This is a genomic window from Alicyclobacillus sp. CIJ1 (assembly GCF_057538885.1).
The window spans coordinates 1-53,622 of record NZ_BAAJPH010000117.1; the positions used below are offsets into that span (position 1 = coordinate 1).

Sequence of the window (53,622 nt, forward strand, 5' to 3'; positions counted from 1 at the left end):
TGGCACAACGCTTCGAGATCCGCCACCGTGTATCGCGCGCGATCCGGGTCGTTCCGGTCGGCGTCGCACAACTTGGAGATGATGTCCTCATACTGCATGGTTCGTTGCCTCCTTCAACTCTCGAATCATCCTCTGGAATGTGCGCTCCGTCTGAACTCCCCAAGGATTCTCGAATTGGCTTGCGAACTTCGCCGCCGCTTCGAACTCTCCAATCAGGTCGTTTGCGAAGGTGATGTCGTGTGTGACGATCACTGAGGCTGCTCCTCTCTGGGAAATATGTCTTCAACATCACAATCAAGAGCCATTGCCAACCTACGAGAAACATCAACTGTTGGAGATTTTCGAAGTCCCCGTTCCAATCTCCAGATGTACGACTGACTAACTCCACTCTTCTTTGCTAGTGCGTATGTGCTTAGCCCCTTCCTTTCTCGAATTTCTTTCAGCCTGTTCATCCCTCCGTTCACCCTTTCGATTCTGATTATATTCCTTTAGTCATAGTAGTCAATACCTATGGTCATAATTTTTGTGGTCTGGCTTGTGCTATACTTGCCTAAAGGCATAGACCACAAGGGGTCGCTTGAACCATGAATGTTGGACGACGGTTGAAGGAGTTGCGAGAAGAACGCTCCTTGAGCATGTATCGCTTGTCACAACTATCAGGCGTTACTCAGTCATACATCAGCCGCATCGAATCCGGGGATCGCATGCCGACCGTCGACGTCCTCGAAAAGCTGTGTGCAGGCTTGAACATCTCAATCCCCGAGTTTTTTCGTGCTGAATCACATGAACGCGACTCGAAATCTGACCCATTGCTTTCGCGGCTCAAAGAGCTCTCGCCACAACAACGCCAAGCTATCCTTCAGCTCATTGATGCGTTTAAGGAGTGATCCCCTTGCCCGAAACCCGCGACCGCGCCGACGAAATTATTGAACGCTTCGTCGGGGTGCCCGTCCGCATGACCGTCATGATGGGCGGAAAATCGAGCCTTGTCCTTGACACCGTCATCCACCGTGTCAGTCGCCGCGACGAAGGCGGCCTCATCGCGCTGGACGGCGGCGCGTTCTTCGTCGAGTCCGCCATGCTCGTCGAAGTGAGCCCGACGATGCTTGTCCTGCGGGACACCGAGCGTCGCTGGTCGCTCTCGGTACTTCGTTGGAGCGATCTTCCGGAGGAGTTTCGCCCCTACCCGAGAGGCCAGTGGGTGGACCCTCGGCCGGAGGACGACGATCCGTTTGCGAATTGAGTTGTCAAGGTGCGTTCAGGCAATGTGATCCTTGATTCGCCGCCTCACTCTGGTTTTCGAAGGTACGTTGTACATCAAGTCTTCGTAAGTGAGGCCGAACACTTCGTAAACTCGATGCACAGTGACGTGACTTGGGTTCCGAGTTCCGTGTTCCAGATGACGGTATCCTCGTTCCGTCATTCCCAGCATGCGGGCCGCTTCGGCCTGCGTCATGCCGCGTTGTATTCGAGCTTGCCGAAGCCGCTCGCGCATGATTCCGTCACCACCTTCGGTACGTTTTGTTCCTGTTTGCCTTTAGTATACCGGTACGTTTTGTACCTGTCAAGGATTGATGTTTGCATGTCGTTGTTTGGGCAACGACTCCGCCATCTCAGGCGTGAGAGTGGAGTGTCGCAACGAGAACTGTCTGCACACCTTGGTGTTACCGAGCGAGCACTACGTTTCTACGAAAGTAGTGACCGTGAGCCAACTATTGACCAGTTGATAGCTCTCGCCGACTTCTTCAACGTCAGCCTGGACTACCTCGTCGGCCGCACCGACGATCCAACGCCGCCGAAGCGCAGCTCGTCGTCGCAGGAGCCGGGTTCGTAGTCCGGTCATGCACTTCTCGACTGGCGTTGCGCCAGGTCGCGAACGTCGACGCCGAGGATGTCGGACAGCAAGACGGCGGTCTCCAACGACATGCGGCGTGTGCCGCTCTCGTAACGCTGGTACGTCCGCAAGGTCACGTCCAGCATGTCCGCCACCTGCTGTTGCGTCAGACCTTTCCTTCGTCGGGCTTCTTGCAAGACGTGCTTGAGTTCCATCACCACCGTCACCTCATCATTTTTACGACCATTTCGGTCGTACACCCGTAGTATATTACGACCGTTTTGGTCGTGTCAAGGCGGTTGATGTATCTCGTGTCGAAATTACCTGAGCGTTTGATTGAGCTCCGTACACAGCGCAATCTAAAACAGCGTGACCTAGCCGAGTTTCTGGGCATTGCTTTGCGTTCATGGCAACGATATGAGGCGGGTGAACGCGAGCCTACGGTTGACCAACTCATGGAACTAGCTCGTTTCTTCGGGGTCTCGCTGGATTACATGGTAGGTCTCACCGACGACCCCACGCCACCGCGTCGCAACTCCTCATCCGACCGGGATCCATAGGACGCTACGCGCTCACTGCGTCGTCGTACGCCTGCCCCAGTATTGCCGCTTCGCAAATCCTCATCACCGCCTCGGGATCCCCCGTCGCCCGCGCGTAGCCTCTCAGCACACACAGCGTCGGCTGGCGCGTACCAAGCTCCACTCGGGCGATCTGCGCCTGGGTCGTCCTTGCACAGTAGGCCACGTAGTCCTGCGTGACGCCGGCCTTCCGCCTCAACATGCGCAGAGCTTGTCCGATCCACATCGACTCCGTGTTGATCACCTCCTTTAGGAATATTCCTAGATATTGTAGATTCAGCTTGTTGCTTGTATTTTGGAAATCGTGAGCTCCCCCTTCCCCACCTCTGGTCCTCGCCCCGCCATTCCCAAGGCGGGCGGGTGGGTTTTTCACCAAGACTGTCTTTCCAACCATTCGAGGAAGTCTTCTCGTCGAATTCTGTAACGTCTTGGGCTTATCTTAGTTACTTTGAAATCCTTTCTAGCCATGATCCTTCTGGCTTGTGATTCTGAGACGCCGAGCAACGAAGCAAGTTGTTTTGCGTCGAAAAGGAGCGGGATCTCGTCCGGCTTAAATACTTGATGAAACACGGTCATCGAAACCTTGCGACGCCTCCCCATGTTCAGACTGAAAGAACTCTTCGAATTGTTTTCCCGTCGCAGCAAGTAGTTTTGCTATAAAGTCGTTACCAGGTCTTCGCTTGCCGCTAAGAACTCGATACACTGTTGTGTAAGATACACCCATACGATTCGCTAAATCGCGAGGGGTCAAATTCTGTTCAAACAAGTACGATTGAAGTCGAGAGACCTTGACTCTAACACCCACATTCCCAACTCCCTCCATTTCCTTCTGGCAACACTTTACCACCGACGAAAACCACAAGTCAATAGAATCAGCATTCAATGTTGCCATTAGGCAACACATCATGTACAATACAGATGCACGAGGAGGTGAGTCGATGGACGCTCTCAATTTCGGTGAATATCTGCGTTCTCTGCGCCTCGCGAGAAAACTGTCGATTAACCAACTAGCGGAAAAGACAGGGATCAGCGCAGCTCATATTTCCCGGCTTGAAAGAAATGTTCGCGAGGTACCGAGACCAGACACATTGAGAAAACTGGCGCTTGGACTAGGAGTTCCGTTCGATGAATTGTTACGCGCGGCTGGCTATTCCGAAGAACAGTACGAATACAACACAAAGGTGCTGTCGCGTCGACTACAGCGTCTTCGCGAATCCAAAGGACTGTCGCTATCGGATGTTGCTCATAGAGCCGGTATATCCGAGGCCTATTTGGCTCGTTTAGAGTCCTCGGAAGGTCGGTTGCCTGGAGTCACAACACTGCACCGTTTAGCCCAGATCTTCGACGTCACTCCAGCCTATTTGGTAGGCGACACACCGGATCCGAAGGACAATGGTCCTCTCGATGCGTGGTATCAGCCGAAAGACTTGATTCAGTGGCTAGAAGAATCTGAAGTCATGTTTGAGGGACAGCCGCTAACTGACGAAGACAAACTCAAAATAAAGCAAATCCTCGCAGTTGTGTTCATGGATGCTAAGCGCAAAGGTCAGAGACCGTAGAGCTTTCTGAGGGATGACTGGCTATGGGCAAACTCGCGATGATCAAACGAGCTGTCTTGGAATTAACCTCCCAATTTAACACCTGTGATCCATATACTCTTTGTGAGTTACGTGAAATCGAATGGCGCAAGGTTTCTCTTCCTGGTAACGTCCGGGGCCTTTATGTCCCCGTTCCTATGCACAACAAACGTTACGTGCTCATTCACAAGGATATTGTTCCATCCTGGCAACGCTTCGTCTGTGCACACGAGTTAGGACACGACGTGTTGCATGGTGAGTTGATGAAGGGGACTCACATAGATACATTCAGCACATCTTCCAAGAAAGATCGTGCCGAATTTGAAGCCAATGCGTTTGCCACATTTTTGATCATGCTGGATCAACATCTTCAACTCCCTTTTCCCTTTGACGCAGTTGCGAGTGCATCGCAGAAAAAGGACAGCCGTGAACTCGCGCATATTTTGCGTGACCGAACTACGGAATATTGCTGAAATGTCTTGAGGTGTTGTGCACGTGACAACGGGCCGAGTGTTCTCATACACAACCAAATCTAACGAAAAAAAGTACGGATACACGATTACCATTACGCCCGCGGACCCACGAACAGGCAGGTACCCTCAAGTGACTCGCAAGGGTTTTAAAAGCGAGCGAGCTGCAAAGTCTGCCATGATGGAGCATTTACGTTCATTGGAAGAGACTCCAGTCGCACATGCCAAATCGCTTACTTTACATGAATGGGCAACTCGCTGGTTTGCTGAAAAATCATCATCCCTGCGTCCATGGACACATCGAACTTATCACCACGTTTTACGGGCATATATACTCCCCGAACTCGGCAAGATACCAATCGCCAAAATTGAAGCACGGCATATCCAAACGTTGTATCGCAACCTTAGCAAGCGATTGAAGCCGGTTACTGTGCACCGAGTACACCGTATCCTCAAAACGTGCTTGCTTGCTGCGGTAAAAGCCGGATACTTAGATAAATCTCCATTTGTAGATGTAGAACCACCGGAAAGTAAAACACCTCCCAAACCTGTGTTGTCTGTGAACGACGCCTTTCGACTCTTGGAGTGGCTACGAGAACACCGACCAACAAGTTATATGGCGGCGTACTTGGCCATTCATACCGGCATGCGCATGGGGGAGATTGCTGGGCTGCAATGGAGAGACATCGATTTAGACACGGGCCTAATACAACTAGAACGCACTCGCTACAGGCCAAAAGGAGGGCAAGATTTTTTGGGTCCGCCTAAGACATTTGGAAGTCGTCGCCGCATTGTCGTCACGCGAGAAGTAGTTGATGAACTCAGGAGATGGAAACAATCGCAGCAAGAGATTGAGCGCGAATCGTGGACTCCTGAATCATTTGTCGTTCGCCTCCCGAACTCCGCGCCACCGTCACCTGCCTCCTTTAACAACGCGATTCAAATTGCAAGAAAAAAGCTTGGGTTACCACCCGTTTCTTTTCATGGATTGCGACATACTCATGCCACGTGGTTGCTAGAAAGCGGGGTCGATCTCAAAGTTGTGAGCGAACGTTTAGGGCACAGTTCAATTACGGTTACGGCAGACATTTACGCCCATGTGACGGACGCACTACAACGCGAGGCGATGGAAAAGCTACAACGAATGATGCGTTCGAGACGCACAAACAACGCTGACTCTGTTGATGACGAAGACTTGTAACTTTCTTGTTACCGCCCGTGATCAGGAACCGCCGAAATCCCGCTTCTTGCAAGGGATCTCGGCGGTTCCTGATCACACGATAAGTGGGCCCACCAGGGCTCGAACCTGGGACCAACCGGTTATGAGCCGGCCGCTCTGACCGACTGAGCTATGGGCCCTTGCGCTTCTCTTCACAGTATATCACACGGCGACCATGTTGTCACTGTTCGGAGAAGCGCGCCGTAGGCGCCCAAAGCTACCGCGTCGCCTGTACAGGCCGTCCGCGGGTCAGGCGAATGTGAGGGTCCCAGGCTCAAGCCCCTCGAAGAGAATGACCCGCGCGGGCGCGGCGTCAATCCCGGAAAGTTTGAGCGGCAGCGCAATCATGAAGTACGTGCCTGCTGGCACATCCTTCAGCCGCAGCCCCTCGAGCACCACGATGTCCTTCGACAGAAGGGCTACGTGCGTCGCGTGGTCCGGTTGGGATCGCTCGACACCGAGGCCGTCCGTTCCCACGCCGCGCACGCCGATCTCGGCGAGGTAGCGGGCGCCGTCTTCCTTCAGGTAAATGAACTCGAAGTTGAACGTCTCCTCGAACGAATTGCGCGTCTTGAAGAGCAGAAACTCGCCCGCCTTCGGCGCGTGCGGCTCGAGGTCGGCGCGCGTGATGCCGTCCTGCACGCCGGTCAGGTCGATCACGCGGCACGGGCCGATGAGCTTGTCCAGTCCGACGGCCTCGATGGTCTTGCCGCCGGGCACCATGTGCAGCTCGGCGTCGATGTGCGTGCCGGTGTGCGCGTCCAAGTGCAACCGGGTCTCGTGCGCAGACCCGGTTTGGAAGTCGGACGTGGTTTCAAATTTCGGCCGCTTCTCGTCTTTATTCTTGTACACCTGCATGCCCTCGTGGATCAGCATGCTCACGTCGTACACTTTCGGCATCACCGCTTCACCTCCACGAGGTGGCCGACAGCCCGTTCCAGATCCTGCATCGGCGACTCGTTCCCGTAGAGCGGCCACCACAGGCCCGGATTCGGCTGGACGAGATCGTCCGAAGCCTTCGGGCCCCACGTGCCGGCCTTGTACGTATCAAGCGGCACGCGGTCCTCAGCGAACGCGTTGGCAATGGGGTCGACGAACTTCCACGCGAGCGCCACCTCGTCCCAACGCGTGAAGAACGTCGAATCGCCGTGCATCGCGTCGTGCAACAGGCGCTCGTACGCTTCGGGCGACTTGTCGGCGGGTTGGCTGAACTCGAGTGCAACCGGCACCACGACGTTCTCCGTCCCCGGCCGCTTGACGTTGAGCTGCAGGTACATGCCCTCGACCGGGTTGATACGGATGACGAGCAGGTTCGGGCCGAGCTTGCCGTCCTGGTTGAAGTACAGGTGCTCCGGCATGTTGCGGAACTGGATGACAATCTCCGTCGACTTTTTCGGCATCCGCTTGCCTGTGCGGATGTAGAAGGGCACGCCCGCCCAGCGGAAGTTGTCGATAAAGAGCTTCGCCGCGACAAAGGTCTCCGTCTTCGAGTCCGGCGCCACGCCCGGCTCCTCGCGATAGCCCGGCACAGGCTTGCCGTCGATCTCGCCCGCGGCGTACTGGCCGCGCACGACGTACTGCCCGACCTCGTCCTCGCGGTAGGCGCGAAGCGACCGCAGCACCTTCACCTTCTCGTCGCGGATGGCCTCCGTGTGCAGGCGGCTCGGCGGCTCCATGGCGACCATCATCACCATCTGCAGCATGTGGTTCTGGACCATGTCGCGCAGCGCCCCGGCAGTCTCGTAGTACGACGCCCGGTCCTCGACGCCCACCGTCTCGCTCGACGTGATCTGGACGCAGGCGATGGAACGGTTGTCCCAAAGCGGGCCGAACATCGAGTTAGCGAAGCGGATCACCTCGATGTTCTGCACCATCTCCTTGCCGAGGTAGTGATCGATGCGGAAAATCTCGTCTTCCGAAAACGCGGTCGACAGCTCTTGGTTGAGCTCCGCCGCGGACTGGTAGTCGTGGCCGAACGGCTTCTCGATGATGAGCCGACGCCAGCCCTTCGTGTCGGCGAGCCCTGCCTTCTTCAGGTTGAGCGCCGTCTCGCCGAAGAAGCGCGGCGCCATCGAGAGGTAGAACAGCCGATTCCCGCCGTGGTCTTTCTCTTTCTCGATCTCGGCCACGAAATCGGCGAGCTTCCGGAAGTCGTCCTCGTTGTCGACGTTGCCCGCGATGTAGTGAATGCGCGGCGCGAGGCGCGACCAGACCTCCTCCTCGACGCCCTCCTTGACGAACGAATCGAGCGCCTTGCGCACCTCGTCGCGGAACGAGTCGTCCGTGTAACTGCGGCGCGCGGTGCCGACGATGCTCATCCCGTCCGGCAACAGCCCCTTCTTCTCGAGCTGATACAGGGCAGGGAACAGCTTGCGGTGGGCGAGATCGCCCGTTGCGCCGAACAGCACGAAGACGTGCGGCGGCACCTGCCTGCGGGTGTTGACCTGGCTCTCCACTCCCATAGCACTCCATCTCCTCTTTGTATATCAGTCCGCTTCCATTCTACACAAAGTCGTCACAGACATACAGAGGCCGAGCGGATGCCCACTCGGCCGTAGTCTTCGATCTTTTGCGCGATGTTATGTCGCGTCCCGCACGGCCTCGTTCTCGCGCTGCTGTTCGCGCGCGAGCTGCCAGCGCAGGTACGCGTGAATGAAGGGATCGATCTCGCCATCCATGACCGCCTGCGTGTTCGACGTCTCGTAATTCGTCCGGTGATCCTTGACGAGCGAATACGGGTGGAACACGTAGGAACGGATCTGGCTGCCCCAGGCGATTTCCTTTTGCTCGCCGCGCAGCTGCGCAAGCTCCTGCTCCCGCTCCTCCCGGCGCTTGGCCGCGAGGCGCGATTTCAGGATCTCCATCGCGCGGGCGCGGTTCTGGATCTGGGACCGCTCGCTCTGGCACGTGACGACAATCCCGGTGGGAATGTGCGTGATGCGCACCGCGGAGTCGGTGGTGTTCACGTGCTGGCCGCCGGCGCCGGTGGACCGGTACGTGTCGATGCGCAGCTCCTCCGGCCGGATCTCGATGGAGTCGTCGTCCTCGGCAATTTCAGGAATGACGTCCACCGACGCAAACGAGGTGTGCCGTCGCCCCGACGCATCAAACGGAGAGATGCGGACCAACCGGTGCACGCCCTTCTCCGCCTTGAGATACCCGTACGCGTTGTGGCCCTTGACGAGGAGCGTGACGCTCTTGATGCCCGCCTCTTCGCCGGGCAGGTAGTCGAGCACCTCGACCTTGTAGCCGTGATCCTCCGCCCAGCGCGTGTACATGCGCAGGAGCATCGAGGCCCAGTCCTGCGACTCGGTGCCGCCCGCGCCGGGGTGCAGCTCCAGAATGGCGTTGTTCTTGTCGTACTCGCCCGACAGCATGAGCTGCAGCTCGAACTCGTCCATCTCGGACTTCAACTGTTCCGCCAGCCGGTTGGCCTCGGCGAACAGGTCGGGATCGTCCTCCTCCTGCGCGAGCTGCAGCGCCACCTCGGCGTCCTGATGAAGCGACTCGAGCCGCTTCATCGTGTCGACGACCGACTTCACGCCGTTCATCTCCGCGATGATCTTCTGGGCGCGGTCGGGATTGTCCCAGAAGTCGGGCGCGGCCATCAGCGCCTCGAGCGTCGCGATGCGGTGCTCTTTGCCCGCGACGTCAAAGAGACCTCCCGAAGTCCGCCAACCTGGTGGCCATGCTCTTCAGTTCCTGGCGAAGCTCGCCGTACGTCTCTGCCATGTAGCTCATCACTCCCTGCGGTGTTTCGGTCGTTATTGTATCAAACGGACGGCCGCCGCGTGCGTAGGTTGGGCGACCGGGGACCCATGGGCCCGCCGGCACCATCGCGTCAAAGGCGCAGCCGCCGCTGCGCCCTCGCACGCGGGATGACACCTGTGGACGGCGTCGCCATCAGCCGCCCTGCACCGGCACGGCACCGTGCGCGACCGGCTGCTGCGGGACGGCCTGGACGTTCGCCTTGAACACGTACAGGATGACCTCTTCCTCGATGGAGTGGATCATCGCCTCGAACATCTCGAAGCCCTCTTTTTGGTAGATGACGAGCGGATCCGCCTGGCCGTACGAGCGCAGGTGCACGCTCTGGCGGAACTGATCCATCGCGTCGATGTGATCCATCCACTTGGAGTCGACCGCGCGCAGCAGCACGAGCCGCTCGAGCTGGTGCATGATGTCGCCGAGCTCCTCGCGGCGCTTGTCGTAATTCTGTTTCCCGAGCTCGAGGAGCCGCGCCTTGATCTCGTCCCGATCCAACTTGCGCAACTCTTCCACCGTCACCTGGCCCGGGTGCAGGAAATGGTGCTCCGCGTACTGGATGAGCGCCTGCAGGTCCCAGTCCTCCGGCACCTGCTCCTCGGAGCAGTACACCTCGAGCATGTGATCAATCAGATCCTCGAGCATGCCCTCCACGATGCTGCGCAGATCCTCGCGCTCGAGGATCTGGCGGCGCTGCCGGTAGATGACCTCGCGCTGCTTGTTCAGCACGTCGTCGTAGCGGAGCACGTGCTTCCGGAGATCGTAGTTGTTGCCCTCGACCTTCTTCTGCGCCCGCTCGATGGCGTTGGTCAACATCTTTTGCTCGATGGGCTGATCCTCGTCGAGGCCCAGCCGATCCATGAGCCGCTTGATGTTGTCCGATCCGAACAGGCGCAGCAGATCATCCTCGAGCGAGAGGAAGAACTGGGACGATCCCGGATCCCCCTGGCGCCCCGCGCGACCGCGCAGCTGGTTGTCGATCCGCCGGCTCTCGTGCCGCTCGGTGCCGATGATGTGCAGGCCGCCGAGCTCCGCCACACCCTCGCCGAGGATGATGTCCGTACCGCGGCCCGCCATGTTGGTGGCAATAGTCACCATGCCGCGCTGACCGGCGAGCGCCACAATCTCCGCCTCGCGCTCGTGGTGCTTCGCGTTCAGCACCTGGTGTGGGATGCCGCGCTCGTGCAGCATGCGCGAAAGGATCTCCGACTTCTCGATGGACGTGGTGCCGACGAGCACCGGTTGCCCCTTGGCGTGTCGGCGCGCCACCTCTTCGACCACCGCGCGGAACTTGGCTCGCTCTGTCTTGTACACGACGTCGTCGAGATCGACGCGGATCATCGGGCGGTTGGTCGGAATGACCACCACGTCCATGCCGTAGATCTCGATGAACTCCTTCTCCTCCGTCTTCGCGGTGCCCGTCATGCCGGCCAGCTTCTCGTACATGCGGAAGTAGTTCTGGAGGGTGATGGTCGCGAGCGTCTTCGATTCGTTCTGGACCTTGACACCTTCCTTCGCCTCGATGGCCTGATGCAGGCCCTCGCTGTACCGGCGCCCATGCAGGATGCGGCCCGTGAACTCGTCGACGATGTGCACCTCGTCGCCGATCACGACGTAATCCTTGTCGCGCTTCATGAGGCCGTGCGCCTTCAGCGCCTGCGTGATGTGGTGCATCAAGGTGACGTTTTCCGGATCAAACAGATTGTCTACGCGGAAAAATTGCTCCGCCTTCTTCACGCCCGACTCGGTCAGGTTGGCGGTGCGCATCTTCTCGTCAACCTCGTAATCTTCGCCCGGCTTCAGGCGACGCACCAGCATATCCGCGCGAAAATACAAATCGGCCGACTTTTCAGCCGGTCCCGAGATGATGAGCGGCGTCCTCGCCTCGTCGATGAGGATGGAGTCCACCTCGTCCACGATGGCGTAGTGCAATTTGCGCTGGACCATGTCCTCGAGGGACATCACCATGTTGTCGCGCAGGTAGTCGAAGCCAAACTCGTTGTTGGTTCCGTACGTGATGTCTGCGCGGTACGCCTCGCGCTTCTGCGCAGGCGTCATGTCGGGACCGTTGTAGCCGACCGTGAGGCCCAGGAACCGATGCACCTTGCCCGTGTACTCGGCGTCGCGCTTCGCCAGGTAGTCGTTGACCGTGACCACGTGCACGCCTTCGCCGGTGAGCGCGTTCAGATACGCGGGCAGCGTCGCGACGAGCGTCTTGCCTTCGCCCGTCTTCATCTCGGCCACGCGGCCCTCGTGCAGAACGATGCCGCCCATGAGCTGCACGTCGAAGTGGCGCTGGCCGAGCACGCGCTTCGCGGCCTCGCGCACGACGGCAAACGCTTCAAACAGCAGATTGTCCAACTTTTCGCCGTTCGCGAGCCGCTCGCGGAATTTGGCCGTCATCGAGCGCAGCTCGTCGTCCGACATCTTTTCAAATTCAGGTTCTAATGCATTGATCCGATCCACCATGCGGCGCAATCGGGCAATTTCACGTTCGTTCGAGTTGAAGACCTGTTTGAGGAGTCCCACCGAACGGTTACACCCCCATATGCGGTGAACTTCTAACGATTTATTGTACCGCACGGAAGGGGCCGGGACAATATAGAGATTGGAAATGGCAAGCGGAGGGACCTATCTGGAGGAAAAGGGGCGCTAACGCGCACAGCGCCCCTGCGGTCGTCAGATCTGCGGCTCAATGAGCCCGTAGTCGCCGCTCCTGCGGCGGTACACGACGTTTACTTCTTCGGTCTCGGCGTTCATGAAGACAAAAAAGTCGTGCCCAAGCAGCTCCATCTGCAGGACGGCTTCCTCGACGTCCATCGGCTTGATGGGGAACCGCTTGACCCGCACGACCTTGATCTCGTCGTCCGTTTCCGCCACGGCGTCGCGATCGGCCGCTTTCAGCTGGGGACGCGGCCCGCGCGCGCGAAACCTCCGGTTCAGTTTTTCTTTATACCGATGAATTTGCTCTTCCAGCTTATCCGTCGCCAAGTCGATGGATGCGTACATGTCCGGCGATTTTTCTTCCGCCCGGAAAATCACGCCGTTGACGAACACGGTCATCTCCACGCGGTGATCCAAGCCCTCGACAGCCATGGTGACGTAGATTTGCTTGTCCGCCTCTCGATCAAAGTAGCGAGTGAGGCGCGCGATCTTTTTGTCGACGTACTCTTGCAGTGCGGCTGTGACGGCGATGTTGTCGCCATGAACCTGTGCCTTCATCGACAACCCCTCCTTCGTGGGTGCATCCATTATAACGCGATTGCCCCGAAAGAGAGTTGAAATTCTGTGGTGTTTTCTCACACTTCAAGCACGCAGGTTGGTGACAGACCCGGACACGCGCAACTGCAGCTGGGCCTCACGCAGCGCCTCGGGCGGGATCTTCATGATGACCTGCCCCGTCGCCTGATCCACGATATTGATCCAAATTTGGTTGGTAGGTTCGTCGTGATCGATCTGAACATCCCAACTGTCGTGCCCAGCGGCAGGCGCGGCCGAAGCCCCGCGCTCACCGTTCGCCCGATCCGCCGAATGGGTCGCGCGCCCTGATGCTTCGGACGTAACAGCAGGCCCCTGTCCGGTTGTCGGTTGGGCGTGAGGCGCCTGTTGGACAGGCCAGACAGCACGAGCCGAGGTTGCGTCGAAAACCTCCATCTCAACTCCCTCCTTTTCTTTCAACTTCCTCTGCGCCCCGCGGTTACGCGTCGGAGGAAGGAGTCTCGAGTTGTTTCAACGCTTGGTCCCATGCGTCCCGCAGCCCCTTGACCATCGGGTACTGTACGTCAATGGGTTCCACGCTCTTGTGTACGTTCGCCTCCACCAGTTGGCGCAAAAAGAACTCGTACAGGCTCTTCAGGTTGTGGGAGATCTCGTACTGCATGTCGAGCGTGTCGTGAAGCACTTGCACGATGTTCTGCGCCTTCACGAGTTGGCGATGCGCCAGCTCGTGATCGCCGTCTTCGATAGCCTTGCGCGCAATTTGCAGCGCCGAAAGCCATCCATCGTATAGCATCACCACAAGCCGCTCTCGCTTGGTCTGAACGGCCGTCCCTTTGTACATTGAGGCCGCGCGCTGATAAGACTGCATAGAAATCCCCCCTACCCCCGTATATCGAGATGTCTCGGCTCGCGCCTAAACCAAAGGGTGGACTGAATGAGTCGCCGCGTCGCCGCTACGCGCTCCATCCGCCGCTGAATATCCCGCCGATGTTCAGCGAGCAGGCGGGCAATCTCGTCATTCTGTCGCAGGATCTCGCGCAAGCGCTCGTCGTGGAACGGGGCCGGACGCGCAGCGGGCGCAGATGCCTTCCAAGCGTCAAACGCGGCACTTCGTGCGTCCAGCATCGCGCGAAGCTCATCGGCGTCCCGCGCATTTTCCGGGACTTCGCGAAAATACCGCAGAATCTGTTCCCCCAGCTCGAGCACGCGCCCCAAGTCCATGCCGCCGTCCATGCCTCATCCCCGCCTTTTCTCATCCTCCGGAGCTCGAGCCGCCCGCCATCATCGAGCTGATATACGCGGACTGCGCATTGATGGTGGCAATCTGCGACTCCATATTGGCGAACTCTTGCTCGTACCGCTGTTGCAACTGCTGAAGCTGTTGATCCATCGCCAGCGCTTGCTGGTCCATGGTCACGACCTGCTGTCCCAAGAAGCTCGTATTGTACGCGTCCTGGCTGAACAGCGTGGACAGGTCTGCGGTCGGATCGATCAAGGTGTACGCCAAGAGAGGCGACGAGCTCGTCGAAGACGAGCTGTTGGACGACGTGCTGTTGGAAGGCGCGGTCGGATCGTAGGTATCGCCCGTACCCGCCTGTTGGCGGATCATGCTGATGCTGTTCGTCACCACGGTATAGAGCTGCTTGGCGATGCCCTCCGTGGGATTCACGCCAGAAGTACTCGAGTTACTGGCTGAGCTCGATCCCGTCCCCGTGAACAGGTTCATCACGGCCTGGGGATTGGCTTCAACCGCCGCTTGCAGCTGCGCGGTGTTGATCTGCAACAGCCCATACGTATTCCAGCCCGTCGTCGTTACACCCGGCGCGATGGCGCCGCTGGAAGGGCCGGTCAACGGATCAATGGGCGTGATTCCGATGGAGGCGAGCGAGTTGATGTCGGTCTGCACGCCGTTGATGTTGGCCGTCCCCTGCGACGGCAGGACAGTGGAAATGACGTTTTTCAGGTTATTCATGACCGAGCCGAGCAGCGGATCGTTCTCGAGCATGCCGGCTTGCGCCTTTTGCATCCACTCTGTCACTTGCTCGGATGTCATCTGCTGCGCCTGCGCCGCGGTCAAGGGCAGATAGTCGTAGTTGCGGATGGTGTTGTACTGGATTTGCATGTATTGCAGTGTCTCGTTGTACTGCTGCACGAAGTTGGTGATAGCCTGCACGATGGCGTTGACGTTCGTCGAAACCGTCACATTTACCGGCGTGGAGGTCACGCCGTTCAGCGAGAACGTGGTGTTGTTGAACGTCACCTGGTTGGTCGGCGACGACGACGCGTAACCGTTGATGGTGTAGTACGCGTTCTGGGCGAGTGCGAGCCCTGCGGCCTGTGCACTGCTCGCGTATGAGCTCGGGACGCCCAACACCGTCGACTGATCCTGATAGTTGGTTGGATCTGTGACACTGATCCCCGAGTACAGTGTGATGTTGGCGGCATTCGTCACTCCTGTCCCCGTGATGGGCGCATTGGCGTACACGTAGTCGACGACGAGCGACGTGGCGCCATTGGACTTCGCGGTGATGGTGAGCTGATTGCCGTTCGCCGTACCCGTCGCGCCCGTCAAGGCATTCGCCACCGCTGACGCGATGGAGGACGTCGTTTGGCCATGAATATCGATCGCGGTGATGTTGGAACCCGTCGGCGCGGGACCTTGACTGCTATCGTAAAACTCGATCTCCTGGCCCGCGACGTACAAAATATCTCCGGCGCTCGGCAGGCTATTGAACGTAATGGTGTCTGTGGTCGGCGTCGACGACGTTCCGAGCGTCTCCGGCGCGACGGTGACGCCCCCATTGACCGGCTGGTACGAGGTCGTGAAATTGCCCGCACTGCCCGTGGTGTTGGCGTTTAAAATCACCTGTGTCCCGTTCGGCGCTACGGTCGCGGTCATCAACGACGACAAGGAAGAGTTGCTGTTGACCGCGTTCGCGATGGCAGAAGCGACAGCGGCAGGCGTATTGGCCGTGCTCAAATCGATGCCAATGCCGCTCGAAGGCGCACTTTGACCTTGCGCGCTGTTGTAAAACGTGATTGGTGTCCCCGCGATGGTGAGGACATCACCGGCGTTCGGCATTTGCGTGACGTTCAGCGTCTGACTCGCCGTCTCGGCGCCGGACAGGGTGAGCGTGGATCCATTGTAGGTCGCCGTCACCCCCGTCTTCGCCGACTGCGCCGTGATCTGCGCCGCCACCGTTTGCAACGACTCGCCTTGCGCGAACGATAAGGTCACGCCGTTGATGTTGACGATGCCGCCCGCGATCCCGCCGGACGGCGACATGGTAGGATTGAGCGTCATAGGTCCGACTGCTTGTAGACCGAACAACTTCGAGAAAATGCCGCTCGAATCGTTCGAAACCTCAATCAGTGCACCGCTGCCGGTGGACGTGGTCTGCAGCACTACGCGACCTGTGTTGGCATCGTAAAAGCCGGACACACCCGCCGCCGTGTTCGACGAGATCTCCTGCAGGATGGAATTGATGGTGTCCGTCGCCGGATTTACCGTGAACGTCTGCCCGTTCAAGGTGAAGGTCAACGGCGTCGTGCTGGAAGATGTTAGTCCAAGCGGATTCGGCGAAAGCTGGTTGATGGGCGTGTTGGCGTAGTTGGGATCCGTAGACAACGTAGAAGTCGACGCCAGCGTGGCTCCGGACGCGAGCTGTTGCACGGTGACGCTGTACGAGCCGTTCGGCGACAGCGTATTCGCCGACGCAGATACGAACGCGCTGTTGGACGAGGTCGTCGTGTTTTGGAGAAAGGTGGACTGCAGTTGTAACGACGACAAATTGCTCTGTAAGTCCGCCAGCGTGTTGTTGACGCGCTGGTAACTTTCCTGTTTCCACAGAGTAATTTGTCGTTGTTGCAAAAGCTGAATGAGCGGTTCGTACGCCATCTGCATGTAGCCCTGGACGATGGCGTCCGTGTTGATGCCCGAGGCCAAGCCTGAGATGCCCGTGCCGGGCGTGAAGCTCAGGGCACTGCTCGAGCTCGAGGAATTGCCGGAGGATCCGCCCATCAAGGACCCGACGTAGGTCATGCGCTTACCACCTTTCTCCTAGTTCGGGCGGGGATGGAACTAACTCCATCCCCGTTCCGCGAAGTACTCAGCCGAGCAGCTTGAGCACGAGCTGCGGCTGTTGGTTCGCCTGCGCGAGCATGGCGACGGCCGCCTGTTGCAGCACACTGTCTTGCGTGAACTGCGCCATCTCCGAAGCCATATCGGCGTCGGTGATCCCGGATTGAGCCGTGGTGAGGTTTTGAGATGCGTTGTTCAGGTTGCTAATTGTCGTCTGGAGACGATTTTGCACAGCACCCAGGTTCGCTTGCACAGTCGAAACGGTTTGAATGGCGTTATCGATCACCTGAATCGCGGCGTCTGCGTAAGCCACGTTGCTGCTAATATCGAGTGCAGCCTCCGTGTTTGGCCCGTTCGTGCCATTGTTCACGTTGTCTGATGCCGAGAATTGAGCTCCGCCGCCGGCACTCGCTCCAGCCTGGCCGGTAATGCCGAGCGCAGCAGCACTCATCCCGTTAATACCCACGTTGATGGTTTGGGTGGTGTTCGCACCAATTTGCAAGGTAATGCTATTGCCTTGCTGAACGGTAAACTGAATCTGATCCGACGTAGATGATCCCCATGTATAGCTGCCTGCATTCAAAACGATACCTTGAGTATTTCCGGCATTCGCATTGTTGCTCGCGAGTACGACTGTGCCGCCAGAGGTAATATTTCCGCTCGCGATCACGTTGCCCGACGAATCGACCAATTGAGCTTGGTCAGGCGCGCCATTCGTACCTTGCGTGACTTTAATTGTATAAGTTGCACCCTGCGTTAGACCAAACACGGACGAAATGCTCGCGTTCGTGAGCACGGTTCCTTTTTGCGTGATGTTTGCCGACTCTCCCGACAAACTCCCGTCCAGCAAATTCTGCGTGTTATACTGCGTTGTGTTTGCAATATTGTTAATCTGATCCGCCAGCTGATTGAACTCTGCTTGCAGATCCTGCCGATCCGACTGCGTGGTCGTGCTGTTCGACGCCTCGACGGCCAGCTGCCGCATCGTCTGCAGGATGCTGAGCGTCTGGTTCAGCGCGCCGGATGCGGTCTGAATCATTGAAATACCATCCTGCGCATTCTGAGAGGCTTGGTTCAAACCATTGATCTGCGCCTGCATTTTTTGCGAGATGGCATAGCCCGACGCATCGTCCGCGGCGCTATTGATTCGCTTGCCCGTGGACAGTTGCTCCAACGCGTTGTTCAGGGCGTTCGAGTTGGCGTTGAGTGCCGACAGGGCGCTCATGGCGCCGAGGTTGTGCCCGATGATCAGTCCAGACATGGAACCCTCACCCTTCGATTCAGGATTCGCCCGCGAGCCTCACGAGCGTTCACCTTCTATATCGGACGATTAGAGAGAATCTTGCATGCGCCGCGAGGCTCTCATGCGCCGGGCTTCAGAAAATTGACGAGTGACATCGGCAGCGCCTGAGCACCCACTTCCAGGCTCGCCTGTTCCACCGCCGAAATCGAATTGAGGTTCGTCAGCACCTGCGCCATGTCGGCATCGTCCACGTTGGACAGTTGCTGGGTCACGCTGTTCGATAAATCCGTCATGCGCGTCTGCATCAGCTCCGCGCGATTGATGAGCGCGCCGACGTTCGCCTGCACCGTGTTCATGTTGTCGATCACGCCGTCAAGGCTACTTAGAAGGTTGTCGACCTGCGCGTGGTCCCCGCTGTTCAATGCGTTATACAACTGTGATAGCACCGAGAACGCGTTATTCGACGCTCCCTGATCGCCGAAAAACTGGTTCCCGCTTACGGTGATAGGAAGGGTCACTCCATTCCCCAGGTCCATGTACACGTGACCGGAGTTCGTCACACTCTGCGCCGGATCGAGGCTCCCACTCACCGCACCTGGGGACATGTTGGCCGCCTGTGTAGGGTAGGGCGCCGTCGCCGTGTTCGCGCCGTTGAAGATATACTGGCCGTTGTACTGCGAGTTCCCGATGGTCACCAACTGGTCGTACAGCTGCCCCACCTCGGACGCCAGGGCCTGCATGTCGCTCGTCGTCTCCGTCGCGTTGGCCCCTTCCACGGCGAGATCGCGCGCGCGGCTCATGACGTTCTGCGCCTCGGTCATCACGCTGCTCAGGAAGTTCAGCTGCGACTGCGCGTTGGTCGCATTCTGCTGGTATTCCTGGTCAAAGTTCGTCTCCATTTGATAGATCATGACGTTCTGGACGCCGATGGGATCGTCCGCAGGCTGGTTGATCCGTTTGCCCGTGGATGCCTCGGTCTCCAACTTGCTCAACTGCTGCAGGTTGTTTTCGATGTCGTACAGCACCTGGTTGCTGAGCATGCCCTGCGTGATGCGCACGATGTCACCTCCCGTCACACGTTTTGCATCAGTTGTGTCAGCATGGCGTTAATGGCGGAGATGATCTCGGCGGATGCGTTGTACGCCTGCTGATAGCTGATGAGATTGGTCATTTCCTCGTCCATCGAGACGCCGGACACGCTCTGCTGCTGATTCGAGATTTGTTGCACCAGGCTGGTCTGGACGTTGACGTTGTTGTTAGCCTGTTGGCTCTGCAAACCCAGCTGTCCGATGACCGCCGTCCAGTAATTGCTGAGCGATCCCGTCAGCGTCTCATTCGACGAGTTTCCGAGCGGATTCGGGAACTGCATCTGCTGATTCGCCATGTTGCCGATGAGGGTCGCCAATGAACCGTCACCAGAGACGGCCACGGTGCTACCCGAATTATTCGTCGTCGACGTGGTGCCTGCCGCCAAGTCCGCGGGGCCGATGTTGACGGTGATGTTGGCGGCCGTGATAGGCTGGCCACCGGACGTCGCCGCCGAAGTGAATAGCGGCTGGCCCTGGCCGTTCTCGGAAAAACCGAGCGTTAAAAGCTCGTTCAGTCCGCCAACGTGTAGAACGGTTCCCGCCGGTAGAGACGTCGTGCCTGGATTGGCGGAAAGATAAGCCGAGAGCGTCGTCGGCTGCTGTCCGGGCACTTGGATGACCATGTTCCCGTAGTCGCTTTCCGTTTGCGGCAAGAGGTCGAGCGGTCCCAACAACGTGACCGTCATCGCTCCGAGCGTGGTTTGAATCGTCGTACCTTTCGGGATGGTGTAGGTGCCGCTCGATTCCGCAAGGTTCTGCGACTGAATCCACTCGCTCAGAGGCACCGAACCGGACGAGGTCTGCACGTACATGGAGTTGTACGGCGGGCTGTTCACGGCCGAAGCCGGGATGGTCCATGGCGAGCTCAGGGTATACGTCCCGCCCCCCGCCAGGCTCTCGGCGAAGACGTCGAGATCGTTCTGGTACGTCTGTACATCCGCGATGGAATCGAGATACCCCTGAATCTCCCCGCCTTGGCCGCTGAGCGCCGAGTCCTCAGAAGTCGCGGAACTCGAACCCCAGGGCACGATGCTCACGGCGCCTGTATCGCTCGCGATGGCCAACTGGCTGACCAGATTCGACGGCGGATTCGCGTTCGAGAAATCTGTCTTCGTACCGTCAATCACCGTGACCGGTTTCCCGTTCGCACCGGTGAAGCTGAGCGAAAACTGGTCGTACGTCACGCCGCCTTGGGTCACGGGTGTGTCCATCACCTGAAAGCTCGTATATTGCGACAGCTGGTTGAGCAGGGCATCCCGCTGATCCAGCAGATCATTCGGCTGTTCGCCCATCTGCTGCGACTTCACAATCTGGTTGCTCACGTTCGCAATCTGCTCGAGCAAACTGTTCACCTGAGAAACTGCTGTCTGAAGCGAATTTTGCAAGTTTGACTTGAGTTGGCTCAGCTGATTCGCCGTCTGATTCAGCACCTGGGCAAGTGTCTGCGCCGCGTCGATGACAGAGGTGCGCGAGCTCAAATCCGAAGGATTGCTGCCGAGCGCATCCCACGCCTGATAGAACTGGGAGAGCGCGGCCGAGATCCCGGACGACGACGGCTCGTCGAGAATCCCCGAGACCTGGTTCAACGTGCTCTGCACCACGTTGGCCTGATACAGCGCGGCGTTTTGCGCGCGGTACTGGGTGTTCAAAAAGTCGCTCTGAATGCGCTGAATCTGCATCACCTGAGCGCCCTGGCCGACCATCGACGTGTTGCCGTCCTGGCCGAGCGGCAGCGAGGGCATTTCCCCGATGTCCAAGACTTCCCGCGCATACCCGGGCGTGTTGGCGTTATCTACGTTGTGCGAAACCGTATCCACGCCGGCCTGGGACACCTCGAGCCCGCGGAGGGCCGTCTGCAATCCCAAAAACGTGCTTGGCACAAGGCTCACCTCGATCCGTCTCAGCTTTGCGCATCGATGAAATGGCCACCGCGAAACGCGTTTGCGTAGGGCCCCCTGCGAGCCGAGTCTCGAATAGCCTGGAGTACGACGTCTGAATACGCCTTGGCCTGCGCGGCGAGCGCCTGGATCTCATCCCGAAGCGCCGCGACTTCAAGAAGAGCCTGGCGGAGTTCAGAGGAGATAGAAATCAATTCGGCGCGGTGCTCCAGAAGGTCCGGATGCTCGGCCAGATCCTCCAGCCGCGCGTTTGCCGCATCCAGGCCGCGCTTAGCACAAAAGCGCGCCGTCCATGCCTGACGCCGCGCTTCAGCCTCCGCAATCGCCTGGCACAGCCGCCGCACTTCCGCCACCTGCTGTTGTGCCATCTGCGGCTTGCCTTCGATCAACGGCTGCCGCTGTTTCCTAAGCCGCAAAGCCAACTGCCGCTCCAGCGCCAAGAGTTCCCGGAGAAGCTCCACTAGCCTCTGCGGCGCCTGACGAGCTGACATGTCCACCATCGCTCACCGCTCCTTAGGCCTGAACGTCGATCACGCGGCCCTTGCGCAGCATGGCGTCCGCGAGCTGATGCAGGTCGACAGAAGCGCCGGACTTCATCTGGGCCTTCAGCTCGTCCAGCTTCGACTGCCGGGATTCGTGCGTCCCGCTGGATGCCTTGGCCGGCTCCTGCGCTCCGTTGTGGACGCGCGTATATGGAGATGGGTAGGCTGCCGAACCGAGTCCGGAGATCTGATAAGGTCCACCCACGAAAACTCACCGCCTCATTCGCTCACGCTTCAACTGACTCTACGGATTACATCGGAAAAGGGAGCGACTTCTTGCATGCTACACGGCATCAACTTCCGTCTTCATCACGCGTCAACAGAGCCTTGAGTTTCGCCAGCGCTTGCTTGTGAATCCGCGACGCCTGAGACTCGCTCAACTCGAGCACGTAGCCGATTTCTTTGAAGGTCAAGTCCTCCTGGTAATACAGATAAAGAAGCTGCTGTTCTCGCTGCGTCAGTTGCGCCAACGCCTCCACCAGCCGGCCCTTCTCCTCCTGCGCGAGGAAATGCAGTTCGGGTTGCCCTCCGGCTTCGTCTTCAGGTTCCGGCCAGTCTCCCTGTTCCACCAGGGCGTCCAGCGACGTCGACTCCCTCACGCCCGTTTCCACGTACCACTCCGACAATTGGGAGACTTCGATGTTCAGCTCGTCGGCCAGTTCCTGCATCGTCGGCTGGCGCAGAAGCCGTTGCGCCAATCGCTCCTCCGCCCGCCGGATGTCCCGGTATTTGTCCCGGACGGATCGCGACTCGTTCCGCTGCTTAGAGATCTCGTCCAGCATGGCGCCGCGCACAAACATCTTGGCGTACGCGCCGAACGCCCTGTTGCGCGTTTCGTCGAACGACGCCGCCGCGCGGTACAGGGCCAGAACGCCCGTCTGGACCAGATCCGCCCATTCCAGCCCAACCGCCTCCGCCTGTTTCACGAGCTGATGAGCGCAGCGGTAGACGAGCGGCATGTGCTGCTCAATTCGCTCCTGTTCCCGTTGACGGTTCCATGCCTGATACGCTTCATACGTCCGATGCAACGCCCATCCACCCTCGTCCACAGGAACCCAAGGTTGATATCGCGAAGCCCCCTATGAATGCCGAGACCCGTCGGATCGGCTGTAAAAGCCCTTGTCCCCATGCTTGTTGCCCGAATCCTGACCGTGGACGTGCTTGTCTAGTTCTCTCGCCATCTCCTTCGCGCAGTTCGCGCAGAGCCTGCCCGACTGCGTCGGCGTGCCACAGCGCTCGCACGGGTACACCATGTTCGGGTTGTTGCGCAACAAGAGCCGCCCGTCGCGGATGAATTGGACAATCTCGTCATACGACACGTCCGTCCCGTTCGCGACTTCGTAGATGTTGGCGAGTGGGTGTTGGCGCAGATACGCCCGGATGGTCGCGAGTTTCTCGTCCTCGTCTTTGACGCACGCCGGACAGATGTCGCGCCCCACGCGGTTGAAGAGCCTCCCGCATCGGCGGCAATTGGCAATGGCCACGGTCATCCCTCCACCGTCATGATTCGCGGTTCCTCGACAAAATCCTGCCACGCCATCGCCGAACGCCATCGTCGGGATTGCCGGTCGCCACGCCATCGCCGCCAGGCCGCATCTCCGCCGGCCTACCCGCGGCCGCCACGCCCTCACTCCACCCGCGCCATCACGACGGCGTGCACCGCGCCCGCACCCGCCCCGTACAGCGCCTGGGCGCACGTCACGAGCGTCGCCCCTGTCGTCATCACGTCGTCCACAAGCAGCACGCGCCGGCCCCGAATGGCACTGGGGTTCGCGGCGACAAACTGGCCCGCGAGTTCGCGCAGGCGGCGGGATTTGTCTTTCGAGGTCTGCGAGCGGGTATGGCCAGATGTGCCGAGGCGCGCAAGCGCTTGCGCACACGGCAACCCTTCCGCGCGGGCGAAGGAGGAGGCCACGAGCAGGACGTGATCGTACCCCCGCATGCGGAGCCTGTCCGGCGCGGTCGGCACGGGCACCACGACATCCGCCGTTGGATGGGCGCCACGCGTGGCGGCGAGCGCAGAGGTGAAGAAAGGGGCGATCTCGACGACGCGATCGTACTTGTACGCGCGGATAAGCGTGCGGACGAAGTGATCGTAGACGAGGGCGCTCGCGACCATCATCGGGCGCCCGGCGGCGCGAAGCCGGGTATGTTGCACCCGGATGGGCACGAGCGCGAGATTTTGCTGGCAGAAGGCGCAGAGCCGCCCCATCGCGCCACGCTTCCCGGGTGGGGACTCGGCGAGCTCGGGCGGGATGAGTCGGCTGCAAACGGGGCAAAGTTCATCATTCGAGGGAAAAATCCAGTTGAGCGTCTGCCGCACGAAGCGTTGCACGAGGAACGACGGCGTGTACGCGCGAGGCACGGGCGCGCCTCCCCTCCGATTAGGCCATCACGGCCGCGCGTCGAGCCTGGAGAGCGTGAACCAGAAGTCGCTCCCCTTGCCCTCCTCGCTCTCGACGCCGACCTCGCCGCCGAGCGCGGTGACGATGTGCTTGACGATGGCGAGCCCGAGTCCCGTCCCGCCGGAGGCCCGGCTGCGGTCCTTGTGCACGCGGTAAAACCTCTCGAACACCCGCGGCAAGGACTCCTTGGGAATCCCGATGCCGTTGTCCTTCACGTGCACCTTCACCCGATCCACCAGGACGTCCCAGGTGACACAGACGCGGCTCTTGGGCGGCGAGTAGTGGATGGCATTCGTCAGCAGGTTGAGAAACACCTGCAGCAGGAGATCCGGCTCGGCCCAGACGTGCAGGCGCTGCTCGCGCGGCAACTCGATGGTGATTTCCTTTTCGTCCGCGACAGGCCTGACGCGATCCACGGCGCGCACGAGCACCTCGTACAGGTCCACGGCGACGGGATCGACGTGACTGTCGCTCGCCTCGAGCTTCGAGAGCTCGAGCAGGTCCGAGACGAGGTTGCCCATGCGGAGCGACTCCTCATAGATGGTGCGCAGAAACTTTTCGCGCGCCTCCTCGTCCACTTCGCCGTCGAGCAGCGTCTCGGCGAAGCCGCGAATCGCGGCGATGGGCGTCTTCAGCTCGTGCGAGACGTTGGCGACGAAGTCGCTCCGCATGCGCTCGAGGCGGCGCCACTCGGAGACATCGTTCACGAGCATGAGCACGTCGTGCCGACCGTCGGCCTTACTGCGCATGCGGGGCGCCGCAGAGATGGGCACGAGGCGCACGGCGACGGTGACGCCCTCGCGGATCTGGAACTCCCCGGACCAGGGCGTGCCGAAGAGAAGGGCGTGATCAATCGCCGAGCCGAGCTGGTAGTTGCGGAAGACGGTCCAATGGTCCCGGTCCTTCCACTGCTCCGCGGGCCGGCGGAACAGACGTTCGGCGGCGTGATTGACCATCTGCACCTGGCCGTCGCTTCTCAGGTAGATGACGCCAGTGGTCATGTTCTGCAGGATATGCCGAAGAATATCCCGCTCCTGCGACAGATCCGCGAGCGTCTCCTGGATGCGCTCGGCCATGCGGTTGAAGTGGCGGAAGATGGCGATCTCGGCGGGGCGGCTCCGATACTCGTACATGCGCACGTCGTAGCGGCCCTGAACGATGGCGTCCATGGCGTCGAGCAGGTAGCGCCGGAGGCTGCGAAACCAGCTCATCTGCCAGATTGCGAACAGCCCGCCGATGGCGAGGCCGACGCCGAGCCCGATGGCAAACGCGATCATGACCCGGACGTGCCTTCCGTGAACTTGTATCCAATGCCCCGCACGGTGCGAATGTACTTGGGATTCTTGGAATCCTCCTCAATCTTTTCGCGAAGATGCGAGACATGGACGTCGACGATGCGGGTGTCCGTGGCCGCGCTGTAGCCCCAGACCCGGTCCAGAAGCTGATCTCTCGACAGCACGTGCTCCGGATTCTCCATGAAATATTGCAGAAGTTCGAATTCCTTGGGCGTAAATTCCACGAGTTGCCCCCGTACCCGGACCTCGTGGCGCGCCACGTCCATCACGATGTTGCCCGCGCGCAGCACCTTTCCGCTCGATGCGGGCTGGGTATCCTCTTCTCGGCTCTCGGTGCGGCGCAGCACCGCCCTGGCTCGCGCGACGAGCTCCCGCGGGCTGAACGGCTTGGTGACGTAGTCGTCCGCGCCGAGCTCGAGGCCGAGCACGAGATCCACCTCCTCGTCCCGCGCGGTCAGGAGGATGATGGGGATCTTGACGCCCTCCTGGCGCAGACGCCGGCACACTTCGAGGCCGTCCATCCCCGGCAGCATCAGGTCGAGCACGACGAGATCATACTTCGACGCACCCTGCTTCAGCTTCTCGTACGCGACGCGGCCGTCGTCCACCGTTTCCACGTCAAACCCCGAGCGACTGAAGTTGTATTCCACCAAGGTGCGAATGGACGCCTCGTCGTCCACCACCAACACGGTAGGCACACGTTTTCCCTCCGCTCACTGGTACTGGCCTTATTGTAGCAAGAAGCGACAGACCGAGGCCACGATCAGGATGGAGAATTCCTTTGAATCTTGTCAAATCCATGCCAATATGTGAAACTTAATTCGGAAGCTAGAGGAAGTGGGTGTGGACGTGTCGATAGGAGAAGCCATCCGAACCCTCCGCACAGCGCGCGGACTGAGCCAGGCGGATCTGGCGGATGATCTCGCCAGCCCAGACCTGATCGACGAACTCGAATCGGGCCGAGCCCTTGCACCGTACCCGCTCCTCATCCGAGTGGCGGATCGCCTCGGCGAGCCCATCGACAAGCTGGTGGCCGGCGCGGATCCGCACGCCCTGCTCCAGGCGGCCATCCGCGTCGCCCAGTACGACGTGGCCGCGGGACACCCGCATCGCGCGCGCGACATCCTCACGCATTTGCCGGAGGCGTCGTTCCACACGCGCAGCCTGAGTGAATACCGGCTCGCGCTCGCGCGCGCCCTGCGAGGCCTCGGCGAAGAGGAAGAGGCGGTGGCGCTGCTCATCCCGCTCGCCGAGGCGGCGCAAGGCGCGAACGATCCGCGCATCGCGTTTTACGCCTTGCGGGAACTCGGCTTTGCGGAGTGCGATCGCGGCAACGTCCCCGGCGCCGTGCGCCTGTGGAAGGACGCCCTCGCGCGCGTCGACGCCCTTGCGGCCACGCACGCCATTCCGTCGCACGAGCTCCACGCGCTGGCGCTGGAACTGTACCTCCACCTCGACGATCTCGACCCCCACGACGAGGGCTTCGACATCCCGTGGCGGCGCACGAGCTTCGATCCGCAGCCGCGCCTGCGGGCCGAATTTTCGCCTGCGGACGCCGCGCTGCCGGTGTCCAAGCCCCCATCGGCGCCTACGGATAGGCCCTACCTCGCCGCGGCGGAGCGGATGGCAGCCTCGGCGCCGGCGCTTTTCGTCGTGTCCGAACAGCTCATCGCGGACGCGCTGTGTCACCTCGCCGTCGATCCCGCGCAGGCGAAGGCGCTCGCGGAGCAGGCATCGACCCTGCTGTTTGTCGGCCGGCTCGCCGAGGCCCAAGCGTCACTGCACGCGCGCCTGTTTGCGAGGGACCGTGCCGCGGTAAGCTTGTCCACCCGGCTCCGGCACGCGTACCTCATGACCGCCGTCTCGCCCGGGCGCGATCTCGCCGCGTTCGCCGACGAGATCGCCCGCCTGTTGGACGAGGGGGAGATCGACCGCGCAACGACCTTACTCGAAAGCGCGCAGGCCATTGCGGCCGAACTGCCAGACCTTGAGGACCTCACCGCGAAGCGGGCGCGGCTTAAGCTCAACCTCCTCGACATGGAGGCCGCCTACGCCAAGCGGCCGCGCGAGCGGGCGTCGCTGCGCAAACGGCTCATCGCGTACGAGCAGTCGTTCCCCGAGTGGGGCGATGCAGCCCTCCACCGCCGGGCCTGCCAGCTGCTCATCCGCTGGCTCGCGGAGGCGCGCGAGTTCGAACTCGCGCTTCGCTATGTGCAGAAGCTCGACGTGTTGAGCCGCGAGCCGCGCCCGCCGGTGCCGTTTGTCTTCTGACTCAAAGCGCGGCGCAGGTGCGGATGACGTCGCCCACCACGTGGATCACGTGGACGCGCACGTCCGGCGCGGAGCCCAGGCGGATGGCGGCCACCTCTCGGTCCGCCTCCGCCCTGTTCGCCACCGCGAGATACACCACTTCGCAGGCCATCTTCGGCGCCAACCGCTCGACGATGGCCCGCGCCTCATCCGCAGGCGCCACGTCGATCACGACCACGCGAGATATCGGGCGCCGCCACCGCGCACAAGCCCTCCGCAACACGCCCTCCACGGCGCCGCCGCAGCCCTCGGCCACCAGGACAAGCCACTCGCTCTCCTGCGACCCAGCCGTCGCCCCGCCCGCCCATCGTCCCGCCAGCGCGCATGCCAAATACACGACCACCGCCGCGGCAAACGCTATCGCCACCCACATGCGGGCTCACCCCCTTGCCCCAGCGTATGCACCGGAGCGAGAGGGGGCCCTTGCGGCCTTCCACTTTCAAAGCTGATCCGGCAGGATCCACCGCTCCCTGTACGCGTGCAGCACCGCCTGGCTCCTGTCCGACACGTGGAGCTTCGCCAGAATGTGCGACACGTGATTTTTCGCCGTCTTGAGCGTGATGTGAAGCGACTCCGCAATCTGTTCATTCGACTTGCCCGCGGCCATCTGGCACAGCACGTCAAACTCGCGCGCCGTCAGAAGGTCCTTCCATCCGTCGTTCGGCTTGGCGTACCGTTCGATCTCGCCGAGCACCGCGCGCATCACCTGCGGGTGCACCATGGCGCGGCCCTCGTGCGCCTCGCGGATGGCGCGCAGCAGGTCCTCCATCGGCGCGTCCTTCACGATGTAGCCGCTCACCCCTGCACGCACCGCCTCGAGCACCACGGGCGACTGCTCGTGCATGGTCAACACCACAATTTTTGGGCGCCAGGCGAGCAGAGGCGCGGCCTTGAGCACGCAGAGGCCGTCGACCTCAGGCATCGTGATGTCAAGCAGCAGCACATCCGGGCGTACATGCTCGACGTCGCGCAACACCTCGTGGCCGTTCGCCCAAACGGCCACCACCTCGATATCCGATTCGTACGCCAACAAGTCCGCCAAGGTCAGGCGGTATTCCGCATTGTCGTCCGCAATGGCAACGCGGATGGGCAGTTCGTTGGTCATTCCATCCCCCTTGTTCAAAGCAACCCCGAATGTCCAATCTCTTGCACTTGATGATACCAGATTCCCGCCCAGGCGCGCGCGACGGCAAAAAAATGCCCTCCGGCATAAGGCCGGAAGGCACACATCATGGGGTGTAAGGGTGATGTCACATACATTCGATGCCAAAAGCGGTGTTTGTGAGGGTCCACTGGCGCCGCGACAAACTTTTGTCAGCGCCGGCAACGCGCTCGGCTCGCCGCTCAGCTCAGCGCGAGGCGGCGGATCTCCTCCACCTTGTCCGTGCGCTCCCACGGGAGATCGATGTCCGTGCGGCCGAAGTGGCCATACGCCGCCGTCTGGCGGTAGATCGGCCGGCGCAGGTCGAGATCGCGAATGATGGCCGCCGGGCGAAGGTCAAACACCTCGCGGACAATCTCGACGATTTTCTCGTCGCTCACCTGCCCGGTTCCGTAGGTGTCCACCGAGATGGACACGGGCCGCGCGACGCCGATGGCGTACGCGAGCTGGATCTCGCACTTCCTTGCGAGCCCGGCCGCGACGATGTTCTTCGCGACGTAACGAGCCGCATATGCGGCGCTGCGGTCGACCTTCGTCGGATCCTTGCCCGAGAAAGCGCCGCCGCCGTGGCGCGCGTACCCGCCGTACGTGTCGACGATGATCTTGCGGCCCGTGAGCCCAGCGTCGCCCTGCGGCCCGCCAATCACAAACCGGCCCGTCGGGTTGATGAGATACTTCGTGTTCTCGTCCAGCCACTCCGGCGGGACAATCGGGCGAATGACGCGCTCAATCATGTCGCGTTCGACGGTCTGAAGCGTGGTCTGCTCGTCGTGCTGCGTGGAGATGACAATCGTGTCCACCCGCACGGGCCGATCGCCCTCGTACTCGATGGTCACCTGCGTCTTGCCGTCGGGCCGCAGGTAGGTGAGCTCGCCGCTCTTCCGCACTTCCGCGAGGCGGCGCGCCAGCCGGTGCGCGAGCGAGATGGGCAGCGGCATGAGTTCGGGCGTCTCATCGCACGCGAAGCCGAACATGAGCCCCTGATCGCCCGCGCCGATCTCGTCGATCTGCGCGTCCGTCATGTGCCGAACCTCGAGGGCGCGGTCCACGCCTTGGGCGATGTCCGGCGACTGCTCGTCGATGGACGTGATGACGGCGCACGTCTCGGCGTCGAACCCGAATTTCGCGCGGGTGTAGCCAATCTCCGAGATGGTGCGGCGCACCACCTTCGGGATGTCCACGTAGCAGTTGGTGGTGATCTCGCCGATGACGAGCACAAGCCCCGTCGTCACGGACGTCTCGCACGCGACGCGCGCGAGCGGATCATATGTCAAAATCTCGTCCAACACCGCGTCGGAGATCTGATCGCAAATCTTGTCCGGGTGGCCTTCCGTCACGGATTCCGAGGTAAACAGGCGTCGCTGTGCCAATCTGGAGCCTCCTTTGGCGCACAGAGGATTTGGCAAGCCAGGGGATCCCGCTTGTCCATCGCAAAACAAACCTTATCGTAGTCGATGGCCTCTGGGCAGTCAAGGATTTTTCCTTGACAATGTTGAGGAAGGCTGCGATCACGGCGCCTCGCGCTTCGCCGGCGACGAGATGACCTTCAAGGCGAACCTCGGCAGCGCGAGTTGTCGCCGAAACCGCCTGGGCTCCGTGATGAGCCGGTACAGCCACTCCAGGTTCATGCGGCGAAACGCCTCTGGGGCCCGGCGCACGGTGCCGCCCCAGACGTCGATGGAACCGCCCACGCCCATTCCCACGAGCGGCGGTAGCTTCCCCATCACGTCTCGCAGGAACAACTCCTGACGCGGTTGCCCCATTCCAACGAGCAAAAGATGCGGGCGAAACGCTCGGATCTCTTCGAGAATCCGCCCAAGATCCGGATGCTGAAAATACCCGTGATGTCCCGCAAACGCGTGCGCGGGGTACTCAGCCCTGAGTTTCCCCAGGCACGCAGCGAGCGACGATTCGGTGGCCCCGAGCAGGTACACCCTGAGAGGCCGATTTCGCCGCATGGCCTCGGACAGCACCTGAGGCACGAGTTCCACGCCTGTCACGCGCTCGGGCACTGGGCGCCCCTGCCTGCGAGCTGCCCAGACGACGCCGATGCCGTCTGCGGTGACGAGATCGGCCGAATTGACGAGGCGCAGGAGCGCCTCCTGGCGCTGGCACTGCATGACAAATTCCGGCCCCGCCGTCACCACCAGGTGATGGCCGCCGTCCTCCGTCCAGAAGAGGATCTTCTCCACCGCCTCCGCCATGGTGACGCGGTGGAACCTGACGCCGAGCACGTCCACGACGTCCTTGGCAAATCCCTGCACAGCCACTGGCCTATGCCCCCATCATTCGTTGACGTGTGCCGCCCCGCTCGCCCGGCCGCACCCTCACGCCAGCAACCGGCGCACGGCAAGCTCCAGCGCGATGGCCACCAGGCTGATGGCCGTGCACGCAAGCATGACGCTGGCGATGACGAGGTGAACTACGCGCACCAACCGCGCCTTCACCGTTCCGCCTCCCCGCCCCATCCAGTTGGCCACCATCATGGCCAGTTTCGGGCGAACCTAAACCTCCTCGGCGCCCTGGGGCGCAAGCCGCCGCCGATTCGCCGCGATCACGGCCGCGTTCAGGAGCAGAAGCGCCATGGTCACGTAGAACACCGAGCGGATCCCGTACATCGCGGCGACCTGCCCACCGATGAGCGGCCCGACGAGGTTGCCGAAGAAGGTCGCGCTCGAGTTCAGGCCATACGCGGTCGCCTGCTTGTCTTCCGGCGCGAGCTTGCGCACGAGCGCCTGCAGCGACGGCAGCATGCCGCCGACAAAGAGCCCTAACAGAAACCGGCCGATCAGCAGAAGCCAAAGCGCCTGCGCGAGAGCCTGCGGCACAAACGCGCAGGCGGCGCCGAAGAGCGCGAGCAGCAGGACCCGCTCTTGTCCGACGCGATCGCCCACCCGTCCCAAAGTCGGCGTGCCGATGAGATTCGCAATGCCGCTCGTCGCCACGACAAGCCCTGCGGCAAGGGTGAGGTGCGCGCCGTGGTAGATGCTGCGAGTGAAGATGGTCACAATGGGCTCGATGCTCATCATGGCGAGCTGAGTCATGAACGAGCCGAGAAATACCGGCCAGAGCCCCACGAGGCTTTTCCAGGATCCCCGGGCCTTCGCCCGCGCTCGCCGCGCCCCTTTCGGCTCGTGCACGAACAGGAGCACGATGAGGCTCGCCAGAACGAGCATCGCGCCCGTGAAGAAGAAGCAGCCGCGAAAGCCCAGCCACTCAGCCAGAAGCCCTCCCACGAGCGGCCCGATGAGAGATCCGGCGATGTTGCCAGTCTGAAGCGTGCCGAGCGCGCGCCCGGCGTTCTCCGCCGGGGTCACCGAGGCCTGAAGCGAGATGGCCATGGCGATGAACCCGGAGAAGACGCCGTTCACGAGCCGGAGAACTAAAAGTTGCCACGGGGCCCCGACGAGCCCCATGAGCGCCGTCATCACGCCCATGCCGAAGCCGGCGCGCAACAGCATCGGCTTGCGCCCATACCGGTCCGCGAGCGAGCCCCAGATGGGCTGAAACATGAACGAGGTGACGAACTGCGCGGAAAAGACCCAGCTCGCCCAGTGATCGATGCTCCGCTCCGTGTGGAGCCCGAGCTCGGCCAGGTAGAGCGGAATGAACGGGATGATCTGGCTCATGCCTGCCGCGGCGCAGAAGTTCGCGCACCACAGGATGACGAGCGTCCGCCGCCAAGCCGTCATTCCATGCGCGCCCTCGCCGTGAGCGCCTGGACCAGCTTGTCCAACAGCTCGTCCCGCTCTGCCTCGCTCCTTCCGCGCACGCCGAAGTACATCTTCATCTTCGGCTCCGTGCCCGACGGGCGAATGGCCGCCCAGTGACCGCCTTCAAAGATAAATTTCTGCACGTCCGATACCGGCAGCGTCAAGGGCTCCACGCGATCCGTCCCCGGGAAGCGCCGCTCCCTCGCGAGATAGTCCTCCACGGCGACGAGCGCGAGCCCCGGCACTTCGAGCGGGCGCTCCCGCAGATCCTGGAGCGCGCGCTTCATGCGCTCCACGCCGTCGTGGCCCTCGAGCTCCACGTTGACGAGCTTGTCCCCGTACCAGCCGTATTGCTCATACAAGGAGCGCAACACATCCACGAGCGTCCGGCCGTGCGCCAGGTGCCAGGCCGCCATCTCGGCGATGACGAGCGCGCCCTGCACGCCGTCCTTGTCGCGGACGATGGGCGACACGAGGTACCCGTAACTTTCCTCGTACCCGGCGAGCAGGCGATAGGTCCCGTCCGCCTCGTGGCGCGTGACGCGATCGCCAATGTACTTGAAGCCCGTGAGCGTCTCTTCCACATGAACGCCGTACGATTCCGCGATGTGCTTGCCCATGTCGGACGTGACAATGGTCTTGAACACGATGGGCGGAAGTTGAGCCCCGCCCGTGTCGCGATGACGCTCGCACAGGTAGTGGACGATGAGCGCGCCCACCTGGTTGCCGGTCAAAAGCTGCATGCGCCCGGACGCGTCGCGCACGGCGATCCCGACGCGATCGCAATCGGGGTCATTGCCCATGACGAGATGCGCGCCGACCTCCTCCGCGAGCTTCACGCCGAGCGAGAGCGCCTCCTGTTCCTCCGGATTCGGGCTCTTCACCGTCGAGAAGTCGCCGTCCGGCTGGACCTGCGCCTCGACGAGGTGGACGTCCGTGTAGCCCGCTGCAGAAAGCGCCTCTCGCACCGGGATGTTGCCCGTGCCGTGAAGCGGCGTGTAGACGATGGACAGGCGGGATCGCTCGTCGCCAAGGCGCGGATCCCGGACTTCGCGCACCACCGCCTCGACGTACTTTGCGCGAAGCGACGCTGGAATGAGGGCGAAAAGTCCGCGCGCCTCCGCCTCGTCCCGAGCCAGGTGCGGAACCGCGAATAGATCCTGAATCGTCTCCATACGCGCCTTGATGTCCCGGGCGTCGTCCTCGAGGATCTGCCCTCCGTGCTCGTTGTACACCTTGTAGCCGTTGTACTTGGGCGGGTTGTGGCTGGCGGTGATCATGACGCCCGCCGCGCAGCCGAGATCGCGAACGGCAAACGAAAGCTCCGGGGTCGGGCAGACGACCGGCATCAGATGCGCCCGGATGCCGTACGCCGCGAGCGTCAGGGCCACAGCCTCGGCGAACGTGGCGGAGTTGTGCCGCACGTCGTAGCCAATGGCCACGCCTCGCGTAGCCGCGTCCTCGCCAAAGCGCTCCTTCAAGTGAAGCGCCAGGCCCGCCGTGGCGCGCCGCACTGTGTACACGTTCATCCGGTTCAGCCCCGCGCCCATGATGCCGCGAAGCCCACCCGTGCCAAAATCGAGGTCCGTTCCGAAGCGTTCCTCGATCTCGGCATCGTTGCCGCGAATGCGCTCGAGTTCCGCGCGGAGATCCTCAGGCAGATGCGGTTGTTGCAACCACTGTTCATACGCCTGCTGCGCCTTTGTCACCGTTTCCATCCCTCCCAAATTCCGCGCTCCTACGCGCGGCGAATTCATACGCCCCCAGTCACCTGGTTGAAGAACGTGAGGACTTCCGCGAAGGCCGACCGCGCCGCCCGCGGATGGTAAGACGCCCGCGTGTCGTTGAAGAACGCATGATGCGCGCCTTCGTACACGCGGTACTGAAAGTCCTTCCCCGCCTTTTTCATCTCTTCGGCAAACGCCGGAACCGCGTCCGTGATGCGCGGATCGAGCGATGCGTAGAAGCCGCGCACCGGGCACTGGATGTTAGGAATGCGGTCCGCGCTCGGAGCCTGCCCGTAAAAAATGACCGCGCCCGCGAGCTTCGCATCGAGCGTCGCCAGCCTCGCGGACAGGCCGCCGCCCATGCAGAACCCAACGGAGACCACCGGTTGCCCCTTCGTCATGGGGTACGTGTCCCGCAAAAAGCTCGCGGCAGCCAGCAGATGGTCGTTGTACGCGTCCAGATTCAAACCGCCGAACAGCTGTCCAAACGTGTGGCGAACCGTCGTCCGCTCCGGCTCGGGCAGCGTCTCCAGGGCGCGCTCTCGCTCGGACGCGTCGTGCCACGCCTGAGGCGGTACCGAATCCAGAAACCGCTTCACCGCCTCGATGGCCTCCGGCTCAAGTCCCGGCTTGCGCTTCCCGCCTTCCGCGTACAGATCCGGCGCGAGCGCCACGTACCCTGCCCGGGCAAACCGCTCCACGACGTCCCGGATGTGGTCGTCCACGCCCCAGATCTCCTGAAGCACGATGACGGCCGGTTGTCCATCCGACAACCTGTCGTGATGGGCCAAATACCCCAAATACTTCCCGTTTTCGCCGTATCGAACCCATTCCGTGTGCAGTGCCACGTTTGCCACCTCCACGGTTATTGTGTCACAGTGAGAGGAGAGGCTCAACATGGAAGCGTATGGATTCCACTGCACAGAGGAGGTAAAACATGGACACCATGCGCACGGCCGCCGTGATCACCGTGAGCGACTCCGCGAGTCGAGGCGAGCGCCAAGACGAGAGCGGGCCGCTCCTCGCATCGTTGCTCCGCGAGGCGGGGTTTGACGTGCGCCACGCCGTCGTGGTGCCGGACGATCGCGCCCGCATCGCCGCGCGCCTGCGCGCGCTCGCGCTCGAAGGCGTGCATCTCGTCGCCACCACAGGCGGGACGGGCCTCGGCCCGCGCGACGTGACGCCGGAGGCGACGCGGGACGTGATCGAGCGGGAGATCCCGGGCATCGGCGAGGCGATGCGCGCCTCCGCCTGGCCCAACAAGCCGCACGCCATGCTCTCCCGCCAGACGGCTGGCATCCGCGGCCAGACGCTCATCGTCAACTTCCCGGGCAGCCCCCGCGCCGTGGAGGAGGGGTTCCAAGTGATTGCGCCCATTCTCCGCCACGCGCTCGATCTCGTCACAGGCATCACCGAGCATCGGCCAAACTGAAGCGTCAGAGGGCCTGGGGACAAGCCTCAGCCCTCGCGCGTGTACTCGCGCCCCATCTCCTCCGCGCGGACGGCCGCCCGCCTCACCGCCTCGACGATGGCTTCATACACCCCGCGCGACTGCATCACCTCGACGCCGGCGTGGGTGGTGCCGTTCGGCGACGTCACGCGGCGGCGCAATTCGCTCGGGCTCAGATCCCACTCGCGCAGAACGTGCGCCGTACCGATGACCGTCTGCACCAGAAGCTTTCGCGCGAGCTCCGGGGCGAAGCCGAGTTCCACGGCCGCCTGTTCCATCGCCTCGAGAAGGTAGCTGATGAACCCTGGCCCGCTGCCGGAAAACGCGGTGGCCGCGTCCATCAGTCCCTCCTCAATCTCCACCACCTGCCCGAGGCCGGCCAGCATCTCGAAGACGCGGCGAAGCTTGTCCCGCGGCACCGTCGAAGGCGCCGACAGCGCGATGGCGCCCATGCCAACCGCCACCGGCACGTTCGGCATGGTGCGGATGATGTACGGATGCCCTCCCGTCGCGCGCTGCATGGCTTCAATGGGAATGCCTGCGGCAAACGACAAGAGCACCTGATCCGACAGATAAGGCCGCAGTTGCTTTAAAACCTCCATCATGTCGTACGGCTTCACCGCGAGAATGACGAGGTCCGCGTCCGCCGCCCGCGCCATCGAGTCGGCGGGCGTGATGCCATACCATTCGCTCAATTCCAATAATCGCTCGCGGCGCGATCGGTTGCAGACGAAGATGTCCCGCGGATCGATCACGCCCTCTTCCACGATCCCTTTGATAAACGACTCGGCCATCGAACCGGCGCCGAGGATAAAAAGCCGCTTCAACCCTCCACCTCCCGTGGGCGCGCGGTCATTGCGACCGGTCCACGTCCGTCAAAAACCGCACGGTTTCCCGAATGACCTCGGCCTCCCAGTGCCGGTTGTTGAACGTGTGATCCGCCTCTTCAATGAGATGAAGCCGCGCGCGCTCGCCGTAGACTTCGTTCTGGTACTTTAGGGACACCTCGTACGGGACGGCCTGATCCTCCATCCCGTGGATGATGAGCACCTTGCCGCGAAACGGCTTGGCTCGCTCAAACGCGTCGATTTGTTTGAGATCTTCGTACAGTCGACGGCCCACGAGATTCCCGCCGAGATCCACGACGTCCGCGTCGGCTGCAGCGCCGAGCGCCTCTGCCTGCTTCTCTGCGATATCGGCCATGTTGCCCGCCGGCGCAAGCAGCACGAGCTTATCCACTTTGTCCGGCTCGTCTCCAGCCACGATGGACGCGACGTAGCCCCCCATGCTGAGGCCGATAAGGCTTACGCGGTCCGGGTCAATGCGGGGATCTCGTCTCACCCAGTCCAAGATGGCCTTCGCGTCTCGGATCTCCGAGGAAGCCGTCATGTCTTGAAACTCACCGTCGGAGTCTCCGCTACCGGCGAAATCGAGGCGGAACGCCGCCACGCCCTCGGCCTCGAGCGCGCGGCTGAGTTTGACGAACAACTGATGAGGCTCGATGTGAGTTCCCGTAAAGCCGTGAAACAAAATCGCGGCAGGCACGGGTCGGTTCGCTGACTCGTCCGGCACGTGCTCCATCCCGCGAAGGACGAGCCCTTCCACTTCGAGCTCGACGGCTCTCTGCATCCCAACACGCTCCCTTGACGGAATCGCCATGGATTTCCCCGAATGGGACAGTTTCCGCACACCATGTTACCACGAAACCGCCGGTCACGCTGGCCACCGCGGACGCAAAAAATCTACGGCGAAGACTTGACTTCACGCGCGGGACCATGGTAATGTACTGAGTGCGCGCGGGACCATCTTCCTCGATGGAACACCGGCGCAGGTCGCGGAGGGGTACCAAAGTGGCCAAATGGGGCGGACTGTAAATCCGTTGCGTAATGCTTCGCAGGTTCGAATCCTGCCCCCTCCACCAGCCCAACGCTTTGGCGTTGGGGTTTGCTTTCCCTTTGATCTTGTGTGGTGAGTGTGGCGAAGGGGTTAACGCACCGGATTGTGGTTCCGGCATGCATGGGTTCGAATCCCATCACTCACCCCAAATGCTGGGGAATAGCCAAGTGGTAAGGCAGCGGTTTTTGGTACCGCGATCGAAGGTTCGAATCCTTCTTCCCCAGCCATTCACGGCGCAGCGAGGACGCGCCCTTCGGCGCCGCCGGGGGCGCGTCCTTTGTGGGGGTATAGCTCAGTTGGGAGAGCACCTGCCTTGCAAGCAGGGGGTCGTCGGTTCGAATCCGGCTACCTCCACCACCCGTTCCTCGATAGCTCAGCGGTAGAGCATCCGGCTGTTAACCGGAGGGTCGCAGGTTCGAATCCTGCTCGGGGAGCCAGCTCGGCCCCATGGTCAAGTGGTTAAGACACCACCCTTTCACGGTGGTAACGGGGGTTCGAATCCCCCTGGGGTCACCAGTGCCCAGGCATGTTCCATGCCTGGGCGTCCGTTTCTCCAACAGGCCATCGCGGCAAAGCGGCGCGGGGTGGAGCAGTCGGCAGCTCGTCGGGCTCATAACCCGAAGGTCGCAGGTTCGAGTCCTGCCCCCGCAACCATGCGGCTCGGTAGCTCAGTCGGTAGAGCAGAGGACTGAAAATCCTCGTGTCGGCGGTTCGATTCCGTCCCGAGCCACCACTCGTTTTTCCCTCAACGCCTTCGGACCAGGTTGTACGCCACAGGCCCTTCCGGCGTCTGGATGACGTCAAACGCGACGTGATCGCCCGGGCGCACATGGCCCAGTCCGGGACAATCTGCGGCGTCAAACGGCAAATCCCCTCCCCCGTGCACGCGGAGTATCCCTTGTCGGCCATTCGGATGCACCAGGCAAATGACGCCCCGCTGCATCGTTGCACCCCCCTCCTTTTCCCGCGCGTGTCGTCTACAATATTCCCGTTCCATCGCGATTCCCTTCGATCACGCTTCAGGGGCGAGGAGGCCAGCCATGGGCACACGGACAGATCCATTGGAAGGATGGAAGCGCTGCGTGGAAGCCGTGCGAGAGGCCGCGGATATCGCGTCGACGTTCGATGGCCGCCTGTCGCACGAGCCCATGGACGGCGGCGTCAGGCTCGTGTTTTCACACCCCGGACGACCCATACGCTCGTTCACCCTCGCGGTGAGCGGACATGCAGGCGAAGTGCGCGTCGACGCGCGCGCTGAGGAGGACGAAGCGAGGGTCTGCGTCTATGAAGGGCTGCCCAAACCGGCGCCCGTGATGCAGGCGGCCATGCAGGCCATTGGGCGGTGGTATGGCGGAGAAGTGCGGCGGTTGGGAACCACGTAAACTCGGCCGTCGACGCCCCGCGCGGCAACCGGGAATGGCGCGGCATGGCCCACCCTCCGCGGCGAGTATCCCCGCTTATTTGGCCACGCGCATCTCGCCGCGGAGCACGGTGACCGCGTGACCTCCCACCCAGACGCGCATCGGCGGACCCGCTTCCACGCGCGTCAGGATGACGCCCGGGCGCCCGAGATTGGCGCCCTGTTCGAACGCCATCTGGCCCGCCTGGACCACACCGCGATCCGCCAGCAGACACGCCAGCGCGCCCGCCGCCGTGCCCGTATGCGGGTCTTCCGCGACACCGACCGCAGGCGCGAAATCGCGGGCCACGGCGACAGCCGACGGATGGGCCGGATCGAGCGCGTACACGTGGACGCAGATGGCTCCAAGCCGCCTCGACACGTCGCGCAGGCGCAATGTGTGCGGTGTCAGGGCGAACAGGGCGTCGCGGGATTTCACGGGCACCATCACCTGCCAAATCCCGGTTGACGCGAGGGCAAACGGCAGCTCTCCGTCGAGATCGTCCTCGCGAAGCCCAAGTGCCTCGAGCAGAACCGGGCGGGCATCGTCCGGCACCTCGCGGAACTTCGGCTCGGCCTGACGCATCCAGACCGGCCCCTCCTCGTCAATCCGCATGGGCAAGATGCCCGCCCTCGTCTCCGCCACGATGTCGCCGACGATGTCTTGTCGCTCGCGCAGCAGATGGAGCGCAGCGATGGTCGCGTGCCCGCAGAGGTCCACCTCCGCCTCCGGCGTATGGTACTGGAACCGGAACCGATCCCGCTCGTACTGGACCACAAACGCCGTCTCCGAGCAGTTCATCTCGCGCGCGATGCGCTGGCGCAGATCGCGCGGCAAGTCTCCCCCGTCGATCACGACCCCGGCGGGATTGCCCGAAAAAGGCTCTTCGGTGAACGCATCCACCTGGAACACTTCGATCTCTCGCACCACCTATCGCTCCTCGGTCATTTGTTTGAACGCCAGATCGAAAGGATCAGCAAAAAGAGCAGAAACAGGCCGACGGCCACGCCGACTTCGGTCGTGGGAAAGGACCAAAGCCTCGCAGGCGATTTCTTCAGCACCGTCGCGATGAGAAGCCCGGTCATAAAGATGCTGAATGCGAGCAGCGTGATGCTAAACGACAGCCGGTTCCCAATGCGCACCAACTGCCGGGTTAGCGCGTCCAGTTCAGCCATTTCGAGCTCGATGCGAATTTTCCCTTGTCGCCAGTGGCGCAGAATGTCCATGACGTGGCGAGGCACGTCGCTCAGAAACTCCAGCCCTTCGACGGCGCCGCGGGCGAGGTACGAGGCGAACTGTCGAGGCCGTGCGCGCTCCTTGAGCAGTGCACGGCCGAACGGTTCTGCGATGTTGAGGATGCGGAAGGACGGATCGAGCCCTTCCACGACGCCCTCGACGGTCACGAGCGCCTTGCCGACGAGGGCGAGATCGGCGGGAATGCGGACGCGATGACGGTAGGCGACGGCAAACAGCTCGCTCACCGCCTCGCCGAGGCTGATCTGGGTGAGCGGAATCTCGTAATACTTTTCGCGCAGGTGATCCACGTCGCGGTACAACCGATGTTCATCGATGTCGTGCGGCACCACGCCCATTCGGTTGAGCACGCGGAGAATGGCGCGCGTGTCCCGGCGCATCAGCGCGATGACGAGCCCGGCCAGGTGCTGCTTCATGTCGGCCGACAGCCGGCCCACCATGCCGAAGTCCATGAACAGGATGCTGTGGTCCGGCAGCACAGCGAGATTGCCCGGATGTGGATCCGCGTGAAACACGCCGTGCACCAACATCTGCGTGAGCACGGCGTGCGTCACGCGCCTGGCGATCTCGTCTGTTCGGTATCCCTTCGCGATGAGCTCGTCCCGATGCTGGAGCTTGATCCCCCGCACGTACTCCATGGTGAGCACGCGGGGCGTCGTGTACTCCCAGTAAATCTCCGGAATCCTCACGTACGAATCGCCCTCGTGGACGCGCCGGAGGCGATCCGCGTTGTGCGCCTCAACCGTGTAATTCAGCTCGTTGAGGAGCGTGTGCCGGAATTCTTCGACCACGCCCGTCAACTCGTAGTACGCGGCCCACTCGAAATGGCGCTCGGCCAGGCGGGCGAGATCCATGAGAATGTCGAGATCGATCTCAATTTTCCGCCGAATGTCCGGGCGCTGGACCTTCACCGCCACCTCGTCGCCATTCTGGAGCTCCGCGCGGTGCACCTGGCCGATGGACGCCGAACCGACCGGCTCCTCGTCAAACGCTCGGAAGACCTCGTCGAGTGGCTGGCCGAGCTCATCTTCCACAATCTTTCGAACCTCAGCAAACGCCACGGGAGGCACGTCGTCCTGGAGCTTGGCAAGCTGCTCGATGAGCTCGGGCGGAAAGACGTCCGCGCGCAAGCTGGCGATTTGACCCAGCTTGACAAACGTCGGCCCGAGCTTCTCGAGCACCACCCGGACGCGCTCGTAGGTCGAGAGCGACTCCCGATCCTCTCGCCCCGAAAACAGCCGGCGAGGCAGCGAAAGCAGATCGAAGAGCCCTATCTCGTCGATGAACCAGCCGAAGCCATTGGCCACCAAGATCTGCGCGATGTCCTTGTAGCGAGACAGATGGCGCACCCGTCTGCCGAGCATGTGTCCTCCGACCATGGTCTACTCCTTTGCGGCGAAAAGCGGCGAAAAGACGAAAAGAAAGGTTGCGCCAACGCGCCGGCGCTCACGCCTGCGGCTCACCAGGATTGCCTAGCCGTGACTCGAGTTCCGCCACGCGCGCGTCGAGCCGCTCAATCATCGCCCGAAGCTGCCGGATCTCGGCCCGCAGCGCCTCCTGATCCTCCCGGATGCCGAGCCTCGTCAGCGTGCGCTGTACGCTCTCCTGGATGGAGTTCTGAAATTCCGCGCGCTCCTTCTCTCCGCGCTCCACCAGCTCTTGCACGAATTCCTTGGTCTGTTGGGGCGTCATGCGCTTCTCCTCGGCCCATTGCCGAGCTGCCTCGGCAATTTTCTCGCTGCTGTACGTGATGAGCCCAATGCCTAAGTCCACCATCTTGCGGAACTGATCTTCGACGTCCATCTCGTGCACCTCCACCGGCATGCTTTTCCTCACCAGGTTTTCTTTTAAGTGTACCACGCGAACCTCGCGTTCGCTTCGAAAAGATGCCTATCTTTCGCCTCTTCCGTCGTAGGCGCGAATCGCCTCGATCTCTTCCTGCGTCAGCCGGCGGTAGTCGCCAGGCTTTAAGGCCGGATCGAGCGACAAAGGGCCCATGCTGATGCGTTTCAGGAAGGTCACGCGCTTGCCAAGCGAGGCGAACATCCGCTTCACTTGGTGGTATTTGCCCTCGTATACCTGGATGACGGCCTCTGACTCCGCGCCGGATCGCAGAATCTCAAGCTCGGCGGGCATCGCCTTATACCCGTCGTCGAGCACCACGCCCTCAGCGAGCGCCCGCGCGTCATCTTCCCCAAGCGCGCCCCGCACGCGGACGAAGTAGCGCTTGGGCACGTGGCGCCGGGGCGCGAGCAGGCGATGGGCCAGCGCGCCGTCGTTGGTGAGCAGGAGAAGCCCTTCGGCGTCCTTGTCGAGGCGCCCGACGGGAAACACGTCCCGCCAGATATCCTCCTCGTCCAGCAGTTCCAGGACAACGGGATCGCGCGGGTCTTCCGTGCTGGACACGTAACCAGGCGGCTTGTACATCATGAAGTAGACGAGCGGCTCGTACGGCACCCATTCCCCGTCCACCTCGAGCACGTCCACGGCTGGATCCGCGTGCTTCGCAGCGTCTTTCACCGTTTCGCCGTTCAGGAGAACGCGGCCGGCGCGGCAAAGCTTTTTGACTTCGCTGCGCGATCCATACCCGGCCGTGGTCAGCCATTTGTCCACTCGAATGGTTGCCATGGTTCTGCCCCCATCGCATCGCTCTGCGTGAGCGGGTTGTGTCTTGCACTCGAAGCGGTACAATAAGATTAGCTCGTTCGCTTGGTGCGAACGGAAAGCGAGGTGTTGGCCATGCATGTGGCGACCATTGTCCTCATTGCGCTGTTGGCCGTCGTGGCTGTGTTTCTCGGCGTGATTGCGTTTGTCGCGCTCACGGTGTGGTGGACGTTCAAGCCTATTCTGGACGTGCTCGGCAAGATTGCGCTCGCGCTCGATCTCGGCCGTTTCCTGTACCGCCACAACCGCTGGCAAGTCTTTCGCCGCGCACGGCATCACGAATAACCAAGAAGCATTCGGCGCGCCTTAGGGCGCGCCTTTTTCGTCCTCTCCTGAGGTGAGCCACCGAAGCACCGCGCGAGCCTCGTCCTCAATCTTCTCCACACACCTCGCTGGATCCGGGTCGTGCACGAGCTTGCCGTTCACGTACGCAAACGCGTGTACCTGGCAGAGGCCGCAGGTGTTGGTGCAATCCGTCTCCAGCACCGTCGCACCCGGCACGCGCCGCTCCGTCTCGCCAAGCCAGCCGCCATGAAGCCGGTTGTTGGCACAGACCTCGATCACGACAAGCCCCTCCATGAGCCTTCCCTCCCGATATCTCTACGAAGTCCATTGTACACCGGTGCGACCTCGTTCTGCCCGAGTGCCTATCCACGCTCGTCCCAGTATGCTCTTTCCCACGCGCAGCGCCCTCTCCAATGAAAATTCAAGGTCGGCATGGAACACTGCGGATGAAGACGAGATAGCAGGAGGTTAGACCATGACGCCAGATGACAAGAAGCTTGCCAAGCTGGCGCGCGAGCGAAAGATGCACCGCTGGCTCACGGCGCTGTCCTGGTCCGTCCCCGCCGTGTCCTTTGGCGGCATGTTTACGATATGGCACGCCATCGCGAAAAGCCCGTCCTCCACTGCGGCCAAGGCGCCATCCACCCAGTCTGCTCAGACGGGAGGCACGCATGTGACCTCGGCGACGGGCCGGACGACGATTCGGACCTCGGCGGCCGCGGATCCCGTAGTGCTCCAGCAGGGTGACAAGGGCAGCAAGGTGGCCGCTCTCCAGCAGGCCCTTTCGACCCTCGGCTTCTTCAACTACGCCATCACGGGAACCTATGGCCCCATCACGGCGGCGGCCGTCGAAGCGTTCCAGGCCGCGGAAGGGCTGACGCCCACCGGCGTGGTGGACGAGCGCACACTCACGGCGTTGCAACAAGCCGTGAAGGCACACGCCACAAGCGCGCTGACAGGCAGCGGTTCATCCAGCAGCGGTTCATCCAGCAGCGGTTCATCCAGCAGCGGTTCATCCAGCAGCGGTTCATCCAGCAGCGGTTCATCCAGCAGCGGTTCATCCAACAGCGGCTCATCTAGCAGCGGCTCATCCAGCAGCGGCTCATCCAGCAGCGGCTCATCCAGCAGCGGTTCATCCAGCAGCGGTTCATCCAGCAGCGGCGGCAGCGCCATGCCGAGCTTTCCGGGCCCTGTGACGTCCGCCTCTTGAGGTGATGCGATGCAATCCACTGCGTTTCGCGCCATGGGCACCGACGTCGAGCTGTTCGTCGACGACTGGCTGACCGGCCCCGAACTCTCGAGCCTCGCCTGCCAACTTGAGGCTTCCATTCGGCGTTATGAGCGGATCTTCTCTCGGTTCGATCCGGCAAGCCATCTCTCGCGCCTCAATCGACAGGCGGGATGGTGGGTGACGATCCCTGCCGAACTCCACGAGGTTCTGAAGCTCGCGGCGCACTGGTTTGAGCAGACCCGCGGCTATTTTGACCCGTTTATCGGCGAGGACATGCGCCGCATCGGCTACAGCGTGAGCTTTGATCGACTCGACGTCACCGTTGAGCCCGTCCTCGCCTCCAGGCGCGTGCCGCCCGTAAAACCGCCCATCGAATTCCGACCAGACTGCACCGTGCGGCTGCAGCCCGGCTATGAGGTGGATCTCGGCGGAATTGCCAAGGGCTTCATCGTCGCGCGCTGCGCCGAGGAGCTTCGCGCCCAGGGTCTCCGCAATTTCGCGCTGTCCGCGGGCGGCGACGTTCTGGTGACGAGCGACGCTGAGCCCTGGCCGGTCCGCGTGGCGAATCCGTTCGGCGGCGCGGAACCGGTGGGCACGCTCTACGTGAAGCAAGGCGGCGTCGCGACGAGCGGCACCTACAAGCGCCGGTGGCAAACTCCAACCGGCCGGGTGATGCACCACCTCATCGATCCCTTCACCGGGCTGCCGGCCGACACCGATGTCGTGTCCGTGTCCGTCTGCGCCGACGAACTCACGACCGCCGAGGTGCTGGCCAAGGTCGCGCTGCTCCTCGGGGCGGAGCGGGGCACGCCATATCTTTGTGCCGCGCGCGAGGCGGGCATCTGTTGTTCCTTTCTCATCGCGACCACGAAAGGAGATGTGATCCCATGCAATTGATGGCGAAGCCGCAGCGATGGCCGTTCTTGTACACGTGGATCGTGATCCTCGGGATCGTGTTCGCGTCGTACGCGCTCACGGCCCTGACGAATCCGGCCCCCGCGAGCGCCAACCTGACCCACTGGTACATGGCGCGATCCGCGGGGATGACGGCGTACCTGCTTCTGTCGCTCACGGCGTTCCTCGGTGTCACCACGACGAGCGGCGTATGGGACAAGCTGAAGCTCAGGAAGCTCGTAACGCAACTGCATCAGTTTTCCGCGATGCTCGTGCTCCCGTTTGTGTTCTTTCACCTGTGGGGTTTATACGAGGATAAGACGGTCCCGTTTTCGATCTCGGCTCTCTTCGTCCCGTTCGCGGATACCTACCGGCCCACCGCGGTCGCGCTCGGCATCTTGAGTCTGTACACCTGGGTCCTGCTCGTCCTGACATCCTACCTTCGAGAGCGGCTGAACGCCACGGCGTGGCGCCGCATCCACCTGCTCGCGTTCCCGATGTTCGCGGCGGTGACGCTGCACGGCCTTTTGGCGGGATCCGACAGCCACACCGCCTGGGCGAAGCTCGTGTACGCGGTGCCGAGCGCGCTCATCTTGGCTGCGTCGGTCGCGCGGTGGCGAAAGGCGAGAACGAAGGCCGGCCGCCAGCCGTCAGCGGCGTGAGGCTCATCCGCCCATTCGCGCGACGCTCTCCCGCGAGACCAATTCCACGGGAATGGTAATGACGCGCGGAGGGCGATTCGGATTCTGCATGAGGTCAAGGAGTTCGCGCGCCGCCTCCTCGCCCATGGCGCGCGTGTTCTGCCGGATGGTCGTCAGGGCGGGCGTCACAAGCCGGGCAATCGCCACGTCGTCAAAGCCGACGAGCGAGATGTCCCGGCCAGGCTCAAGCCCCCTTTGGCGCAGCGCCTTCATCGCGCCGATGGCCATCATATCCGAAGCGAAAAAGACGGCGGTCGGCCACTCGCGCGCTTCGAGAATCCGGTGCATGGCCTCTTCGCCCGACTCCTCCATGAAATCTCCTTCCGCGACCCACTCGCTTCGAAACGTGAGTCCCAACTCCTGCATGGCCATGTGATAGCCGAGCGCGCGGTCCTGCCCCGGCTTGGTTCCGTAGCGATCGCCGACAAAGCCGATCTTGGTGTGCCCCATGGCAGCGAGGTGCTCGACGGCAAGCCGCGCCCCGCCGACGTTGTCGGAAGACAGCCAGCTTGCCCGCGGGCCGAACAGGTCGAGATCGACCGACACGACGGGAATGCGACTGCGGACAAGCGAAGGAAGGCCTGGCGACGTGCGCGGAATGCCGAGCAGGAACAGGCCGTCCACGCCGCGATGGCGGGCCCGCGCCTCAAAGCCCTGGGGCGCGTGGGGAGGTGTGGTCCGGGAGAAGAAGAGGAGATCGTAGCCGCTTTCGCCGACGACGTCCTGGAAGCTGGCGACGATATCGTGGAGGAACGGATGCCGAAAACCCATTCGGGCGTCGTCTTGAAAGAACACGCCGATGGACATGGAGCGGCGCGTGACGAGGCCGCGAGCCGCCGCGTTTGGCTGATACCCCAATTCGCGCGTGATGCGCTGCACCTTCTCGCGAGTCTTTTGGCTCACGTCGGGATAGCCGTTCAGCACCTTGGACACCGTGGTGGCGGACACGCCAGCCCGGCGCGCGATATCGTAAATGGTGGTCATCGGACAACACCTTTTCTCGCGGCGAAAGGGCCGCGACGTGATCGAAAGCGTTTTCGACACAAACTGAACACGTGTGCGAATGACCGTTCTCACCGCCTATTGTACGTTGGTGCATCCAAGGCCGCAAGAGGTGAACGGCGGATCGAAAGCCTTGGACGAATTTCGCCCCGTGTCCGTCGCATGCCGCGCCAAAAAGGCATTCCACGCCTGCTTCGAAACACGCTCGATGGAAGTTTTCGCGCCGGATTCGAAAATCCCAAACGATTTGAAAGCGTTGCCGCAACGTGATATGAATCATAGCGTGAGGACAACCGCAAAGGAGTGTGGTCTCAAGTGCAGTACACGACACTCGGCCGATCCGGCCTCAAAGTGAGCCGCCTCTGCCTCGGCACGATGAACTTTGGGCCCGAGACGGAGGAGAAGGAAGCCTTCCGGATCATGGACGCCGCGCTCGATGCAGGCATCAACTTCTTTGACACGGCTAACGTGTACGGCGGACCAGGCCATCGCGGCTGGACCGAGGAGATCATCGGCCGCTGGTTCGCGCAGGGCGGCGGTCGCCGCGAGCGCGTCGTTTTGGCCACGAAAGTGTACAACCCCATGGAGGACCCGCTCGACGGCCCGAACGATGGCCGCGGCCTGTCCGCGTACAAGATTCGACGTCACCTGGAGGGATCGCTCAGGCGTCTCCAGACGGATCACATCGAGCTGTATCAGATGCATCACGTGGACCTCTCGGTCTCGTGGGACGAACTGTGGGAAGCATTTGAGGTCGCTCGATATCAGGGGAAGATTGACTACGTGGGCGCGTCCAACTTCGCGGGATGGCACCTCGCGGTGGCGCAGGCGGCCGCCAAGGCGCGCAATTTCTTCGGACTCGTTTCCGAGCAACACAAGTACCACCTGCTCTGCCGCGAGCCAGAGCTCGAGGTCTTGCCTTGCGCGCAGGCGCACGGCATTGGCGTCATCCCGTGGAGCCCGCTCGCCGGAGGCCTCCTCGGGCGCAACGCGCTGACGGGATCCGGGCAGCGCACGGCGCGCGCGAAGGACGAGATTGAGCGGCTGCGTCCGAAACTGGAGGCGTTTAAGAAGTTGTGCGACGAGATTGGCGAGCCGCAGGACGTGGTGGCCTTGGCGTGGCTGTTGCACAATCCGGCCGTGACGGCGCCCATCATCGGGCCACGCACGCTGGATCAACTGGAGGCCAACCTGCGCGCGCTCGAGGTCAAGCTCGACGACGAAGTGCTGAAGCGCCTGGACGAGATCTTCCCGGGGCCTGGCGGTCCCGCGCCGGAGGCATATGCCTGGTGAACGGCGAGATGTGGGCAGGGGCACCACGCCCTTGCCCGCCCTCATCTCCCTCCAACCCACTGCCCTAGCATTTGCGCCGCCCCACTCACGCGCTCGATGCCGTGCGTCACGAGCAGGATTCCCATGAGGACAAGCAGATAACCGCTCACCCGCGAGATCCACACACTGTAGCGAGCCATGCCGCGCAGGCGGCCGAGAGACGCGAATGCGCCCGCGATGGCGAGAAACGGTATCGAGAAGCCGATGACGTACGCGGAAATAAGCGGAAGGCCGAGCGCGGCGTGCGTTGCCGTGAGTACGAGCACGGAGGACAGAATCGGCCCGATGCAGGGCGTCCATCCGGCTGAGAATGTCACGCCGACGAGAAATGATCCAAGGTAGCTCACACCTCTGCTGTGACCGCGCAACTTCCATTCGCGCATCAGCATGGATGGCTTCAGGACGCTCGCCAACACCAGCCCCATGCCGATGATCAGGAAACCGCCCGCGACGCGAAGGATGCCCCGATACTGGATGAACGCGCGGCCCAACGCGCTCGCGGATAGGCCAAGCGCGAAGAAGATGACAGAGAAACCGAGCACAAAGAACAGCGCGTGAGAAACCACACGGATGCGGGCGCGCCAAGTCAGGAGCTGCTCGTCGGCCGGGCGAAGCGATACGCCGGACAGATAGGACAGGTACGATGGGTAAAGCGGCAGGACACAAGGCGAGAAGAAGGAAACCAGCCCAGCTACGAACGAGATCCAAACACTCGGTGTCATGGCGCCTCCTCGTTCCTTCCGCGCCCTGCGCCGAGATCAGCGGCTCGCGAGGGCCTGTCCCACGACGGCCCGAAGCTCCGACGCGGAGAGCGCTCCCACATGGATAGAAACCACCTTACCGGCTTTGCTGATGACGTAGGTCATGGGCTCGGCAATCACGCTGTAGGCGCGATCGAAGTCTCCCTGCGTGTCGAAGAGAACGGGGTATGGGATCTGATAGCGGCGGACGAACGCCTCGGCGGCCGGGACGCTGTCGAGCGAGGTCAGGTTGACCCCGAGAAACTGGACTTCAGACCCGTAAGTCCGGTACATGGAGACGAAATGGGGCGTCTCTTCCCGACACGGCGGACACCACGACGCCCAAGCGTTGAGGACCACCGGTTTCTTCCCCAGGTAGGCGGACAGCCACACGCGCTTACCGCTCGGCTCCGCGGTCAAAAGCACATCTGGCGCCAAAGCGCCGGGCACCAGGACCTGCCCGCCGGTCATGGACGCGACGTCGTTCGCGGAACGATGGGCCGTGCCGTAAGCCCCGTTACGCGTCACGGCGGGATTTTGCGATCCGGCATGCGCCAAAGCCGGCTGCGGTGAGGAAAGCCCACAACCGCTGAGGCCGAACGACAGTAAGAGGATCATCGCAGAGACACCCCACGCTTTACGCCTCATGTTCATCTCCCTGCCCTCCCACACCGGTTCTCCACCTGTACCTCCTAGGGTATCATAGAAGCGTGCGGAAATGTGCCTCGCTGCAACCAACGCGACAGGTTTCGTCGGCGCCCATGCGTCCGGTAAGATCACTGAACAGAGCGTTGGAACCACGTAAGCGCACATCTCCCAGGGAGGATAACATGAAGCCGAAGCGTATCCTTGCGTGGGCCGCGATGGTCCTATTGGCCGCATGCGCAGTGGGCTGCGGGACGCCGCATATCGCGAAGCCCGCGGCTCCCCCGCCATCGACTCCGCCCAGCAGTTCGCCGGTCATCATCGCAGAGGCACAGCTCAGTCCTCGATCCAAGAACGCCATCAACGCGTCGGCGACGCTCGTTGTCAACCGAGAGAATCAGACGCTCACGGTGTCGGTGGACGCCGTGCACCTGGCGCCGCACCGCAAATACGGCGTGGTGCTCGTCGCGGCGCCAGGCGCGGAAGGCCCGTCGCGATGGCTCGGGACCTTCCAGGCTGACGCGCACGGCGAGGCCGCGTACATGGCCGTTGTGCAGCAGGTCACGAGCATTCCGGCTTCCGGCTGGCAGGTCGAACTCACGTCCGGCTCCAGCGTGCTGGCCGCAGGCGACGTGCACTTGGTGCCCATGAGCAACCAACTGCCGAAAAGCCTGCCCACGAATTGACCCCGCGCGCCCGGATCCGCACCTCGCGGCCTCACAGCGCCCCGACGGCGGTGAGAAACGCGCGCGCGATGACGAGGTGGCCGTTCAAATAGGGATGCACCCGATCTGGCGCCAACACCCAGGTGCTGAGGTGCGCGAGAAGGCGATCGAACTCGGCCTGCACGTCGACAAACGGGACGCGTTCGCTCGCCGCGACGTCGCGCATCGCCTCGATATACGCGTCCACAGCCTTTCGCATCGGATCGCTGCGATTGGGCTCAAGGTAAAACGGGCTCAGGAGAAACATCTCGCGCACGCGCGGCTTCGTCGTCGCAACGAGGCGTCGCAGCGTGTCCCGGTATTCGTCGATCCCGACGTGACGCTCAACGACGAGCGGCATGTCAAACTGGCGCCACACGTCGTTCACGCCGATCATGAGGCTCACGTAATCCGGCTGAAGCGCCATCACCTCGCCCTCCCAGCGCTGCGCCACGTCCGCCACCGTGTTGCCGCTCGTGCCCACATTCATCACGCGGATGCGCCAGTCGGGGTGAAGCGCTTGCAAATGCGCGTCCACAAGCGCGACGTAGCCATTTCCGAGCCCACCGCGCGGGGACTCGCCCACCGGATGCGCCCTGCCGCAGTCGGTAATGGAATCTCCCACCATCACGAGCTTAGACCCTGGTTCGATCACGGCCTCTCCTCCCTCCGCGCCGATTGTAGCACATGGCGGCGCGCGCGGACGGCCGCGTAGGCGGCGTTCGCAGCGAGCAAGCCTAGGAAAGGATACAATAGCCCACTCACGGCGAGATAGACCGCCGCTGAGATACTCGCCGCCGCAGCGCCAAACGCCACCTGCTCCCACAGGCGGGACGGTGATGTCGGCGGATCGCTCGCCATGAAGCCCGCCGCGAAGAGCGTCGAATTGAAGATGGGATTGTGAAACGCGTCGGCGCCAAGGGCGCTGTGCATCGCGCCGGCGGCGAAGCAGATGGCGAGAAACGCCGCCATATACGCAAAGAACGACGCAAACTTGCGGGCGCGCCAAAGGACCCCGTACATCAAGGCGACGAGGATCGCGACATAGGCTGGGGGAAGCCCGCCGAGATCGCCCCACCAGCTTTCGCTCGCGCCTGCGGCCGCGGAGAGGAGGAGGCCGACGGCGGCCGGATTGAAGACGTGCCGACGGCGAAGCCGAATTACATGTTTGGAGGCGACGGAGACGGCAGCGGTGGCTGGAGCGAGCCACAGCGGGCTGTCCACAGCCAGCACCATGCCCACAATGGCCCCCGTGACGAGCGCCCCTTCCGGCACCGCGGGTCGAAGACCGCGGGCACGCCGCAAGGCGAGATCGCACAGGACCGCAGCGCCCGTGGCCATCGCCATTTGAAGCAGCCCGCGCGGCGATCCGCTGCCCACGGCCGCCACAAGACCAAGCGCCCAGAGCGCCGCAGCGCAGACCGGCTTTGGCCTGCGCAGAAGCGCGCGCAGGCGCCGCCACGGCCACTTCGCCGCGTCACTCGAGCACATGGATTCTCCACTCCCTCGTCTCCACGGATGTGCCGTCCTCGTACCACACCTTGGCCTGTGCGCCCGCCTCCTCGCACAGCGGCTCAAGCTCGTCCGGTTCCACCAACATGCAGGCCGTGGCGAGGCCGTCCGCCATCATGGCGTACGGCGCGACGACGGTCGCCGCCAGGGCCTGGGCTCGTCCGGGGCGCGGATGCCACAGGTGAGAGGCCCCACGGGGACTCCGCCGCGCGTACAGTCCGGACGAACACACGCTGCCCGAGGCCAAAGAAAGTACCATCGGCACAAAGCCCGGGATCTCGTGGCGGACCTCAACCTCCCACGGACCGCCGCCTGGTGCGGAGCCAAACGCGGCGAGATCGCCGCCCGCGTTGACGAGCGCGCCGTCGAGAAGGGCGCCGCGAAGTCGCGCAAGGGCGAGATCCACCGCATAGCCCTTCGCCACGGCGCCGAGATCGAGGAGCAGGGGGCGGCGCGTTCGCACGGCCGTGCGCGCCGGGTCGAGCTCCACGTCGCGAAACGTCGCATCCGGCGAGCACTCGGGCCAAGAAAGTCGCTTCCCCGTTTGATAATCCCGATCAAAGCCGAGCGCAGCTAGGCGATGGCCGCATGCTGGATCGAAGCGGCCGCCGGTCCACTCGGCGAGCCAGAGGGCAACCTGCAGCGGGTACCAGACGTGCGGCGACACGGGCACCCACACCCCGGGCGTCGCGGCGATGCGCGCGACGTCGCTGTCCGTGCGAAACCGAGTCGCCACTGCCTCCACCTCGTAGAAGACGCCCACCGCGTCGTCGAGCGCCCGCACCAGCTCCTCCTCGCGCGCGCCCTCCCGCCACGCGGCCATGTCGATGCGCGTGTCCATGGCCATATACGCGCGGCGGACGTAGGTCATGCGTCTCCCCCCGCAGAGCCCGGATTTTTGGCCTCGTCAAGGGCCTGTTGCACGGCGAGCGCGAACGCGAAAGACGACAGCGTGGCGCCGGAGACGAAGCGGATGTTGGCGGATTGCGCCTTCGTCACCTCGTCGGGCAGGGCGGGATCGATGTCGCTCTGCGGGTAATGCGTGTCGCAGCGGGTGATGACCACCTTGGCGATCCGCCCGCCGGCAATGGTGACCTCCACGTCGATGGTGCCGATTTGATCCGAACCGGACCCTCGATAGACGCCATCTCGATACCGCGTGCTCGCAGTCCCCCGTTTTCCTTCACCCGCGTGTCGCTGGGGAGATGTCGGTGGAGAACCCGGTGACGCGCGGTGTGCGTAGGGCTCCGTGATGACGTAGCCGGCGGCGTACGCCGCCGCGAGGGCCGCGGTACAGATAGCGACAAGCGGCGCGCGGCCCAACTTTCCCACGGACATGGCCCCCTTCGTGAACCTTCTGTCCGCAGTATAGCCGTTCTTTCGCAAAGACGAATGGAGCCAGCCCGGGCTGGCTCCAACATTCATCTTTTGTTCACTCCTCCGCGCACGCGCCGCGGTTGTAGCCAAGCACCAGGTACGTCCGTCCGTCCACTGCGGACACCTCCTGATACCCGTGGCTCAGGAGCGTGTACACAGCGTCGCGGGCGAGCTCTCCCCGATGGATGTCCGGCGCACCCGCGCTCTTCACCACCCGCACCACGCGATTCGTGCGCTTGTCGATGGTGAGAACCACGACATGCTCCACGCCTCTCACCTCGCTTCCAGAGAGCGGTGTGTCCGCGCGGACACCGTATCGTGTGCGAGGCGAGGCTTGCGCGGCATGGACAAAAGGTCCGCCAGGCGCAAAAAGGGGCCCCGGCCGCGAACGCGCCGCGGCGAGGAGCCC

The 53,622-nt window shown here is 62.3% G+C and carries 65 protein-coding genes and 9 tRNA genes; 24 read left to right on the forward strand and 50 right to left on the reverse strand.

Annotated features, from left to right (window positions below; all coding sequences use genetic code 11):
• Positions 1–248 precede the first annotated feature (248 nt).
• A complete protein-coding gene (locus tag AC27E8_RS08810; RefSeq protein WP_487099281.1) occupies positions 249–452 on the reverse strand; it encodes a helix-turn-helix transcriptional regulator in 204 nt (67 codons plus the stop codon).
• Between the two features lie 132 nt (positions 453–584).
• Here AC27E8_RS08810 and AC27E8_RS08815 point away from each other — a divergent pair, with 132 nt between their 5' ends.
• Both AC27E8_RS08815 and AC27E8_RS08820 read left to right on the forward strand, forming a co-directional pair.
• Positions 585–887, forward strand: a complete 303-nt coding sequence (locus tag AC27E8_RS08815; protein ID WP_487099280.1) for a helix-turn-helix domain-containing protein — start codon at positions 585–587, stop codon at positions 885–887.
• Positions 884–1,243, forward strand: coding sequence for a hypothetical protein (locus tag AC27E8_RS08820; RefSeq protein ID WP_487099279.1), 360 nt, complete (start codon positions 884–886; stop codon positions 1,241–1,243). The genes AC27E8_RS08815 and AC27E8_RS08820 overlap by 4 nt, the downstream gene beginning before the upstream one ends.
• Before the next feature lie 15 nt (positions 1,244–1,258).
• Here AC27E8_RS08820 and AC27E8_RS08825 read toward each other — a convergent pair whose 3' ends face one another.
• Complete coding sequence (locus AC27E8_RS08825) at positions 1,259–1,495, reverse strand: helix-turn-helix transcriptional regulator (protein WP_487099278.1); 237 nt, start codon at positions 1,493–1,495, stop codon at positions 1,259–1,261.
• 87 nt (positions 1,496–1,582) lie between these two features.
• On the opposite strand from AC27E8_RS08825, the gene AC27E8_RS08830 reads away from it, so the two are divergent.
• On the forward strand, positions 1,583–1,834 hold the full coding sequence (locus tag AC27E8_RS08830; RefSeq protein WP_487111455.1) for a helix-turn-helix domain-containing protein: 252 nt from the start codon (positions 1,583–1,585) through the stop codon (positions 1,832–1,834).
• Positions 1,835–1,839: 5 nt separating this feature from the next.
• Here AC27E8_RS08830 and AC27E8_RS08835 read toward each other — a convergent pair whose 3' ends face one another.
• A complete protein-coding gene (locus AC27E8_RS08835; RefSeq protein ID WP_487099292.1) occupies positions 1,840–2,049 on the reverse strand; it encodes a helix-turn-helix transcriptional regulator in 210 nt (69 codons plus the stop codon).
• A gap of 87 nt (positions 2,050–2,136) precedes the next feature.
• Here AC27E8_RS08835 and AC27E8_RS08840 point away from each other — a divergent pair, with 87 nt between their 5' ends.
• Complete coding sequence (locus tag AC27E8_RS08840; RefSeq protein ID WP_487099291.1) at positions 2,137–2,394, forward strand: helix-turn-helix domain-containing protein; 258 nt, start codon at positions 2,137–2,139, stop codon at positions 2,392–2,394.
• Positions 2,395–2,398: 4 nt separating this feature from the next.
• Here AC27E8_RS08840 and AC27E8_RS08845 read toward each other — a convergent pair whose 3' ends face one another.
• From AC27E8_RS08845 to AC27E8_RS08855, 3 genes are all read right to left on the reverse strand, one after another.
• Positions 2,399–2,638, reverse strand: coding sequence for a helix-turn-helix domain-containing protein (locus AC27E8_RS08845; RefSeq protein ID WP_487099276.1), 240 nt, complete (start codon positions 2,636–2,638; stop codon positions 2,399–2,401).
• A 143-nt stretch (positions 2,639–2,781) separates the two neighbouring features.
• A complete protein-coding gene (locus tag AC27E8_RS08850; protein ID WP_487111457.1) occupies positions 2,782–3,012 on the reverse strand; it encodes a helix-turn-helix domain-containing protein in 231 nt (76 codons plus the stop codon).
• Positions 2,963–3,364, reverse strand: coding sequence for a helix-turn-helix domain-containing protein (locus tag AC27E8_RS08855; RefSeq protein WP_487099274.1), 402 nt, complete (start codon positions 3,362–3,364; stop codon positions 2,963–2,965). The genes AC27E8_RS08850 and AC27E8_RS08855 overlap by 50 nt, the downstream gene beginning before the upstream one ends.
• On the opposite strand from AC27E8_RS08855, the gene AC27E8_RS08860 reads away from it, so the two are divergent.
• From AC27E8_RS08860 to AC27E8_RS08870, 3 genes are all read left to right on the forward strand, one after another.
• Positions 3,351–3,971 (forward strand): helix-turn-helix domain-containing protein, encoded by a 621-nt coding sequence (locus tag AC27E8_RS08860; RefSeq protein WP_487099273.1) that lies wholly within the window; start codon positions 3,351–3,353, stop codon positions 3,969–3,971. The genes AC27E8_RS08855 and AC27E8_RS08860 overlap by 14 nt on opposite strands.
• A 23-nt stretch (positions 3,972–3,994) precedes the next feature.
• Positions 3,995–4,462 carry an ImmA/IrrE family metallo-endopeptidase gene (locus AC27E8_RS08865; RefSeq protein WP_487099272.1) on the forward strand — a complete coding sequence of 156 codons (468 nt, stop codon included), beginning with the start codon at positions 3,995–3,997 and terminating at the stop codon, positions 4,460–4,462.
• Positions 4,463–4,592: 130 nt separating this feature from the next.
• The gene (locus tag AC27E8_RS08870) at positions 4,593–5,660 is read left to right on the forward strand and encodes a tyrosine-type recombinase/integrase (RefSeq protein ID WP_487099271.1); all 1,068 of its coding nucleotides are present in this window, start codon (positions 4,593–4,595) and stop codon (positions 5,658–5,660) included.
• 84 nt (positions 5,661–5,744) lie between these two features.
• On the opposite strand, the gene AC27E8_RS08875 is transcribed toward AC27E8_RS08870, so the two are convergent.
• From AC27E8_RS08875 to AC27E8_RS08970, 20 genes are all read right to left on the reverse strand, one after another.
• A tRNA-Ile gene (locus AC27E8_RS08875) sits at positions 5,745–5,818 on the reverse strand.
• Between the two features lie 109 nt (positions 5,819–5,927).
• A complete protein-coding gene (locus tag AC27E8_RS08880; RefSeq protein WP_487099290.1) occupies positions 5,928–6,578 on the reverse strand; it encodes a cyclase family protein in 651 nt (216 codons plus the stop codon).
• The gene (gene zwf / locus AC27E8_RS08885) at positions 6,578–8,140 is read right to left on the reverse strand and encodes a glucose-6-phosphate dehydrogenase (RefSeq protein ID WP_487099270.1); all 1,563 of its coding nucleotides are present in this window, start codon (positions 8,138–8,140) and stop codon (positions 6,578–6,580) included. The genes AC27E8_RS08880 and zwf overlap by 1 nt, the downstream gene beginning before the upstream one ends.
• Positions 8,141–8,257: 117 nt before the next feature.
• A protein-coding gene (gene prfB / locus AC27E8_RS08890) for a peptide chain release factor 2 (protein WP_487099269.1) occupies positions 8,258–9,410 on the reverse strand; the annotation gives its coding sequence in 2 pieces (ribosomal slippage) (positions 8,258–9,331 and positions 9,333–9,410; 1,152 coding nt in all).
• 171 nt (positions 9,411–9,581) lie between these two features.
• Positions 9,582–11,972 (reverse strand): preprotein translocase subunit SecA, encoded by a 2,391-nt coding sequence (gene secA / locus AC27E8_RS08895; RefSeq protein ID WP_487099268.1) that lies wholly within the window; start codon positions 11,970–11,972, stop codon positions 9,582–9,584.
• Positions 11,973–12,122: 150 nt separating this feature from the next.
• Positions 12,123–12,665 (reverse strand): ribosome hibernation-promoting factor, HPF/YfiA family, encoded by a 543-nt coding sequence (gene hpf, locus AC27E8_RS08900; RefSeq protein WP_008341131.1) that lies wholly within the window; start codon positions 12,663–12,665, stop codon positions 12,123–12,125.
• Positions 12,666–12,749: 84 nt separating this feature from the next.
• Positions 12,750–13,097 carry a flagellar protein FlaG gene (locus AC27E8_RS08905; RefSeq protein WP_487099267.1) on the reverse strand — a complete coding sequence of 116 codons (348 nt, stop codon included), beginning with the start codon at positions 13,095–13,097 and terminating at the stop codon, positions 12,750–12,752.
• Positions 13,098–13,140: 43 nt separating this feature from the next.
• Positions 13,141–13,530 (reverse strand): flagellar export chaperone FliS, encoded by a 390-nt coding sequence (gene fliS / locus AC27E8_RS08910; protein ID WP_487099266.1) that lies wholly within the window; start codon positions 13,528–13,530, stop codon positions 13,141–13,143.
• A gap of 11 nt (positions 13,531–13,541) precedes the next feature.
• Complete coding sequence (locus AC27E8_RS08915; RefSeq protein WP_487099265.1) at positions 13,542–13,895, reverse strand: hypothetical protein; 354 nt, start codon at positions 13,893–13,895, stop codon at positions 13,542–13,544.
• Between the two features lie 19 nt (positions 13,896–13,914).
• Positions 13,915–16,704, reverse strand: a complete 2,790-nt coding sequence (gene fliD / locus AC27E8_RS08920; RefSeq protein ID WP_487099264.1) for a flagellar filament capping protein FliD — start codon at positions 16,702–16,704, stop codon at positions 13,915–13,917.
• A 67-nt stretch (positions 16,705–16,771) separates the two neighbouring features.
• The gene (locus AC27E8_RS08925) at positions 16,772–18,004 is read right to left on the reverse strand and encodes a flagellin N-terminal helical domain-containing protein (protein ID WP_487099263.1); all 1,233 of its coding nucleotides are present in this window, start codon (positions 18,002–18,004) and stop codon (positions 16,772–16,774) included.
• Between the two features lie 101 nt (positions 18,005–18,105).
• Positions 18,106–19,044 (reverse strand): flagellar hook-associated protein FlgL, encoded by a 939-nt coding sequence (flgL, locus tag AC27E8_RS08930; RefSeq protein WP_487099262.1) that lies wholly within the window; start codon positions 19,042–19,044, stop codon positions 18,106–18,108.
• Between the two features lie 14 nt (positions 19,045–19,058).
• Positions 19,059–20,954 carry a flagellar hook-associated protein FlgK gene (gene flgK / locus AC27E8_RS08935; RefSeq protein WP_487099261.1) on the reverse strand — a complete coding sequence of 632 codons (1,896 nt, stop codon included), beginning with the start codon at positions 20,952–20,954 and terminating at the stop codon, positions 19,059–19,061.
• 20 nt (positions 20,955–20,974) lie between these two features.
• On the reverse strand, positions 20,975–21,472 hold the full coding sequence (gene flgN, locus AC27E8_RS08940; RefSeq protein ID WP_487099260.1) for a flagellar export chaperone FlgN: 498 nt from the start codon (positions 21,470–21,472) through the stop codon (positions 20,975–20,977).
• Positions 21,473–21,485: 13 nt separating this feature from the next.
• Positions 21,486–21,719, reverse strand: a complete 234-nt coding sequence (locus AC27E8_RS08945; RefSeq protein WP_487099259.1) for a hypothetical protein — start codon at positions 21,717–21,719, stop codon at positions 21,486–21,488.
• Between the two features lie 88 nt (positions 21,720–21,807).
• The gene (locus AC27E8_RS08950; protein WP_487099258.1) at positions 21,808–22,542 is read right to left on the reverse strand and encodes a sigma-70 family RNA polymerase sigma factor; all 735 of its coding nucleotides are present in this window, start codon (positions 22,540–22,542) and stop codon (positions 21,808–21,810) included.
• Between the two features lie 51 nt (positions 22,543–22,593).
• Positions 22,594–23,004 carry a TIGR03826 family flagellar region protein gene (locus tag AC27E8_RS08955; RefSeq protein ID WP_487099257.1) on the reverse strand — a complete coding sequence of 137 codons (411 nt, stop codon included), beginning with the start codon at positions 23,002–23,004 and terminating at the stop codon, positions 22,594–22,596.
• A 137-nt stretch (positions 23,005–23,141) separates the two neighbouring features.
• The gene (locus AC27E8_RS08960; protein WP_487099256.1) at positions 23,142–23,879 is read right to left on the reverse strand and encodes a ComF family protein; all 738 of its coding nucleotides are present in this window, start codon (positions 23,877–23,879) and stop codon (positions 23,142–23,144) included.
• A gap of 27 nt (positions 23,880–23,906) precedes the next feature.
• On the reverse strand, positions 23,907–25,196 hold the full coding sequence (pnpS, locus tag AC27E8_RS08965) for a two-component system histidine kinase PnpS (protein WP_487099255.1): 1,290 nt from the start codon (positions 25,194–25,196) through the stop codon (positions 23,907–23,909).
• On the reverse strand, positions 25,193–25,912 hold the full coding sequence (locus tag AC27E8_RS08970) for a response regulator transcription factor (RefSeq protein ID WP_041695476.1): 720 nt from the start codon (positions 25,910–25,912) through the stop codon (positions 25,193–25,195). Before AC27E8_RS08970 ends, pnpS begins: the two co-directional genes overlap by 4 nt.
• Positions 25,913–26,057: 145 nt before the next feature.
• On the opposite strand from AC27E8_RS08970, the gene AC27E8_RS08975 reads away from it, so the two are divergent.
• Positions 26,058–27,485 carry a helix-turn-helix domain-containing protein gene (locus AC27E8_RS08975; RefSeq protein WP_487099254.1) on the forward strand — a complete coding sequence of 476 codons (1,428 nt, stop codon included), beginning with the start codon at positions 26,058–26,060 and terminating at the stop codon, positions 27,483–27,485.
• Position 27,486: 1 nt separating this feature from the next.
• Here the strand turns inward: AC27E8_RS08975 and AC27E8_RS08980 are convergent, their stop codons facing one another.
• The 7 genes from AC27E8_RS08980 to AC27E8_RS09010 form a co-directional block, all read right to left on the reverse strand.
• Positions 27,487–27,897: a hypothetical protein gene (locus AC27E8_RS08980; RefSeq protein WP_487099253.1), complete on the reverse strand. Its 411-nt coding sequence runs from the start codon at positions 27,895–27,897 to the stop codon at positions 27,487–27,489.
• Positions 27,898–27,963: 66 nt separating this feature from the next.
• A complete protein-coding gene (locus AC27E8_RS08985; RefSeq protein WP_487099252.1) occupies positions 27,964–28,629 on the reverse strand; it encodes a response regulator in 666 nt (221 codons plus the stop codon).
• Positions 28,630–28,868: 239 nt separating this feature from the next.
• On the reverse strand, positions 28,869–30,056 hold the full coding sequence (gene metK, locus AC27E8_RS08990; protein WP_041695477.1) for a methionine adenosyltransferase: 1,188 nt from the start codon (positions 30,054–30,056) through the stop codon (positions 28,869–28,871).
• 138 nt (positions 30,057–30,194) lie between these two features.
• The gene (locus tag AC27E8_RS08995) at positions 30,195–30,956 is read right to left on the reverse strand and encodes a WecB/TagA/CpsF family glycosyltransferase (protein ID WP_487099251.1); all 762 of its coding nucleotides are present in this window, start codon (positions 30,954–30,956) and stop codon (positions 30,195–30,197) included.
• 234 nt (positions 30,957–31,190) lie between these two features.
• Positions 31,191–32,378: an MFS transporter gene (locus tag AC27E8_RS09000; RefSeq protein WP_487099250.1), complete on the reverse strand. Its 1,188-nt coding sequence runs from the start codon at positions 32,376–32,378 to the stop codon at positions 31,191–31,193.
• Positions 32,375–34,117 (reverse strand): phospho-sugar mutase, encoded by a 1,743-nt coding sequence (locus AC27E8_RS09005; RefSeq protein WP_487099249.1) that lies wholly within the window; start codon positions 34,115–34,117, stop codon positions 32,375–32,377. The genes AC27E8_RS09000 and AC27E8_RS09005 overlap by 4 nt, the downstream gene beginning before the upstream one ends.
• A gap of 35 nt (positions 34,118–34,152) precedes the next feature.
• On the reverse strand, positions 34,153–34,974 hold the full coding sequence (locus AC27E8_RS09010; RefSeq protein ID WP_487099248.1) for a dienelactone hydrolase family protein: 822 nt from the start codon (positions 34,972–34,974) through the stop codon (positions 34,153–34,155).
• 89 nt (positions 34,975–35,063) lie between these two features.
• Between AC27E8_RS09010 and AC27E8_RS09015 the strand changes: the two genes are divergently transcribed.
• Positions 35,064–35,558: a MogA/MoaB family molybdenum cofactor biosynthesis protein gene (locus AC27E8_RS09015; protein ID WP_487099247.1), complete on the forward strand. Its 495-nt coding sequence runs from the start codon at positions 35,064–35,066 to the stop codon at positions 35,556–35,558.
• Between the two features lie 26 nt (positions 35,559–35,584).
• Here AC27E8_RS09015 and proC read toward each other — a convergent pair whose 3' ends face one another.
• Both proC and AC27E8_RS09025 read right to left on the reverse strand, forming a co-directional pair.
• The gene (gene proC / locus AC27E8_RS09020; RefSeq protein WP_487099246.1) at positions 35,585–36,403 is read right to left on the reverse strand and encodes a pyrroline-5-carboxylate reductase; all 819 of its coding nucleotides are present in this window, start codon (positions 36,401–36,403) and stop codon (positions 35,585–35,587) included.
• 25 nt (positions 36,404–36,428) lie between these two features.
• Positions 36,429–37,205 (reverse strand): alpha/beta hydrolase family protein, encoded by a 777-nt coding sequence (locus AC27E8_RS09025; RefSeq protein ID WP_487099245.1) that lies wholly within the window; start codon positions 37,203–37,205, stop codon positions 36,429–36,431.
• Between the two features lie 207 nt (positions 37,206–37,412).
• On the opposite strand from AC27E8_RS09025, the gene AC27E8_RS09030 reads away from it, so the two are divergent.
• From AC27E8_RS09030 to AC27E8_RS09065, 8 genes are all read left to right on the forward strand, one after another.
• Positions 37,413–37,497 (forward strand) — tRNA-Tyr (locus tag AC27E8_RS09030).
• A gap of 47 nt (positions 37,498–37,544) precedes the next feature.
• Positions 37,545–37,620 (forward strand) — tRNA-His (locus tag AC27E8_RS09035).
• Positions 37,621–37,625: 5 nt separating this feature from the next.
• Positions 37,626–37,699, forward strand: a tRNA-Gln gene (locus AC27E8_RS09040).
• Positions 37,700–37,753: 54 nt separating this feature from the next.
• Positions 37,754–37,829, forward strand: a tRNA-Ala gene (locus AC27E8_RS09045).
• 5 nt (positions 37,830–37,834) lie between these two features.
• Positions 37,835–37,909: transfer RNA gene (locus AC27E8_RS09050), tRNA-Asn, on the forward strand.
• 4 nt (positions 37,910–37,913) lie between these two features.
• Positions 37,914–37,988, forward strand: a tRNA-Glu gene (locus AC27E8_RS09055).
• A gap of 62 nt (positions 37,989–38,050) precedes the next feature.
• A tRNA-Met gene (locus tag AC27E8_RS09060) sits at positions 38,051–38,126 on the forward strand.
• Positions 38,127–38,129: 3 nt separating this feature from the next.
• Positions 38,130–38,205, forward strand: a tRNA-Phe gene (locus AC27E8_RS09065).
• A 12-nt stretch (positions 38,206–38,217) separates the two neighbouring features.
• Here AC27E8_RS09065 and AC27E8_RS09070 read toward each other — a convergent pair.
• On the reverse strand, positions 38,218–38,415 hold the full coding sequence (locus tag AC27E8_RS09070) for a hypothetical protein (protein ID WP_487099244.1): 198 nt from the start codon (positions 38,413–38,415) through the stop codon (positions 38,218–38,220).
• A 97-nt stretch (positions 38,416–38,512) separates the two neighbouring features.
• On the opposite strand from AC27E8_RS09070, the gene AC27E8_RS09075 reads away from it, so the two are divergent.
• Positions 38,513–38,854 carry a hypothetical protein gene (locus AC27E8_RS09075; protein ID WP_487099243.1) on the forward strand — a complete coding sequence of 114 codons (342 nt, stop codon included), beginning with the start codon at positions 38,513–38,515 and terminating at the stop codon, positions 38,852–38,854.
• A gap of 75 nt (positions 38,855–38,929) precedes the next feature.
• Here AC27E8_RS09075 and AC27E8_RS09080 read toward each other — a convergent pair whose 3' ends face one another.
• The 4 genes from AC27E8_RS09080 to AC27E8_RS09095 form a co-directional block, all read right to left on the reverse strand.
• Positions 38,930–39,799, reverse strand: coding sequence for a PhzF family phenazine biosynthesis protein (locus AC27E8_RS09080; protein ID WP_487099242.1), 870 nt, complete (start codon positions 39,797–39,799; stop codon positions 38,930–38,932).
• A 17-nt stretch (positions 39,800–39,816) separates the two neighbouring features.
• Positions 39,817–41,505, reverse strand: coding sequence for an ABC1 kinase family protein (locus AC27E8_RS09085; RefSeq protein ID WP_487099241.1), 1,689 nt, complete (start codon positions 41,503–41,505; stop codon positions 39,817–39,819).
• 67 nt (positions 41,506–41,572) lie between these two features.
• Positions 41,573–41,950, reverse strand: a complete 378-nt coding sequence (locus tag AC27E8_RS09090; RefSeq protein WP_487099240.1) for a phasin family protein — start codon at positions 41,948–41,950, stop codon at positions 41,573–41,575.
• A 66-nt stretch (positions 41,951–42,016) separates the two neighbouring features.
• Entirely contained in the window at positions 42,017–42,754 is a 738-nt protein-coding gene (locus AC27E8_RS09095; RefSeq protein WP_487099239.1) for a pseudouridine synthase, read from the reverse strand.
• Between the two features lie 111 nt (positions 42,755–42,865).
• Between AC27E8_RS09095 and AC27E8_RS09100 the strand changes: the two genes are divergently transcribed.
• Positions 42,866–43,075, forward strand: a complete 210-nt coding sequence (locus tag AC27E8_RS09100) for a hypothetical protein (protein WP_041695935.1) — start codon at positions 42,866–42,868, stop codon at positions 43,073–43,075.
• 21 nt (positions 43,076–43,096) lie between these two features.
• Here the strand turns inward: AC27E8_RS09100 and AC27E8_RS09105 are convergent, their stop codons facing one another.
• Both AC27E8_RS09105 and AC27E8_RS09110 read right to left on the reverse strand, forming a co-directional pair.
• Complete coding sequence (locus AC27E8_RS09105) at positions 43,097–43,369, reverse strand: YuzB family protein (protein WP_014465600.1); 273 nt, start codon at positions 43,367–43,369, stop codon at positions 43,097–43,099.
• Between the two features lie 174 nt (positions 43,370–43,543).
• Positions 43,544–43,708 carry a hypothetical protein gene (locus tag AC27E8_RS09110; protein ID WP_487099293.1) on the reverse strand — a complete coding sequence of 55 codons (165 nt, stop codon included), beginning with the start codon at positions 43,706–43,708 and terminating at the stop codon, positions 43,544–43,546.
• On the opposite strand from AC27E8_RS09110, the gene AC27E8_RS09115 reads away from it, so the two are divergent.
• The 3 genes from AC27E8_RS09115 to AC27E8_RS09125 are packed head-to-tail and all read left to right on the forward strand — an operon-like array spanning position 43,656 to position 45,862.
• Positions 43,656–44,285, forward strand: a complete 630-nt coding sequence (locus AC27E8_RS09115; protein WP_487099289.1) for a peptidoglycan-binding domain-containing protein — start codon at positions 43,656–43,658, stop codon at positions 44,283–44,285. The genes AC27E8_RS09110 and AC27E8_RS09115 overlap by 53 nt on opposite strands.
• A gap of 9 nt (positions 44,286–44,294) precedes the next feature.
• Positions 44,295–45,203 carry an FAD:protein FMN transferase gene (locus AC27E8_RS09120; RefSeq protein WP_487099238.1) on the forward strand — a complete coding sequence of 303 codons (909 nt, stop codon included), beginning with the start codon at positions 44,295–44,297 and terminating at the stop codon, positions 45,201–45,203.
• Positions 45,194–45,862, forward strand: coding sequence for a ferric reductase-like transmembrane domain-containing protein (locus tag AC27E8_RS09125; RefSeq protein ID WP_487099237.1), 669 nt, complete (start codon positions 45,194–45,196; stop codon positions 45,860–45,862). The genes AC27E8_RS09120 and AC27E8_RS09125 overlap by 10 nt, the downstream gene beginning before the upstream one ends.
• Before the next feature lie 3 nt (positions 45,863–45,865).
• Here the strand turns inward: AC27E8_RS09125 and AC27E8_RS09130 are convergent, their stop codons facing one another.
• On the reverse strand, positions 45,866–46,885 hold the full coding sequence (locus AC27E8_RS09130; protein WP_041695482.1) for a LacI family DNA-binding transcriptional regulator: 1,020 nt from the start codon (positions 46,883–46,885) through the stop codon (positions 45,866–45,868).
• 333 nt (positions 46,886–47,218) lie between these two features.
• Between AC27E8_RS09130 and AC27E8_RS09135 the strand changes: the two genes are divergently transcribed.
• A complete protein-coding gene (locus tag AC27E8_RS09135; RefSeq protein ID WP_041695483.1) occupies positions 47,219–48,196 on the forward strand; it encodes an aldo/keto reductase in 978 nt (325 codons plus the stop codon).
• A 41-nt stretch (positions 48,197–48,237) separates the two neighbouring features.
• On the opposite strand, the gene AC27E8_RS09140 is transcribed toward AC27E8_RS09135, so the two are convergent.
• Both AC27E8_RS09140 and AC27E8_RS09145 read right to left on the reverse strand, forming a co-directional pair.
• Positions 48,238–48,957, reverse strand: a complete 720-nt coding sequence (locus AC27E8_RS09140) for a cytochrome c biogenesis CcdA family protein (protein ID WP_487099236.1) — start codon at positions 48,955–48,957, stop codon at positions 48,238–48,240.
• Between the two features lie 36 nt (positions 48,958–48,993).
• A complete protein-coding gene (locus AC27E8_RS09145) occupies positions 48,994–49,629 on the reverse strand; it encodes a TlpA family protein disulfide reductase (RefSeq protein WP_487099235.1) in 636 nt (211 codons plus the stop codon).
• 176 nt (positions 49,630–49,805) lie between these two features.
• On the opposite strand from AC27E8_RS09145, the gene AC27E8_RS09150 reads away from it, so the two are divergent.
• A complete protein-coding gene (locus tag AC27E8_RS09150) occupies positions 49,806–50,306 on the forward strand; it encodes a hypothetical protein (protein WP_487099234.1) in 501 nt (166 codons plus the stop codon).
• 31 nt (positions 50,307–50,337) lie between these two features.
• On the opposite strand, the gene AC27E8_RS09155 is transcribed toward AC27E8_RS09150, so the two are convergent.
• The 5 genes from AC27E8_RS09155 to AC27E8_RS09175 all read right to left on the reverse strand — a co-directional run bounded on the left by AC27E8_RS09155 (position 50,338) and on the right by AC27E8_RS09175 (position 53,481).
• Positions 50,338–50,979, reverse strand: a complete 642-nt coding sequence (locus tag AC27E8_RS09155) for an SGNH/GDSL hydrolase family protein (RefSeq protein WP_487099233.1) — start codon at positions 50,977–50,979, stop codon at positions 50,338–50,340.
• Positions 50,976–51,815, reverse strand: a complete 840-nt coding sequence (locus tag AC27E8_RS09160; RefSeq protein WP_487099232.1) for an RnfABCDGE type electron transport complex subunit D — start codon at positions 51,813–51,815, stop codon at positions 50,976–50,978. Before AC27E8_RS09160 ends, AC27E8_RS09155 begins: the two co-directional genes overlap by 4 nt.
• Positions 51,802–52,707, reverse strand: coding sequence for an FAD:protein FMN transferase (locus tag AC27E8_RS09165; protein WP_487099231.1), 906 nt, complete (start codon positions 52,705–52,707; stop codon positions 51,802–51,804). The genes AC27E8_RS09160 and AC27E8_RS09165 overlap by 14 nt, the downstream gene beginning before the upstream one ends.
• Entirely contained in the window at positions 52,704–53,174 is a 471-nt protein-coding gene (locus tag AC27E8_RS09170; protein ID WP_487099230.1) for an FMN-binding protein, read from the reverse strand. The genes AC27E8_RS09165 and AC27E8_RS09170 overlap by 4 nt, the downstream gene beginning before the upstream one ends.
• A 94-nt stretch (positions 53,175–53,268) precedes the next feature.
• Positions 53,269–53,481 (reverse strand): hypothetical protein, encoded by a 213-nt coding sequence (locus AC27E8_RS09175; protein WP_487099229.1) that lies wholly within the window; start codon positions 53,479–53,481, stop codon positions 53,269–53,271.
• Positions 53,482–53,622 lie beyond the last annotated feature (141 nt).

Coding starts and splice junctions, on each gene's coding strand:
- AC27E8_RS08810 (WP_487099281.1), bottom strand. CDS start 452: ATGAACAGGCTGAAAGAAATTCGAGAAAGGAAGGGGCTAAGCACATAC.
- AC27E8_RS08815 (WP_487099280.1), top strand. CDS start 585: ATGAATGTTGGACGACGGTTGAAGGAGTTGCGAGAAGAACGCTCCTTG.
- AC27E8_RS08825 (WP_487099278.1), bottom strand. CDS start 1,495: ATGCGCGAGCGGCTTCGGCAAGCTCGAATACAACGCGGCATGACGCAG.
- AC27E8_RS08830 (WP_487111455.1), top strand. CDS start 1,583: ATGTCGTTGTTTGGGCAACGACTCCGCCATCTCAGGCGTGAGAGTGGA.
- AC27E8_RS08835 (WP_487099292.1), bottom strand. CDS start 2,049: ATGGAACTCAAGCACGTCTTGCAAGAAGCCCGACGAAGGAAAGGTCTG.
- AC27E8_RS08840 (WP_487099291.1), top strand. CDS start 2,137: ATGTATCTCGTGTCGAAATTACCTGAGCGTTTGATTGAGCTCCGTACA.
- AC27E8_RS08845 (WP_487099276.1), bottom strand. CDS start 2,638: ATGTGGATCGGACAAGCTCTGCGCATGTTGAGGCGGAAGGCCGGCGTC.
- AC27E8_RS08850 (WP_487111457.1), bottom strand. CDS start 3,012: ATGGGGAGGCGTCGCAAGGTTTCGATGACCGTGTTTCATCAAGTATTT.
- AC27E8_RS08860 (WP_487099273.1), top strand. CDS start 3,351: ATGGACGCTCTCAATTTCGGTGAATATCTGCGTTCTCTGCGCCTCGCG.
- AC27E8_RS08865 (WP_487099272.1), top strand. CDS start 3,995: ATGGGCAAACTCGCGATGATCAAACGAGCTGTCTTGGAATTAACCTCC.
- AC27E8_RS08880 (WP_487099290.1), bottom strand. CDS start 6,578: ATGCCGAAAGTGTACGACGTGAGCATGCTGATCCACGAGGGCATGCAG.
- zwf (WP_487099270.1), bottom strand. CDS start 8,140: ATGGGAGTGGAGAGCCAGGTCAACACCCGCAGGCAGGTGCCGCCGCAC.
- hpf (WP_008341131.1), bottom strand. CDS start 12,665: ATGAAGGCACAGGTTCATGGCGACAACATCGCCGTCACAGCCGCACTG.
- AC27E8_RS08905 (WP_487099267.1), bottom strand. CDS start 13,097: ATGGAGGTTTTCGACGCAACCTCGGCTCGTGCTGTCTGGCCTGTCCAA.
- fliS (WP_487099266.1), bottom strand. CDS start 13,530: ATGCAGTCTTATCAGCGCGCGGCCTCAATGTACAAAGGGACGGCCGTT.
- AC27E8_RS08915 (WP_487099265.1), bottom strand. CDS start 13,895: ATGGACGGCGGCATGGACTTGGGGCGCGTGCTCGAGCTGGGGGAACAG.
- fliD (WP_487099264.1), bottom strand. CDS start 16,704: ATGACCTACGTCGGGTCCTTGATGGGCGGATCCTCCGGCAATTCCTCG.
- AC27E8_RS08925 (WP_487099263.1), bottom strand. CDS start 18,004: ATGTCTGGACTGATCATCGGGCACAACCTCGGCGCCATGAGCGCCCTG.
- flgN (WP_487099260.1), bottom strand. CDS start 21,472: ATGGTGGACATGTCAGCTCGTCAGGCGCCGCAGAGGCTAGTGGAGCTT.
- AC27E8_RS08955 (WP_487099257.1), bottom strand. CDS start 23,004: ATGACCGTGGCCATTGCCAATTGCCGCCGATGCGGGAGGCTCTTCAAC.
- pnpS (WP_487099255.1), bottom strand. CDS start 25,196: ATGATCGCGTTTGCCATCGGGCTCGGCGTCGGCCTCGCCATCGGCGGG.
- AC27E8_RS08980 (WP_487099253.1), bottom strand. CDS start 27,897: ATGTGGGTGGCGATAGCGTTTGCCGCGGCGGTGGTCGTGTATTTGGCA.
- AC27E8_RS08985 (WP_487099252.1), bottom strand. CDS start 28,629: ATGACCAACGAACTGCCCATCCGCGTTGCCATTGCGGACGACAATGCG.
- AC27E8_RS09000 (WP_487099250.1), bottom strand. CDS start 32,378: ATGACGGCTTGGCGGCGGACGCTCGTCATCCTGTGGTGCGCGAACTTC.
- AC27E8_RS09005 (WP_487099249.1), bottom strand. CDS start 34,117: ATGGAAACGGTGACAAAGGCGCAGCAGGCGTATGAACAGTGGTTGCAA.
- AC27E8_RS09015 (WP_487099247.1), top strand. CDS start 35,064: ATGGACACCATGCGCACGGCCGCCGTGATCACCGTGAGCGACTCCGCG.
- AC27E8_RS09025 (WP_487099245.1), bottom strand. CDS start 37,205: ATGCAGAGAGCCGTCGAGCTCGAAGTGGAAGGGCTCGTCCTTCGCGGG.
- AC27E8_RS09070 (WP_487099244.1), bottom strand. CDS start 38,415: ATGCAGCGGGGCGTCATTTGCCTGGTGCATCCGAATGGCCGACAAGGG.
- AC27E8_RS09075 (WP_487099243.1), top strand. CDS start 38,513: ATGGGCACACGGACAGATCCATTGGAAGGATGGAAGCGCTGCGTGGAA.
- AC27E8_RS09085 (WP_487099241.1), bottom strand. CDS start 41,505: ATGGTCGGAGGACACATGCTCGGCAGACGGGTGCGCCATCTGTCTCGC.
- AC27E8_RS09090 (WP_487099240.1), bottom strand. CDS start 41,950: ATGCCGGTGGAGGTGCACGAGATGGACGTCGAAGATCAGTTCCGCAAG.
- AC27E8_RS09095 (WP_487099239.1), bottom strand. CDS start 42,754: ATGGCAACCATTCGAGTGGACAAATGGCTGACCACGGCCGGGTATGGA.
- AC27E8_RS09100 (WP_041695935.1), top strand. CDS start 42,866: ATGCATGTGGCGACCATTGTCCTCATTGCGCTGTTGGCCGTCGTGGCT.
- AC27E8_RS09105 (WP_014465600.1), bottom strand. CDS start 43,369: ATGGAGGGGCTTGTCGTGATCGAGGTCTGTGCCAACAACCGGCTTCAT.
- AC27E8_RS09115 (WP_487099289.1), top strand. CDS start 43,656: ATGTTTACGATATGGCACGCCATCGCGAAAAGCCCGTCCTCCACTGCG.
- AC27E8_RS09120 (WP_487099238.1), top strand. CDS start 44,295: ATGCAATCCACTGCGTTTCGCGCCATGGGCACCGACGTCGAGCTGTTC.
- AC27E8_RS09125 (WP_487099237.1), top strand. CDS start 45,194: ATGCAATTGATGGCGAAGCCGCAGCGATGGCCGTTCTTGTACACGTGG.
- AC27E8_RS09130 (WP_041695482.1), bottom strand. CDS start 46,885: ATGACCACCATTTACGATATCGCGCGCCGGGCTGGCGTGTCCGCCACC.
- AC27E8_RS09140 (WP_487099236.1), bottom strand. CDS start 48,957: ATGACACCGAGTGTTTGGATCTCGTTCGTAGCTGGGCTGGTTTCCTTC.
- AC27E8_RS09145 (WP_487099235.1), bottom strand. CDS start 49,629: ATGAACATGAGGCGTAAAGCGTGGGGTGTCTCTGCGATGATCCTCTTA.
- AC27E8_RS09150 (WP_487099234.1), top strand. CDS start 49,806: ATGAAGCCGAAGCGTATCCTTGCGTGGGCCGCGATGGTCCTATTGGCC.
- AC27E8_RS09160 (WP_487099232.1), bottom strand. CDS start 51,815: ATGTGCTCGAGTGACGCGGCGAAGTGGCCGTGGCGGCGCCTGCGCGCG.
- AC27E8_RS09165 (WP_487099231.1), bottom strand. CDS start 52,707: ATGACCTACGTCCGCCGCGCGTATATGGCCATGGACACGCGCATCGAC.
- AC27E8_RS09170 (WP_487099230.1), bottom strand. CDS start 53,174: ATGTCCGTGGGAAAGTTGGGCCGCGCGCCGCTTGTCGCTATCTGTACC.